The organism is Lacrimispora sp. YZC11 (assembly GCF_057543815.1).
Map to the genome: position 1 here is coordinate 115,344 of NZ_BAAJYQ010000019.1, position 53,392 is coordinate 168,735.

General features: G+C 45.6%; 46 protein-coding genes and 9 tRNA genes (1 of these 55 running past the window's edge). 8 read left to right on the forward strand and 47 right to left on the reverse strand.

Features of this window, described 5'->3' with window-relative positions; translation table 11 throughout:
* A protein-coding gene (locus tag AC27IJ_RS21295; protein WP_312446271.1) for a PspC-like choline-binding domain-containing protein crosses the window boundary here: on the forward strand, positions 1 to 318 show its final stretch. 1,101 nt of this gene lie to the left of the window's left edge; 318 of the gene's 1,419 nt are visible here — the last part of the coding sequence; its start codon lies beyond the left edge, outside the window; its stop codon occupies positions 316 to 318.
* Positions 319 to 380: 62 nt separating this feature from the next.
* Here the strand turns inward: AC27IJ_RS21295 and AC27IJ_RS21300 are convergent, their stop codons facing one another.
* The 10 genes from AC27IJ_RS21300 to AC27IJ_RS21345 all read right to left on the reverse strand — a co-directional run bounded on the left by AC27IJ_RS21300 (position 381) and on the right by AC27IJ_RS21345 (position 13,185).
* A complete protein-coding gene (locus AC27IJ_RS21300; RefSeq protein ID WP_487150717.1) occupies positions 381 to 1,712 on the reverse strand; it encodes an efflux RND transporter periplasmic adaptor subunit in 1,332 nt (443 codons plus the stop codon).
* Between the two features lie 4 nt (positions 1,713 to 1,716).
* Positions 1,717 to 4,062: an ABC transporter permease gene (locus AC27IJ_RS21305; protein WP_487150719.1), complete on the reverse strand. Its 2,346-nt coding sequence runs from the start codon at positions 4,060 to 4,062 to the stop codon at positions 1,717 to 1,719.
* Positions 4,062 to 4,766 carry an ABC transporter ATP-binding protein gene (locus AC27IJ_RS21310; RefSeq protein ID WP_312446275.1) on the reverse strand — a complete coding sequence of 235 codons (705 nt, stop codon included), beginning with the start codon at positions 4,764 to 4,766 and terminating at the stop codon, positions 4,062 to 4,064. Before AC27IJ_RS21310 ends, AC27IJ_RS21305 begins: the two co-directional genes overlap by 1 nt.
* Before the next feature lie 268 nt (positions 4,767 to 5,034).
* Positions 5,035 to 5,478, reverse strand: a complete 444-nt coding sequence (locus tag AC27IJ_RS21315) for an RbsD/FucU family protein (protein ID WP_312504284.1) — start codon at positions 5,476 to 5,478, stop codon at positions 5,035 to 5,037.
* Between the two features lie 33 nt (positions 5,479 to 5,511).
* Positions 5,512 to 6,630 (reverse strand): substrate-binding domain-containing protein, encoded by a 1,119-nt coding sequence (locus AC27IJ_RS21320; protein ID WP_487150722.1) that lies wholly within the window; start codon positions 6,628 to 6,630, stop codon positions 5,512 to 5,514.
* 37 nt (positions 6,631 to 6,667) lie between these two features.
* On the reverse strand, positions 6,668 to 7,648 hold the full coding sequence (locus AC27IJ_RS21325; protein WP_331663229.1) for an ABC transporter permease: 981 nt from the start codon (positions 7,646 to 7,648) through the stop codon (positions 6,668 to 6,670).
* 14 nt (positions 7,649 to 7,662) lie between these two features.
* Positions 7,663 to 9,153: a sugar ABC transporter ATP-binding protein gene (locus AC27IJ_RS21330; RefSeq protein ID WP_312504282.1), complete on the reverse strand. Its 1,491-nt coding sequence runs from the start codon at positions 9,151 to 9,153 to the stop codon at positions 7,663 to 7,665.
* Between the two features lie 18 nt (positions 9,154 to 9,171).
* Complete coding sequence (locus tag AC27IJ_RS21335; RefSeq protein WP_312446280.1) at positions 9,172 to 9,825, reverse strand: L-fuculose-phosphate aldolase; 654 nt, start codon at positions 9,823 to 9,825, stop codon at positions 9,172 to 9,174.
* Positions 9,826 to 9,853: 28 nt separating this feature from the next.
* Entirely contained in the window at positions 9,854 to 11,635 is a 1,782-nt protein-coding gene (locus tag AC27IJ_RS21340; protein ID WP_312446281.1) for an L-fucose isomerase, read from the reverse strand.
* 137 nt (positions 11,636 to 11,772) lie between these two features.
* Positions 11,773 to 13,185, reverse strand: coding sequence for a rhamnulokinase (locus AC27IJ_RS21345; protein ID WP_312504281.1), 1,413 nt, complete (start codon positions 13,183 to 13,185; stop codon positions 11,773 to 11,775).
* A 218-nt stretch (positions 13,186 to 13,403) separates the two neighbouring features.
* On the opposite strand from AC27IJ_RS21345, the gene AC27IJ_RS21350 reads away from it, so the two are divergent.
* Positions 13,404 to 14,165, forward strand: coding sequence for a DeoR/GlpR family DNA-binding transcription regulator (locus AC27IJ_RS21350; protein ID WP_312446284.1), 762 nt, complete (start codon positions 13,404 to 13,406; stop codon positions 14,163 to 14,165).
* A gap of 128 nt (positions 14,166 to 14,293) precedes the next feature.
* On the opposite strand, the gene AC27IJ_RS21355 is transcribed toward AC27IJ_RS21350, so the two are convergent.
* The 5 genes from AC27IJ_RS21355 to AC27IJ_RS21375 form a co-directional block, all read right to left on the reverse strand.
* A complete protein-coding gene (locus tag AC27IJ_RS21355) occupies positions 14,294 to 16,567 on the reverse strand; it encodes a xanthine dehydrogenase family protein molybdopterin-binding subunit (RefSeq protein WP_312446342.1) in 2,274 nt (757 codons plus the stop codon).
* A gap of 1 nt (position 16,568) precedes the next feature.
* Positions 16,569 to 17,033, reverse strand: coding sequence for a (2Fe-2S)-binding protein (locus AC27IJ_RS21360; protein WP_312446285.1), 465 nt, complete (start codon positions 17,031 to 17,033; stop codon positions 16,569 to 16,571).
* A complete protein-coding gene (locus tag AC27IJ_RS21365; protein WP_487150726.1) occupies positions 17,034 to 17,810 on the reverse strand; it encodes an FAD binding domain-containing protein in 777 nt (258 codons plus the stop codon).
* A gap of 191 nt (positions 17,811 to 18,001) precedes the next feature.
* A complete protein-coding gene (locus AC27IJ_RS21370; protein ID WP_487150728.1) occupies positions 18,002 to 18,904 on the reverse strand; it encodes an SDR family oxidoreductase in 903 nt (300 codons plus the stop codon).
* Between the two features lie 149 nt (positions 18,905 to 19,053).
* Entirely contained in the window at positions 19,054 to 20,433 is a 1,380-nt protein-coding gene (locus AC27IJ_RS21375) for a uracil-xanthine permease family protein (protein WP_312446291.1), read from the reverse strand.
* 205 nt (positions 20,434 to 20,638) lie between these two features.
* On the opposite strand from AC27IJ_RS21375, the gene AC27IJ_RS21380 reads away from it, so the two are divergent.
* Positions 20,639 to 20,809: a DUF1540 domain-containing protein gene (locus AC27IJ_RS21380; RefSeq protein ID WP_312446293.1), complete on the forward strand. Its 171-nt coding sequence runs from the start codon at positions 20,639 to 20,641 to the stop codon at positions 20,807 to 20,809.
* 90 nt (positions 20,810 to 20,899) lie between these two features.
* Here AC27IJ_RS21380 and AC27IJ_RS21385 read toward each other — a convergent pair whose 3' ends face one another.
* From AC27IJ_RS21385 to AC27IJ_RS21415, 7 genes are all read right to left on the reverse strand, one after another.
* Positions 20,900 to 21,721 (reverse strand): OmpA family protein, encoded by an 822-nt coding sequence (locus AC27IJ_RS21385; protein ID WP_312504275.1) that lies wholly within the window; start codon positions 21,719 to 21,721, stop codon positions 20,900 to 20,902.
* Between the two features lie 11 nt (positions 21,722 to 21,732).
* A complete protein-coding gene (gene motA / locus AC27IJ_RS21390; protein ID WP_312446296.1) occupies positions 21,733 to 22,536 on the reverse strand; it encodes a flagellar motor stator protein MotA in 804 nt (267 codons plus the stop codon).
* 235 nt (positions 22,537 to 22,771) lie between these two features.
* Entirely contained in the window at positions 22,772 to 24,019 is a 1,248-nt protein-coding gene (glyA, locus tag AC27IJ_RS21395) for a serine hydroxymethyltransferase (RefSeq protein ID WP_312446299.1), read from the reverse strand.
* Positions 24,020 to 24,182: 163 nt separating this feature from the next.
* The gene (gene recJ / locus AC27IJ_RS21400) at positions 24,183 to 25,901 is read right to left on the reverse strand and encodes a single-stranded-DNA-specific exonuclease RecJ (protein ID WP_312504273.1); all 1,719 of its coding nucleotides are present in this window, start codon (positions 25,899 to 25,901) and stop codon (positions 24,183 to 24,185) included.
* The gene (locus AC27IJ_RS21405; RefSeq protein ID WP_312446302.1) at positions 25,861 to 26,931 is read right to left on the reverse strand and encodes an MCP four helix bundle domain-containing protein; all 1,071 of its coding nucleotides are present in this window, start codon (positions 26,929 to 26,931) and stop codon (positions 25,861 to 25,863) included. Before AC27IJ_RS21405 ends, recJ begins: the two co-directional genes overlap by 41 nt.
* A complete protein-coding gene (locus AC27IJ_RS21410; protein WP_312504272.1) occupies positions 26,903 to 27,688 on the reverse strand; it encodes a M48 family metallopeptidase in 786 nt (261 codons plus the stop codon). Before AC27IJ_RS21410 ends, AC27IJ_RS21405 begins: the two co-directional genes overlap by 29 nt.
* Positions 27,689 to 27,826: 138 nt before the next feature.
* Positions 27,827 to 28,450 carry a cyclic nucleotide-binding domain-containing protein gene (locus tag AC27IJ_RS21415; RefSeq protein ID WP_312446306.1) on the reverse strand — a complete coding sequence of 208 codons (624 nt, stop codon included), beginning with the start codon at positions 28,448 to 28,450 and terminating at the stop codon, positions 27,827 to 27,829.
* Between the two features lie 131 nt (positions 28,451 to 28,581).
* Here AC27IJ_RS21415 and AC27IJ_RS21420 point away from each other — a divergent pair, with 131 nt between their 5' ends.
* Entirely contained in the window at positions 28,582 to 29,220 is a 639-nt protein-coding gene (locus tag AC27IJ_RS21420) for a YczE/YyaS/YitT family protein (protein ID WP_312446307.1), read from the forward strand.
* Between the two features lie 4 nt (positions 29,221 to 29,224).
* Positions 29,225 to 29,896: a YjjG family noncanonical pyrimidine nucleotidase gene (locus AC27IJ_RS21425; RefSeq protein ID WP_312504270.1), complete on the forward strand. Its 672-nt coding sequence runs from the start codon at positions 29,225 to 29,227 to the stop codon at positions 29,894 to 29,896.
* Between the two features lie 48 nt (positions 29,897 to 29,944).
* Here the strand turns inward: AC27IJ_RS21425 and AC27IJ_RS21430 are convergent, their stop codons facing one another.
* From AC27IJ_RS21430 to AC27IJ_RS21505, 16 genes are all read right to left on the reverse strand, one after another.
* Complete coding sequence (locus AC27IJ_RS21430) at positions 29,945 to 30,721, reverse strand: response regulator transcription factor (protein ID WP_312446310.1); 777 nt, start codon at positions 30,719 to 30,721, stop codon at positions 29,945 to 29,947.
* Positions 30,721 to 32,415, reverse strand: a complete 1,695-nt coding sequence (locus tag AC27IJ_RS21435) for a sensor histidine kinase (RefSeq protein WP_312446311.1) — start codon at positions 32,413 to 32,415, stop codon at positions 30,721 to 30,723. The genes AC27IJ_RS21430 and AC27IJ_RS21435 overlap by 1 nt, the downstream gene beginning before the upstream one ends.
* 14 nt (positions 32,416 to 32,429) lie before the next feature.
* Positions 32,430 to 33,458: an ABC transporter substrate-binding protein gene (locus tag AC27IJ_RS21440; RefSeq protein ID WP_312504267.1), complete on the reverse strand. Its 1,029-nt coding sequence runs from the start codon at positions 33,456 to 33,458 to the stop codon at positions 32,430 to 32,432.
* 50 nt (positions 33,459 to 33,508) lie between these two features.
* A complete protein-coding gene (locus AC27IJ_RS21445) occupies positions 33,509 to 34,585 on the reverse strand; it encodes an ABC transporter ATP-binding protein (protein ID WP_312446313.1) in 1,077 nt (358 codons plus the stop codon).
* Positions 34,586 to 34,607: 22 nt separating this feature from the next.
* Positions 34,608 to 36,320, reverse strand: coding sequence for an ABC transporter permease (locus AC27IJ_RS21450; protein WP_312446314.1), 1,713 nt, complete (start codon positions 36,318 to 36,320; stop codon positions 34,608 to 34,610).
* 134 nt (positions 36,321 to 36,454) lie between these two features.
* A complete protein-coding gene (locus AC27IJ_RS21455; protein ID WP_312446317.1) occupies positions 36,455 to 37,645 on the reverse strand; it encodes an ABC transporter substrate-binding protein in 1,191 nt (396 codons plus the stop codon).
* A 132-nt stretch (positions 37,646 to 37,777) separates the two neighbouring features.
* A complete protein-coding gene (locus AC27IJ_RS21460; RefSeq protein WP_487150736.1) occupies positions 37,778 to 38,623 on the reverse strand; it encodes a serine hydrolase in 846 nt (281 codons plus the stop codon).
* A gap of 46 nt (positions 38,624 to 38,669) precedes the next feature.
* Positions 38,670 to 39,572 carry a C40 family peptidase gene (locus AC27IJ_RS21465; protein ID WP_487150738.1) on the reverse strand — a complete coding sequence of 301 codons (903 nt, stop codon included), beginning with the start codon at positions 39,570 to 39,572 and terminating at the stop codon, positions 38,670 to 38,672.
* Positions 39,573 to 39,806: 234 nt separating this feature from the next.
* Positions 39,807 to 40,739 (reverse strand): ATP-binding cassette domain-containing protein, encoded by a 933-nt coding sequence (locus tag AC27IJ_RS21470; RefSeq protein ID WP_312446322.1) that lies wholly within the window; start codon positions 40,737 to 40,739, stop codon positions 39,807 to 39,809.
* Positions 40,739 to 41,791 carry an ABC transporter ATP-binding protein gene (locus AC27IJ_RS21475; protein ID WP_487150740.1) on the reverse strand — a complete coding sequence of 351 codons (1,053 nt, stop codon included), beginning with the start codon at positions 41,789 to 41,791 and terminating at the stop codon, positions 40,739 to 40,741. Before AC27IJ_RS21475 ends, AC27IJ_RS21470 begins: the two co-directional genes overlap by 1 nt.
* Positions 41,792 to 41,802: 11 nt before the next feature.
* The gene (locus AC27IJ_RS21480) at positions 41,803 to 42,789 is read right to left on the reverse strand and encodes an ABC transporter permease (protein ID WP_487150742.1); all 987 of its coding nucleotides are present in this window, start codon (positions 42,787 to 42,789) and stop codon (positions 41,803 to 41,805) included.
* Complete coding sequence (locus AC27IJ_RS21485) at positions 42,786 to 43,727, reverse strand: ABC transporter permease (protein ID WP_312504257.1); 942 nt, start codon at positions 43,725 to 43,727, stop codon at positions 42,786 to 42,788. The genes AC27IJ_RS21480 and AC27IJ_RS21485 overlap by 4 nt, the downstream gene beginning before the upstream one ends.
* A gap of 139 nt (positions 43,728 to 43,866) precedes the next feature.
* Positions 43,867 to 45,801 (reverse strand): peptide ABC transporter substrate-binding protein, encoded by a 1,935-nt coding sequence (locus tag AC27IJ_RS21490; RefSeq protein WP_312446330.1) that lies wholly within the window; start codon positions 45,799 to 45,801, stop codon positions 43,867 to 43,869.
* A gap of 61 nt (positions 45,802 to 45,862) precedes the next feature.
* Positions 45,863 to 46,948: a dipeptide epimerase gene (locus tag AC27IJ_RS21495; RefSeq protein ID WP_487150745.1), complete on the reverse strand. Its 1,086-nt coding sequence runs from the start codon at positions 46,946 to 46,948 to the stop codon at positions 45,863 to 45,865.
* Between the two features lie 18 nt (positions 46,949 to 46,966).
* Positions 46,967 to 47,746, reverse strand: coding sequence for a serine hydrolase (locus AC27IJ_RS21500; RefSeq protein ID WP_487150747.1), 780 nt, complete (start codon positions 47,744 to 47,746; stop codon positions 46,967 to 46,969).
* Between the two features lie 245 nt (positions 47,747 to 47,991).
* Positions 47,992 to 48,065, reverse strand: a tRNA-Arg gene (locus tag AC27IJ_RS21505).
* Positions 48,066 to 48,917: 852 nt separating this feature from the next.
* Between AC27IJ_RS21505 and AC27IJ_RS21510 the strand changes: the two genes are divergently transcribed.
* Both AC27IJ_RS21510 and AC27IJ_RS21515 read left to right on the forward strand, forming a co-directional pair.
* Positions 48,918 to 50,201, forward strand: coding sequence for a LysM peptidoglycan-binding domain-containing protein (locus AC27IJ_RS21510; protein WP_312446334.1), 1,284 nt, complete (start codon positions 48,918 to 48,920; stop codon positions 50,199 to 50,201).
* Positions 50,202 to 50,537: 336 nt separating this feature from the next.
* On the forward strand, positions 50,538 to 50,891 hold the full coding sequence (locus AC27IJ_RS21515; protein WP_312446336.1) for a hypothetical protein: 354 nt from the start codon (positions 50,538 to 50,540) through the stop codon (positions 50,889 to 50,891).
* A gap of 172 nt (positions 50,892 to 51,063) precedes the next feature.
* On the opposite strand, the gene AC27IJ_RS21520 is transcribed toward AC27IJ_RS21515, so the two are convergent.
* The gene (locus AC27IJ_RS21520) at positions 51,064 to 51,360 is read right to left on the reverse strand and encodes a hypothetical protein (protein WP_312446337.1); all 297 of its coding nucleotides are present in this window, start codon (positions 51,358 to 51,360) and stop codon (positions 51,064 to 51,066) included.
* A 493-nt stretch (positions 51,361 to 51,853) separates the two neighbouring features.
* Here AC27IJ_RS21520 and AC27IJ_RS21525 point away from each other — a divergent pair, with 493 nt between their 5' ends.
* A complete protein-coding gene (locus AC27IJ_RS21525; protein WP_487150751.1) occupies positions 51,854 to 52,456 on the forward strand; it encodes a site-specific integrase in 603 nt (200 codons plus the stop codon).
* A gap of 94 nt (positions 52,457 to 52,550) precedes the next feature.
* Here the strand turns inward: AC27IJ_RS21525 and AC27IJ_RS21530 are convergent.
* The 8 genes from AC27IJ_RS21530 to AC27IJ_RS21565 form a co-directional block, all read right to left on the reverse strand.
* A tRNA-Arg gene (locus AC27IJ_RS21530) sits at positions 52,551 to 52,624 on the reverse strand.
* Between the two features lie 29 nt (positions 52,625 to 52,653).
* A tRNA-Leu gene (locus AC27IJ_RS21535) sits at positions 52,654 to 52,739 on the reverse strand.
* A 23-nt stretch (positions 52,740 to 52,762) separates the two neighbouring features.
* Positions 52,763 to 52,835 (reverse strand) — tRNA-Val (locus AC27IJ_RS21540).
* A gap of 68 nt (positions 52,836 to 52,903) precedes the next feature.
* Positions 52,904 to 52,977, reverse strand: a tRNA-Asp gene (locus tag AC27IJ_RS21545).
* A 29-nt stretch (positions 52,978 to 53,006) separates the two neighbouring features.
* Positions 53,007 to 53,080: transfer RNA gene (locus tag AC27IJ_RS21550), tRNA-Ile, on the reverse strand.
* Between the two features lie 38 nt (positions 53,081 to 53,118).
* Positions 53,119 to 53,191, reverse strand: a tRNA-Thr gene (locus AC27IJ_RS21555).
* Positions 53,192 to 53,197: 6 nt separating this feature from the next.
* Positions 53,198 to 53,269, reverse strand: a tRNA-Glu gene (locus AC27IJ_RS21560).
* Between the two features lie 4 nt (positions 53,270 to 53,273).
* A tRNA-Asn gene (locus AC27IJ_RS21565) sits at positions 53,274 to 53,346 on the reverse strand.
* Positions 53,347 to 53,392: the final 46 nt, after the last annotated feature.

The following is a 53,392-nucleotide window of genomic DNA, read 5'->3' on the forward strand; positions in this document are numbered from 1 at the left end:
GGCGCTATGACTACCGGCAAGACAACCATTGATATTGACGGCGAGAAATACACCTACAACTTCCGCAAGGCTGGAAGCAACAAGGGAGCCGGCTACAATTCCATCACCGATGACAGCATCTACGTACAGGGCAGACTGATCAAGGCTGACAAAGATGAAAAATATAAAGTAGTGGAATACAATGATAAAGAGTACTTAGTCGGTACAAGCGGAAAACTTGCAAAGAGCAAGACAAACATTCAGGATGGCGACGGTAAATACTATAAGACCAACAGCGACGGAACCATCAAGGAATCCGGATACGATAAGATTAAATAAATTAATAACTATATAAAAAGGAGGCAGCACGGGATATTCCATGCTGCCTCCCCTTTTATCCTTTATGAACCTGCATACACCTTTGCCCCTTCATAGATCTCTTCCGAATCCACATGGTCAATGACCTTCTCTCCCTCTGTCAGCCCTTCTTTTATGACCGCCTGGGCTGCGGTCCTGTATTCGATCTCCACGGGCTGCTTTTCTGCCTTTCCGTTTTTGATCACAAAGACATACTTCTGGTCATCCAGTTCAAAAACAGCGCTTGAAGGGATCACCAGCTTGTTTTCCCCCTGATACAGGGTGAAACGGATGTTGGCCCCATATCCTTCCTTTCCTTCCAGATCCGGACTCTCATCCATATCGATCTTTACGTGCACCCTGTATTCATCCATTCCCAGGGCAGAGGTCCCTTTGGCCGCATAATCATAGACCTGGTTTATGGTTCCGCCGTACATTTGATCCTGATTCCTAAGCTGCAGGATCACCGTCACCTTGTCTCCCGGAGAAAGATAGGGCGCAATGCTGGTAAGCACGTCAGACTCTGCCTGGACCTTTCCCCGCCCGCTTATGGTCGCAGCAGTTTCTCCTGCCTGTATGTAGGACATATCCTTTACCGGAAGGGAGGTGACGATCCCATCCCTGTCTGCAGCCACCACACACTTTTTCAATCTGTCCTCCAACTGCTCCATGGTAGTTTCCTCAGATTTGATCTGGGCCTTTAACTGTTCCTCCACGCTGTCATAAAACCTTCCGTTAATAGTTGTTTCATCAATGCCCCCTGCCTTTAAGCTCTCTAAAAAACGGCGGCTCTCCTCATACCGGCTCTTTGTCTGCTCCCATGACAGGGAGGCGTATTCATAAGAAGCCCTGTCTTTCTCCCATTCGACTTTGGAAATGCTGCCGGCCGAATAAAGGGACTGGGAGGCGTCAAAAAGAGTTTTTGCCGCCTGATAATCCGCCTCCTTTGCTGACACTTCCGATCTTATGGAATCTAAATACTCCTGCGGAGATGACGTCATCACCTGTCCGATCCGGCTCTGCTCCAGCTTAGCCTTATACCCTGCCAGAGCACTTTCACAAAGGGATTTTTCATGCAATAAGTCCCTTTCATCAACGGTAAACAGGATATCTCCTGCCTTCACCCCGTCATTCTCACTGACCATGACCTCCTTTACCGGTCCTGATACCTCTGAAACCAGGCGGTAATCCCCTCCTGCCGTAATGGTCCCTTCCTCCGTATAACGGTCTTCTACGGTCCCATAGGAAGCCGCCACGGTTTGCACCGGGGTCCCCTTAAAGCTTTTAACTGCAGCACTCCCTATGACCAGTACAAGGACAATTCCTGCAACCAGAAAGCATAATTTCTTTTTCCTGCCATCCATTCGGATCTTCATAAGCTTACTCCCTTTCTTTTAAAATATCCGTGAGTCTTATCCTTCTTACAAACCGCGTCTGGGCCAGCAAAGAAACCCCTGCCATTGCAAGACAGGTAAGAAATGCTATCCCATAGCAGGATGGCCGTATAGCCAGATCAATGGTGTAGGAATCAGATATGACCAGATGCTCCACAAGGTATTTCACCCCAATACTTCCAAACACTCCTAAAACAATTCCCAGGATGAAGTAGACTGCCTGTTCAAATAAGAGGATCCTTCCGATCTCCTTATCCGTTCCTCCCATAATAATAAACGTTCCAAGCTCTGCGATCCGTTCCCTGATATTGATCATGGAAATATTATAAATGAGTATCCCTCCCGCCGCTACAGCCATAAAGGAAAACATTTGGACCATTGCCATCATGCTGCCCATCATGTCCCGGTAACTCTGGGTGATGCGGCCGGTATCCACCATCCAGGTCACCCGGCTGGTTTTTAGAAGCGCTTCCCGGACGACCTTGAGCCTTCCCTTTTCTACCTTTAAAAGAACGGTTCCAGCCATTGGAACAGAAGCAAAAAAACGGGAAAATCCTTTTGCCGACATATAACAGCCGCCTCCCAGGCTCTCCTTTATAACAGCTTTCACGGGAACCTTTACCGATTCCGAGGTCAGGCCGGGAACTGATACTTCCATAACATCCCCTTCCTCCAGATGAAGCTTTTTTGCGATCCGGCTGTTTATGATAATCCCATCCTCCGGCGGTTCATAAAACCGGCCATAGAGATCCATGATCCTCCACATATCGGATCCCCGGTTCAGTCCGTAAATCATGGCAAATTCCGACAGATTTTCATGCTTTAATTCCACTGCCTTCTGGATGACTGCTTCGCTTTTCCCCACTCCTCTGATTCCTTCCCCTGCCGATTCCCCGCGGAGGGTGGACACATAGCGGTCCAGGGAAATCTGTATATCATAGGTCTGCACCTTGCTGAACTGGTCGAAATACATCTGATCCGCTACCCCTTTAAAGGAAAAAAGCACGGAAGACATGGAAAAAGGAAATGCAATAGCTAAAATAATTAAAAAACCACGAAAAGGGTTCCTCACCACGGAGCGAAGCCCCATTTTTTCCATAGCGCCAAGCCTGTCGGCCATAAAAGCAGGCAGCCTTAAATTCCCTGCGGCAGCAGGAGCCTTTGCCCTCATGGCCTGGGCCGGAGTGATCTTTAAGATTCCCCTGACCCCCAAATAAACCGCCAGAAGCCCGGTCCCCACTGCGATCCCCATACCGCTTATCCTTGTATTCATATAGCTGTGATAGACCGTGTCCGGCAGATTAAAAAAATCCACATACATAAGAAACATATACCGGCCAAAGGGAACCGCCAGGATGCTTCCGGCCAGAGCGCCTAAAACACCCACCTCAGCACCTTGATAAAGGTATGCCAAAATCAGTTCCCCATCTCTCATTCCAAAGGATTTCATGGTGCCTATAAGGCTCTGATCCCTGTCTATCATCTTTTTTAATACCACATAAAGCATGAAAACGGAAATCGACATAAACAGAATGGGAAGCACTGTTCCCATAGAATACAGCTCATCGATCTCTCCCTTTACCATATTATAGCTGGCCTGGTCTTCTTTGGAAGAGAGAGAGATCAGGCCATACCCGGAAAGACGGTCCATCAGCTGATATCGCACGTCTTCATAGGTATATCCTTTCGCCAGCCGGAATCCCAGCTCATTCATGGAATCCTGTTTCCCTGTCAATTCCTCCAACCTGTTTTTTTCTATGCAGGCAATGTCATAAATCTCTCCATCAGGAATCATGGCTCCTCCGGGAGGGATGGCATATATGTATTCCGGCCCGTAACAGGTTCCGGCAAGCTCACATCTCACGCTTTTCCCATCGATCATGAGGGTGAGAGGTGTTCCGTTTTCGTATCCGTATAATCCGGCCATCCGGCTGCCCAGATAAATGCTGTCCTTTCCTGTCCCCGTCCCTTTTAACATTAATCTGTTTAAGGAATCCGAAGAATCATGAGACAGCAGATGCACCGTTACGATCTCCGTCTGGGAAGGGGCAAACAGCCTGACATCAACGGCCATTTTCCCGGAGACCTCTTCAATTCCGGGAATTTCCTTTAACCGTTCCAAATCCACCTCAGAGATTCCTGAAACCTGGGCAAATACATCTGCCATGGCACTGCTGTCATAATAATGCTGCACCTGGTCCCCTAAGTTTCTCAATGTGTCCATCATAGCCACATAGATAAATATTCCGATGGCAATGATGAAAACCGCCCCCAGAAAAGACCCTGGATTTTGCCTGGCGCACCGGACCACGTTCTTGCGGAAGCTTTTCACTACCAGACCACCTCCTCCGGTTTTAAGGGCTTTTCATTGACACGAATTCTTTCCAGACACCCATCCTTAAAATAAAAAACCCGGTCTGCGATCCCCGCAATGTTTTCATTATGGGTGATCAGAAGCACCGTCTTTTCATACTGTCTGTTAAAATCCGACAGCAGCTTTAATATCTGGCTTCCTGTGCCGCTGTCCAGGGCCCCCGTAGGTTCGTCGCAGAGAAGGATATCAGGATTCTTGCACAAGGCCCTGGCAATGGCCACTCTCTGCTGCTGGCCTCCCGACAGCCTGCTTGGAAAATGGCCTGCCCTGTCCAAAAGCCCTACCTGCTCAAGCAGAGTTTCCGGGTCCAGAGGATCCTTAGAAAGCTCCGCCGCCAACTGCACATTTTCCAGAGCTGTTAGTCCTGGCATCAAATTATAAAACTGGAAGATAAACCCGGCATGGGCCCGCCGATAAGCCGTAAGGCTCTTTAAATCTCCCCAGGAAAGAGGCGTACCATCGTAATAAACAGTCCCGCTGGTAACCGTTTCAATCCCTCCCATTATATTTAAAAGGGTGCTTTTCCCAGACCCGCTTGGCCCTAAAATCACAATAAATTCCCCTCGGAGAATCTCAAAAGATACATGCTTTAAGGCTTGGACCTTGACCTCACCCACCTCATAATCCTTGCATACTTCTTCCGCCCTTATTAAAGTCTCCATAAATCCTCCCCTTTTTAATTTAGTCATATCCTCATGTTATTATCTAAGCAGCCATTCGTCAATAGACCATATGATTGTTTTTATCAACAGGCTGTCTCATTGACCGCAGATTTAACTGCAAAGACCAAATCGTTATTTTTTTAATTAATACATCTTATAAATGTTAACTTTATATTAAAAATTTATATATAAAAAACCGAAAGGAGGATATCCCACTCCTTTCGGTTTTGACAATGAATTAATGAACTTGTTACAAAGCCTGTTGTTATTATGTAATTGCTACAATTCCTTTTTGAAGCATGATATTCGCATATAAGGATTGCTCCGATGTAGCAATGATCAGATACGCCTTTCCGGCTTCTTCGTAAAAACGAAACCGCTCCGCAAATCCAATTGCGTCTTTTCCTCTTGCATCATACTTTTTTATGATCTTCTCAAATTCATTCCATTTAAGATTTTCCGCTTTGTCTCCCTCCACCTTTTCCATCAGAGTAACCGGTTTTTCCACATAGCCGTCCAAAGGGAATACCTCTAAAATCCCAGCAAGTACTTCTGGGACTCCATGGCCATCCATCCGGACTACAATTGCATCCTTTCCCACCGATTCCGCGGGAAAATTTCCGTCAGCAATCACCAGACGGTCCGAATGCCCCATTTCGCATAAAGCCTTAAGCAGAGCCGGAGATAATATTTCCGGAATTCCTTTTAACATCTTTATTATCCTCATTTCTCTGTTTTTATTATCTCAACGATACAGGCAAGGTGCAATCGCCTCGTCCGCCATGTTAGAAGCGTTGTACCATAAAGCACCCGTATCTACATCGGAAACTTCTTTTCCATTAGCGGCTTCTACCGCCAGCTTCACAGCCTGGTATCCGATCTGTACCGGGTCCTGGGTGACGGAACCTGCAAACAACCCGGAAGAAATGGCATCCAGCTGCTTTGCTCCAGCATCAAAACCAACTGCGATCACCTTTCCTTCTCCCAGTTTCTCCAATCCTTCATTGGCTGTAATGATTGCGTTTGCCGCAAACTCATTAGAACCATAAATAGCGATTAAATCTGACTTTTCCAAAATGGAAGAAGCAACGGCGGCTGCATCTACATCCTTTACCTCTGCCGGAATTCCTACATCCAGAATCACCTTGGCACCGGCTTTCTCGTTTTTCAAACTGTCATGGCCTTCTACAGATACTTTGTCAGAGCCGACCAGTTCTATCATTTTATCAACAAATCCCCTGGTTCTGGAAACAATTGAATTAGAATTGGATTCCTGGGCAATCACTCCGATACGGACAGCTTTCTGAGGATCCGTTACCTGATCCTTAATCATTTCATAAAGCTTTTCTGCTGCAAGCTGCCCGGCAGCCGTATTATCGGTGGATGCATTTGCCCTGATGGCTCCTTTCGGGGCATTGGGAACTCCGGAATCAAAACCAATGACCGGGATTTTGGCATCCATGGCCAATTGAATGGAATCCAGACAGGCATTGGTATCCAGAGCTGCCAGACAGATGGCTGATGGCTGATTGGCGATAGCCGCATTCAGATATTCAACCTGCTGCGCAATGGCTGATTCATTGTCCGGTCCCTGAAACGTTACTTCCACGCCAAATTCTTCCGCAGCCTTTTTTGTGCCCTGCTCCACAGCTTTCCAAAACTGATGCTGAAAGCCCTTTGCCACAACATCGATGTGAAGCGGTCCCCCGCTTTCAGAAGAAGCGGTCACCGCTCCTGTGACGTTCTCTTTCTGAACTGCTGCAGTCTGAGCCGTTTCCTGTTTCGTATTTGCACAGCCTGCCAATGCTGCCAATGCCATAGAGACTGTAACCGCATATACAAAACCTTTTTTTGTTCCTTTCATTGTGTTTCCTCCTCCATTTATTTATAAAAATATAAATTTACTTGCTGCGCTTTCGGTTTAAAATATCCATATAAACGGCAAATACCAGGATGATCCCAGTAATAAACAGCTGATAATGAGACTGGACTCCGATATAAGGAAAACCAATCTTTAATACTGTCATAATAAAGACTCCTATAATCGTCCCAAAAACAGAGCCAACTCCTCCGGCTAAAGAAGTACCTCCAATAACCACACCCGCAATGGCATCCAGTTCAAAACCGTTTCCAGTGTTAGGCTGAGCGGTGGAAAACACCGCCACATAAGCAATTCCGGCAATAGCGGCAAAAAAACCAGATATCACATAAGCAATGGTCTCATATTTCGCCACATCGATCCCGGATAACCGGGTTGCTTCTTTATTTGATCCGATGGACAGAATATAGCGCCCTACCCTTGTCTTATTTAAAATGACCGCCATCACCACAGCAGTGATTGCAAGAAGAACAAATCCGGTAGGGAAATTCCTTGGAAGCATGGAATTATTTCCAGTGATCATAAACAGTTCCCGAAACCACGCTCCCCTGCTTTCTCCCTGGGGGTAGGATATGGTCCTGGTCTTTGAAACAATGGACCCAAGCCCCCTTGACATCATCATCGTTCCCAGTGTGGCAATAAAAGCCGGCAGGCCCAGACGGGATACCAGCAGCCCATTGATCAGTCCAAATAAGCATCCGGAAGCTAAAATGACCAGAAGCACCAGTCCCATGGGCAGGCCTTTTTCCATCAGGGTTCCTCCGATCAGCACAGAACAGATCGCCACGGTTCCAATGGACAGATCCATTCCCCCTGTCGCGATGACAAAGGTAACGCCGATTGCCATAAATGCAATATAATAAGCTGATTTTGCAATATTCGTAAATGTGGTAGGCTGCAGAAACTTATCTGTCATCATGGAAAATACGATCCCGATTATGATCAGAGCACATACAACTACGGTTTGTTGATTGGAAAATATCTTTTTTAAATGATTCATCATGACTTTCTCTCCTTTCAGCGGTTCGTGGCAAGTTCCATAATCTTTTCCTGATTTGTTTCTTCAATAGAGAGTTCCCCTGTTATCCTGCCCTCGCACATAATAATGACCCGGTCACTCATGCGCAGCACTTCGGGCAATTCCGAGGATATCATAATGATCGACTTTCCGGACCGGGCCAGCGTTTCCATCAAATGATAGATCTCGCTCTTTGCCCCAACGTCAATTCCTCTGGTCGGCTCATCAAAAATCAGGATTTCACAATCCTTTACCAGCCATTTTGCTATGACTACCTTTTGCTGGTTTCCGCCGGAAAGCTTCTTTACCTGTTGTCCGATTCCAGGCGTTTTTGTTCTCAGTTCCTCCACATACCTCCCGGCGATCTCTGCTGCTTTCTTTTTATTGACAAAGACTCCCTTTGAAAACTTCTCCAGGGAAGCAATCACCGTATTTTCCTCAACAGACTGTTCTACAAGCAGGCCGTACCGCTTCCTGTCTTCCGACAGATAACCGATCCCCACTTTCACTGCATCCTTAGGAGAATGAATCTGTACTTCCTTTCCTTTTACAAAGATTCTGCCTGAATCCAGCTTATCCGCTCCGAACAGCAAACGGGCCGTCTCCGTCCTGCCGGCTCCCATCAGTCCGGAAAAGCCAAGGATCTCCCCCTTTCTCAATTCAAAGCTCACATTCTGTACAGCCTTTCCCCTGCATAAATCTTCGCATTTCAATACTACCGGCGCTTCCGGTTTTACACCGGATTCTGTTTTCGGATCGCTGAATATGGTCCTGCCCACCATCATTTTTATAATATCGTTTTTTTCTGAATCTTTGGTAATCAGAGTACCTACAAATTCTCCATCCCTCATTACCGTCACCCGGTCCGATATGAGATTGATCTCATCCATCCGGTGAGAAATATAAATAATACCTTTGTCCTTTGCCTTTAAATCCCGGATCACTTTAAATAGCTCTTCAATCTCATAATCCGTCAGTGCGGCAGTAGGTTCATCAAATACAATGATTCTGGCATTGGCAGAAATCGCTTTTGCGATTTCCACCATCTGCTGTTTTCCCACCGTAAGATTACCGATCTTTTCTGAGGGGTCGATATCAATATTTAAAAGTTCAAACAGTTCTTTTGATTTTCGGATCATTTTCCTGTCATTGATCAGCAATCCATGCATGGACTCCCTCCCAATATACAGATTTTGGGCTACTGTCAAATCGTTCATCATGTTCAGTTCCTGATGAACAATGGCAATGCCTGCTTCTTCCGACTGGGATGGACTCTTGAACTCAGCCTCCTTTCCCATATAAGTAATAACCCCGGAATCTTTATAGTAAATGCCGGTGAGAATTTTCATCAAGGTGGATTTTCCGGCACCGTTTTCCCCCATCAGCGCAAGCACCTCACCTGACTTTAATTCCAGGGCACCGTTCCTCAAAGCCTGAACCCCTGAAAAGGATTTCTGGATGTCCTTCATTGTCAAAATCACTTCATTCATACAAAACTCCTTTGGTTTTTACCGAATGTTCTTTCTCTGCCCATAAGTTTTGAATTTTTCTGCCATAAGTGCCATTTCTTCCTCCGGCAAGACCACCGGGTCCCCAATGCTTTTTGCCTTACAATAAACTTCCGAACAATATTCAATCTCTTCCACAATGTGAAAGGCATTCAGCAGGTCCCCAGATCCTGCAAGGATTCCATGATTGGCCAAAATCACAGCATTTCTGTTTTCCATGGCTTTTGCCGCATTTACTGCCAGTTCATGAGTGCCATAGGTCGCATAAGAAGCACATTGTACCGTTGGGCCGGCTACCGCAATCATGTAGTGGGACGCAGGAAGGGACCAGTGAAGGCACCCAAGTACCGTGGCATACATGGTATGTGCATGGATCACAGCATTGATATCTCTCCTGTTTTGATACTGAATCAAATGCATCTCCCATTCCGAGGACGGTGTTCTCTCTCCCTCTATCTGATTCCCTTCCAAATCCAGGATTACCATATCCTCTGGCCTGATTTCAAAAAAATCAATGCCTGAAGGTGTAATTGCCATATATCCAAGTTCCCTGTCAAAAATACTTAAATTTCCACCTGTCCCCTTTGTCAGGCCTGCATTGATCAGTTTTTTTCCATATTCCATCAGCAGCTTCCGCTCTGTTTCCATCATCATGTCTTTTTCCTGCCTTTTCTTTTTATGTCTATTTGTAAAGAGGTCCGTAATAGGCACACGCCCGGAAGTCCTGTCCCTCTAAGTCTGACGTTCCAAAACCGTTAAATGAATGAGGCCTGTATATTCTTTCTGGCTCCACATTATGGAATGCCACCGGAATACGAAGCATGGATGCCAGTGTGATCAGCCTGTTCCCGACATGTCCATACACACTGGCTGCATGATTGGCTCCCCATTTTGCCATCACCTGATAAACACTGTCCGCGGCTCCGATTCCGGTCACAGGTGCAAACCAGGTGGTCGGCCAGGTGCGGTCCGTCCTTTCATCCAGAATCTTATGCATTTCATCAGGAAGCACACAGGTATATCCCTCAATGATCTGGAGCGTTGGGCCTACCCCTTCCACGATATTACACCGGATCATGGTGACGGGCATTTCCGCAGCTGTCTTAAAATGAGAGGAGAATCCGCCACCCCGGAAATATTCATAATTGGCTCTGCACCAGTCTGTTCCTTTCAGGCACGCCGAAATATCTTCCTCGGTCATGTTCCACCATTCTTTCATGCACCCCTCTCCCCATTCATTTTTCGCCCCGGCAGAGCCATCTAAGCAGCTGGCTCCCGAATTGATTAAATGAATCACGCCAGCAGAAGCACGTCCTGTTAATTCTTTTCCAGTCACTCTCTTTACCGCCTCCGGGGACCAGTAGGTCCGCACATCACTGAATATAGGAGCTTTATTGGTAAGGAGCCAGCCAAACATCATGGAAATTCCGTTTAATGTATCATTTTCCGTTGCAAAAGGGATGGGAGTTCTTCTGCCCGTCCAGTCAAAGGAGGAAGCCAGTATTGCCTCTGTAAAATCTGCATTGGGCAGCCAGTCCGTCCACATCCGCTGTCCCTGGAAGCCTCCTGCCAGACCATTGCGGCCAAGAGCTTCCTCATGCCAGCCCATTTGATCCAGCTTCGGATTTCCTTTCAGAATATCTCTTACAATGATTGCATGCTTTACCACAAACTCCCACTGCTCATCCTCCGGGATATAGCGGCTCTTTGTGACAATCTCGGCAAATTTCTTGCCAGCATTGATGTCCATGCCTTCCCGGCAATTTTCTTTCACCCAGGCAAGGGCTTTTTCATATTCCTCCTGATCATAGATCCCGAGCTCAATCCTTCTTAAGACCTCTGTCATATCCACCCACTCGGTCCGCATGCCTAAGTATTTTTGCAGGAAATCCACAGGAGCCACGGATCCGGCAATTCCCATGGATACAGAACCAATATTGACATAGGAACAATTTTTCATGATCCCTACCGCAAGTGCCCCTCTTGCAAAATCAAGGATTTTCTCTGCCACATCCTCCGGGATCTCGTGGTCATCCATATCCTGAACGTCTTGGCCATAAATGGAAAAGGCAGGAAGTCCTCGCTGAGCATAGGCGGCCATAACCGCGGCCAGATACACAGCTCCCGGACGCTCCGTTCCGTTAAATCCCCATACGGCTTTTATGGTATTGGGATTTAAGTCCATGGTTTCTGTTCCATAACACCAGCATGGAGTAACCGTTAAGGTTCCGGACACGTTCTGGCCGGAAAAAAAGTCCTCGCACACATTGGCTTCCGCTCCTCCGCCAATGGTGGTCGGTGATATAACGCAGCCGGCCGGAGTGCCATCCGGATATCTCAATACTCTTTCAATAAGCTCCTTTGCCGCCTCAGCCATTCCCATGGTCTGCGCCTCCAAAGATTCTCTGACACCGCCCCAGCGGCCATCAATAACTGGTCTGATGCCGATTTTCGGATAATTCATTTTTACTTCCTCCTTAAGATTATAATAATAGACTGTCCCCGGCTGCGCCGGGATTTGCAGCTCTGAATCCAAAATTCTTTCCTTTTTTCCGCCCGTGCTATTTGGGCATAAAGGTATCCCTGGAAGGTTTTCCTCTCTTAACTGGGATTATAATGATTGTTACGGACTGACCGTTCTGCCATACGAACGCCTTCTTCCATGCTTTCAAGTTCCCCAGCCGCTTTTAGCTGAATGAGGAGATTTCCAAGAGCAGCCGATTCAACGGGCCCCGCGGTCACAGGCAGATCCAGCCGGTCTGCGATCATCTGGCAAAGCAGTGGAGATTTAGCCCCTCCTCCGATCATGTGAATGGACTGATACCTCTTTCCATTAATCCCTTCAATTGCTTTTCTGACCTCCATATACTTATCAGCAAGACTTTCATAAATAACCTTAAAATAATCCATATCCGTATCCGGCAGCAACTGTCCTGTCTGCATCAGATAATTCCCGATCGCTTCTTTTGCCAGAAGGTCCTCTGCACTGAACTCTTGGGCAGATACATCAATCAGCCCAGTATAACCGGAATGGCGGACAGCCTCGGTAATTTCGTTATAATCTATTTTTCGCCCCTGTTCTTCCTCCATCTGTCCTTTCAGCTTTTCTACCAGATAAAGTCCTGTAATATTTTTAAAAAACAAATGACTGGAATCAAAACCCAGCTCATTGGTCAGGGACTGGTCATAAGCCTCCGGTGTCAATACGGCCTGACCGGTCAGGCCTCCGAATAAGGACCATGTCCCACAGCTTAGGAAAAGACAATCCGGATTCTTAAATGACTCTGTTAATAGCACGGCGCTGGCCGTATCATGTCCGCATACGGAAATCACATCCACATCCAGATCACTAAGACCTTCCAGACGGGAGGTCCTGGTGTTTCCCAGCTTTTTCCCTGCCTGTATGACCGGCGGAAACATCTCAGGCTTGATCCCAAAGGCCTCCATCATGGATTCATTCAGCTGCTTCCGTCCCAGATCCATAAGCTGGGATGTGGACAAAATCGTTTCCTCGCAAGCCATGACTCCCGTCAGCTCATAGTGAAATAAATCCGGCAGCATCAATATCTTTTTTGCTTTCTTCCACTCATCTCCGTAATATTCTTTCATTGTAATCAACTGAAACAGCGTATTGATGGGCATGACCTGCGTCCCTGTTTTCAAAAATATATCTTTCTCCCCCATTCGCTTAAGCGCCAGTCTGTAACCTCTTTCATGCTCGGGATCCCGGTAGGAAACCGGTTGGGAAACCAGTTCTCCCTTTTCATCCAAAAGCCCCATATCCACTCCCCATGTATCGATTCCCACGGAAACGATATCAGAAGCGTAATCCTGTATGGTACGCTCCACCTTACTGAGAAGTTCTTTCCACTGCCAGCGTAAACGTCCTCCTGTCTTCACCAGCTTATGGGGCATGCGCATGACTTCTTCTGTGATCAAAAATCCAGCCTCTATGTAACCAATCACTCCTCTGATCGAGGTGGCGCCCATATCAATTGCCAGCACTTTCTTCATATCTCACCCTTCCTTTTATACCTGTTGTACAAAACTTCACACTCTGTTCACCGGATCATTCATATTTTTCATGATTGTAATTCAAACTATAGCATAATATATAAAATTCATCTATATTTGGATATTTTATTGGAATATTTTATTTTTCCATGCTATAATAATTCAAAATTGTTCAATGTTCTATTCAAAACGATGGATCATTTCGGAGGATATTTGCCATGAATTATATGCAGAGAAAATTACAGATCATTGACTATCTAAATTCTTATGAAGGGGCATGCAGTATAGAGAAACTCAGCAAGAAAATCTATGTATCCCGTTCCACTCTCCGCAGGGATCTAATCGCTTTGGAAGAGGAAGGCATTATCAACCGTCATCATGGCTGCGTTTCCCTGGTTATTGACAGCGCCTCTGAAAATTCTGTCACAATGCGGAAAATGGAAAATCAGACGAAAAAAGCCGCGATCGCCCGCATTGCCCGGAATTATCTGCACGATAATATGGTGATATTCCTGGATTCTTCCTCTACAGTCAGCTATTTGTGCCCAACGTTAAAAACTTTAAGAAACATCACTGTCATTACCAATGGTCTAAACATCGCAAGCCAGTTACATGCTGCTCCGAATCTGAAATGCTATCTTTGCCCCGGCCTGCTCAAGAATAAAAGCCTCTCCATTGTTGGCGAATACTCCGCCGATTTCTTAAGTAACTTCAGGGCAGAATACGTTTTCTTCTCATGTAAGGCGATCAACTCCAACGGAATCTTCGAAGGAGATGATTCCCAGGCCCTGATCAAACGCTGCATGATCAAAAATGCGGACAAAAAAATTCTTCTATGCGACAACACAAAAGAAAGTTCCAACGGCTACTTTAAACTCGCTTCCTTTTCAGCTATTGATATCCTCATCAGCAATACCGCTTTCTCAGATCCAATTATGAAAGCAATCGAAACGAATAACTGTAAATTTATTGATTCATAGTACATAGACGGAATAAATAAAGGAGTTGCTGCAAAAATAGATGATTCATCTACTTTTGCAACAACTCCTCTTCCTTTTATCCATCTTCTTTCACACCATGGCCAGAGACCATGTTTTATCATTAAATATTACCGCTTCATCCCCCAGAACACCTTTTCCGCCGTAACAGGCAATTCCCTTACCCTCACTCCTACCGCATTGGCTACTGCATCTGCAATTGCTGGGGAAGGCGTATTGATCACGATCTCGCCAATGGACTTGGCTCCAAAGGGCCCTGTAGGTTCATAGCTGCTTTCAAATTCCACCCGGATATCGCCCACATCCTGTCTGGTGGGAAGCTTGTACTGCATAAAGGAATTCTGCAGCATCTGCCCCTTGGAAGAATAAGTGATCTCTTCGTACATGGCCATGCCAATGCCCTGGGCGATTCCGCCCTCGGTCTGGATCCTGGCCAGATTGGGATTAATGGTTGTTCCGCAGTCCACAACCGCCACAAAATCCAAAAGCTCTACCTCACCGGTTTCCTTATCCACTTCAACCTCAGCCATTCCCACCATAAAGGGAGGGGGCGATACGGGAGATGTGTGGCAGGCACCGGCAGAGGGCATATCTTCATTAAAGCACATGACCCTGTTCCCTATATCCTTTAAGGATATTTCCAGCTCCCCTGACGGCTGGTAGACCCTCTTACCGTCAAATTCCAGGGAATCCTCCGGACAGTCAAGATACTGGGCACCCTTTTTTAATATCTTTTCCCGCATTTCCCCGCAGGCCTTTATGACAGCCATTCCGGTTAAATACATGGTGCTGGAAGCGTAAGAACCGGAATCATAGGGGGAAACATCCGTATCCGTTCCATGGACCACGATCTCATCTAAATCGCATTCCAGGCAATCAGCCGCCACCTGGGCCAGGGTGGTGTCGCAGCCCGTTCCCATGTCAGAAGCGCCGATCATAAGAGTATAAAAGCCATCATCATTCAGGCGCAGTTCCACGGAAGCCACATCCACGCCGGAGATGGCGGATCCCTGCATGGACATGGCAGCGCCTACTCCACGTACCTTTCCATTTCCCATTTCAACTCTGGGATACTTCTCATCCCAGCGGATCATCTCCTTCGCGCGGGCCATACACCGGTCTAAGGCACAGCTATTTAGAGTTTCCCCATAGTAAGCAGGCATGATATCACCTTCCTTAACCATGTTTAATTCCCTTAGCTTTACGGAATCCATTCCAATCTTTTCCGCCAGCTCATTGACCGCAGATTCCACCGCAAAGTTTCCCTGGGTGGCTCCGTAACCCCGGTAAGCCCCTGAGGACATGCGGTTTGTATAAACCACATCATAGGTAAAGCGGAAGGCTTTGGGCGTCCGGTAAAGGGGGATGGACTTATGTCCGGATAAGCCTACCGTCGTAGGACCGTGTTCCCCGTAAGCCCCTGTATTTGACAGAGTATACACATCGATTGCCTGAAGGATTCCCTCCTTATTGGCTCCCACACGCACATGGACTTCCATCTCATGGCGGGGAGAAGAGGCGATCTGGGACTCGTACCGGCTGTAGATCATCTTGGCCGGCCTGCCGGTCTTCATAGTCACGATTGCCGGATACACTTCAGCCACCACCGTCTGCTTTGCACCAAAGCCGCCGCCGATCCGTGGCTTGATAATGCGGATCCTGGATTTTGGAATATCCAGGGCATGGGCCAGGATCCTCCTCACATGGAAGGTGACCTGTGTGGAGGCCACCATATTCAAACGCCCATAAGCATCCAGGTAAGAATAGGCACGGAAGGTTTCCATCATTGCCTGCTGGTTTGCCTTTGTATGGTAAACTTGTTCCACCACAAAATCACACTGCTTTAAAACCTCATCAACGTTGCCATGCTCTTCCCCGCCGGAAGCGCATAAATTCCTTTTATTATCCCCGCCCACCGGGCAGAGTGTAAGCCAGTCCTCCTCCGGATGGACTAACACCGGATGATCCTTTGCCTGTTTAAAATCCAGTACCGGCTCCAAAACCTCATATTCCACTTTTAAAAGACGCAGGGCATGATCCACCGCATCTTCCGTCTCGCCGGCTACGATGACCGCCGCATCTCCCACAAAGCGCATCCTCTGGTCTAAAATCAGCCTGTCATAGGGACTCGGCTCCGGATAGGACTGCCCCGCCATGGTAAACCGATTCCGGGGAACATCCTTATAGGTAAGGATACAGGCGATTCCAGCTACCTTCTCCGCCTTTTCCTTATGGATCTCCTTGATCAGTGCATGGGCATGAGGGCTTCTGAGAACCTTTACGATGAGGCAGTCTCCGGGAGCCAGGTCATCGGTATACACAGGCTTTCCGGTCACCAGGGCCATGGCATCCTTCTTTTTCACAGAAGTATTTACCGTACGCATTTTATAATTCATCCCTTTTTTCTCCTCTGCTTAAATATTCCTTTATCGCCCGAAGCTGTCCCATATAGCCGCTGCACCGGCATAAGTTCCCGGCCAGATACTCTTTTATCCCCTCATCATCAAGGACTTCTTCCCTTTCCATAGCCAGCACATTCATAATAAGTCCCGGGCTGCAAAAACCGCACTGCTCCGCTCCTTCTGCCGCAAGATACATTCCAAACAATTTCGCTTCCTTTTCCACGCCTTCTAAGGTCACCACCTCACAGCCATTTGCCCTGGCAGCTAAAAATGAACAGGAAAGCCTTGACTTCCCGTTGACCAGCACCGTACAAAGTCCGCAGTTTTCTGTTTCACAGCCGCATTTCACGCTATAGCAGCCCTTCCTTCTAAGAAGCTGGAATAAGGTGGTATCATCTGTGATTTCCTCATACGTCATTTTTCCGTTCAGTGTAAATTCGATCTCCATTTACCGTTCCTCCTGATCCAGCGCTTCTAAAAGCCTTTTTATATATATTTCAGCCAAATGCTTCCGGTAATCTCCGCTTCCCCTCATGTTGGTGCCGTAGGTAAAGCCTTCCGATGCCCTTCTCGCAAGTTCTTCCTTAAGACAATCCTGGCCTTCCTCAAGCACAACCAGCTCTGCCTTTGCCGGCCTCGCCCCTATTGAGACATAAAGCTTTCCAGCCTTTCGGGCCGCACAGCAGGCAATCACAGGAAAATCCGTCTTCGACATGCGCTGGGAGGTATAGGCCGCTTTTCTTCCATCCTTTTTTATATGGATGCGGACCAGGACATCCCTGTCACTCTTCATCCGGCAAAATTCTTCTAAAGGAACCAGGCCTCCCTTGTACAGCTCCACATAGGTGTCAAGGGCCAGAAGGCAGGTGATGATATCGGAGAATCCAAACCGGCCAAACACGCTTCCTCCTATGGTCGCTCCGTTGCGGAACTGAACTCCTACAATAGAACGGGTGCACGCTTTAAAAACGCCGTTAAAGCATTCGTTCAGCCCTTTATGGGTTTCCAGCTGGCGCAGGGTACACATGGCGCCTATGGAAAACTCATCTTCCCTTTCCTCAATCCCGTCAAGCCCCAGCCCGGATAAGTCCACCAGCGTCATCTTCACCCGGTTCTGTACCTTCAGCCACATCATGCCTCCGCCTATGACACTGCTCTTCTTCTGATTCAGCGCAAAGGCCTCCTCCAGGTTTTCTGCTTTTACATAATTTTTAAATCGAATCATTGGAACTGTCCTCCTGGCTCCCAAGCTCTCATCGTTGTCTGCTAGCCGGTTTTCCCTTAGCTATCAGTAAAACACTTTTTATTAATTAGTGTGTCTTATAAATACTGTGTTATATATTAGAAAAACCGAAAAGAGTATATCACACTCCTTCCGGTTTTGACAATGTATTTATGGGTTTTTTATTAAATTCGTCATAATTCAACAATAGATTCTCCTATCAAGGGATGAACATATTCCGGGCTGGCATCAAAACATTTCGAAAATCCTTCCACAGTTTCAGAAAAACCGATCCCATGGGCCTTAAGCTTTCCCATATCCATGGTCAGGTTTCTGGGATTTTTCCCGGCCCCTGTTTCATCCGGAATCACAAAATTCCCTCTGTTTCCGCTTTTATCAAGCATCTGAAAGACCCTGCTTCCTATTTCATAGACGGAAAGGGTGCTTTCACTGCCAAAATTATAGATTCCGCCAGGCAGACTCATGGCAGGCTCTATGTTTTTCACAACCTCCTGTACCCAGGTAATGCTGCGGTAATCGGAAACCGAAAGCTTTATGGGGTGGTTCTGCACCATGGCTCTTAACAGGTTAACCAGTAAGTTAGCGCTGCTTTTAAGGCCCCTGACCGGGAAATCATACATCCATGAAAGGCGAAGACAGATTCCATCAGGTAAGATTTCCAAAATCTCATCCTCCGCCTGCTTCTTGTGAGTCCCGTAAACGTTGATAAGAGGGATTTCATCGGTTTCTTTATTCGGTCCTTTTTGCCTGCTGCCCCCATAAATCTGATCCGAGCTCATAAAAAGCAGCCTGCTGCCATTTTCCCTGCATGCTTTGGCCATATTGACAGATCCCCTCCGGTTCACCGCCTCAGAAAGCGCCGGATTCTCCTCACATACCCTGGTATTTGATATTGCAGCGCAATGGATCACCACATCAGGGCTTTTATCCTTTATAAATTCCCCTACCGCCTCTTCAGCCGTAATATCCAAGTCTCCGTGGCTCACACGGATCACATCATAATCTCTCTCATAATATGCCGCAATTCTTCCTCCAAGGAAGCCATCTGACCCTGTGACCATTATTTTTTTCTTCATCTTTTCCCTCCCTTTTTTTAACAGTATACCACATCTTTCTCCTGGCTCCAACAACCTGTGGGTAACGTGATTTCTATATAAAAAACCCCCGGACGGCTTGAACCTTGTCTGCCGGACGGGGCTATCTATCATAATCGCTGGAATTCAGCTTATTTCTCTGTTGCTTTTTTAGTAGTATCCGGCCTTAAAAAGATACAAGCCAGAACACTCACGATACAGACTGCAGCCACTGGCTCCGCAAAGATAAAATGGAGAGCGGCAGGGAAGTTTTCTTTCACTGAGTCGCTTAAATTCCCCACACCAAAGCCAAGACCGAGCGTGATAGCAAGGATCAGGCTGTTTCTGTCATCCAGGCCTTCCTTTAATACCATCTTCACACCATTTAAGAAAATCATGGCGAAAACAGTAATTACCGCACCACCCATAACGCAGTTAGGCATTGCATTGAAAATCGCGCCGATTTTAGGGAACAGGCCTGCAAGGATCAGAACTATAGCGCCGATAGCAATACAGAACCGGTTAATAACCTTAGTCATTGCAATGATACCCACGTTCTGGCCGAAAGCCGTGTTTGGAAGAACATTGAAGACACCTGCAAATGCACAGCTGACAGCATCAGATATAATTCCGCCGGAAATCTCTTCTGCAGTAGCTTCACGTCCAAAAGCGGAAATGGTGATACCATTTGCATTGCCCATGGTCTCAAGACCTGCAACAACGTATACCGCAAAGAACGGGAAAATGATATCTGAACGGAACAACGGCTTGATCATAAATGGCATCGGAACGCTGAACCATGCTGCACTGGTAACAGTATCGAAATTCACCATTCCCGAAAAAGCAGCCACGATATAGCCGACGACGATACCGATTAAAATAGCAGTTGCCTTTAACATACCGGTTGCAAAATGGTTAAGGAGAACAATGACCAGCAGCACGATGCCGCCAACCAGCCAGTACTTTCCTGCACCGATATCCTTTGCACCTGCACCGCCTACAAAGTAGGTAGCACCAGTCGTAAGCAGCTTAATACCAATGGTAATAAGAACCGCACCAACTACCAGCGGTGGGAAAAATCTTTTCAGCGGCTTTAAGAAAATACCCATGATCAGCTCGATCACGCTTCCTGCGATTACACCACCCAATACGTAACCCATGGCTTCAACCGGAGCGACCTGTTCTGCCAGCAGCTTTGCCCCAAGCCCCTGCATGGTTGGAACGAATGCAAAAGCGGTTCCCATTACGATGGGAAGACGTGCACCTACCTGAATGATTCCCAGTTTCAGCGGATAAAGCTGAAGAAGGGTGGCAAGTCCGGATACAAACATGGCGCACTGAATCATCATGATCCGCAATTCCGGAGGAAACGGAGCTTCCGGTGTGCTCATAGCGCCGGTCAGGATAAAGATCGGAGCCAGGTTACCAACGAACATTGCCATGACATGCTGAAGACCAAGAGGAACCGCCACTTTTAACGGAGGCCTGCCGTCTAGTTGGTAAATAAGATTATATTGCTTTGAATTGCCCATATACTATACCTCCATAGTTAGATAACAGCGAATTTTGTGCTGTTTTGACGAAAATCAGAATAGCACAAAAAAAAATTTTGGTCAACAAAAAAAGTTTTAGTTTAACAAAAATATAACACCCTCCTTTTTAAGAAAAAATTGCCATAATAATTCAACTGATTCTGCCCACAATATAGATGTAATAATCAATCAAGGAGGTTTACCCATGTTAGTAGACGGAAAGAACGAATGTATCCAATGCTCCATCGATAATTGCGCTTACCATGCAAAAAGCGTAGATTATTGCACTCTGGAGAAAATCAAAGTGGGAACTCATGAACAGAATCCTACCAGAAAAGAGTGTACTGACTGCGAATCTTTCAAGAACCAGGCATAACAGTCAAATTTAATTTCCTCCTGAAAAAACTGCGCGGCTATTTTGCCGCGCAGTTTTTCATATGATCTATATTTGAACTAATTACAGCTCTCACTTTACAAGCTGTTCTTCCAGATTATCGTATTGCGCACTTAGGACAATGACATCAATACGTCTGTTTTTCGCTCTTCCTTCCTCTGTTGAATTGTCTGCCACAGGTTTAAACTCTCCATAGCCAACGGCGAGAAGCTTATCCGGCGAAAAATTACATTTATTAATAAAAAGCTTTACAACATTTACAGCTCTTGCAGTAGACAATTCCCAGTTAGAAGGATAGTTACTGCGTCTGATCGGAACGTTGTCTGTATGACCCTCAACACGTATATAATTATCAATTGAATTGAGAATGCTTGCAACTTCAACCAAAGTTTCCTCACTTTGTTCTTTAATTTCCGCGCTTCCAGAGTCAAAGAATATTGCATTATTTAGCCTGATTACCAGACCTCGCATATCAATCATGGTTGATACCGATTGATCCATGCCCTGATTATGAAGTTTTGTATCAAGCTCAGTCTTTAAGTTTTCCAGCTTTTTGAGTTCATACTCTCCCATAAAGCTCTCCAGCTCACTTTGTGTCTCAATATTTAGCGGACCGCCTGTCTGCGCTGCTCCGTCTCCACCGGAACCCATACCCGACGCCGCTCCGTCTCCTCCGGAACCAGTACCCGACGCCGCTCCGGTAGTATAGCTTTTATTCATCATAGTGCCGGCAAACTGTTCGGAAATCTGCTGCGCTTTTTCGGCATCTATCTTACTGACAGCAAAAAGTACTATAAAAACAGCCAGCAACAGGGTCATCAAATCTGAATATGGAAGCAGCCAAGCTTCGCCGGCTTCTTCTTCCTGATGTACATGCTCTCTCTTTTTTGACATATGTGATCACCCTATTCCTTTTTGCCCTGATCAGATGTTTTGTCCTGCTCAGATATTTTTTTCTGCAATGATTTTGGAAGAGCGGCAAGTAACTTTTCCCTGAGTATAAAGGGGGAATCACCATTTTGCATGGATAATACACCTTTTATAATAATTTCCTTTGCCATTACTTCCTGCTGGCTTTTCACTTTCAGCTTTTTTGCAAATGGATTCCAAAGAACATAGCCGGTGAAAATACCAAGAATCGTTGCAATAAACGCCGCAGCAATTGCTTCTGCCATTCTTTCCGTATCATTGATGGATGACATCGCAGCGATCAAACCGAAAACTGCGCCCAAAACCCCAAGGGTAGGAGCATATGTACCAGCTGATGAAAAAATACTTGCATTGATTTCATGCCTCTTTTCCATTGCAGAAATTTCAGTTTCTAAAATCTCCTCGATTAAATCTTCCCCAGCGCCGTCAACAAGCAAACGTATGCCTTTTTTTAAAAAAGGATCCTGCAGTTCCTCTGCCCTGGCTTCCAGGGACAAAAGGCCCTCCGAACGGGCTTGTTTTGATAAATCATACATTAATTCAATCATTTCGGCTTCAGAGGATCCTTTTTGTTTTGTAAAAAGGACCCTGAACAGCGATCCGATGGATTTAATATTCTGCGCGGGAAAAGAATTCAAAATTGTTGCGATAGTTCCGACAAAAATAACAAAAAATGCTGCCGGGTTAATAAGGACAGTAAACTCAATGTGCTTAAAAATCATAGCGCCGACGACGGCGACAACGCCTACTATAACACCTAAGATGGTAGTTAATTCCATAGTTTCTCCTTTGTGTATCCGAGTTAGTAGTTATCAAGAGGCTGAATTCAGCAATACCAATGTGCTCAGCCCGTTATAGTATAATATATTTGTTGCTGCTCTTGTATTAAATAAATGTTAAAAAAACGAGAAAGCTGCCATGAAAGAAATTATATCAGATACGGCGCATAATAACCCATTTCATGCACAATACCCGTTATAAATCCTCTCATGGCAGCCTCTTTTTTATATTCCTTTATTCATACAGCGGATATTTTTCACAGATCTTTGTCACTTCACCTCTAATGTAATCAGCTTTACTTTCAAAATCCGTTGCAGCCAACCAGATACACTCAGCGATCTTTTCCATATCCTCTTCCTTTAAACCTCTTGAGGTAACAGCAGGTGTTCCCACACGGACACCGGAAGTTACAAACGGGCTTCTTGGATCGTTTGGCACCGCATTTTTGTTCAGGGTGAGATAAACCTCATCGCAGCGGTTCTGCAATTCTTTTCCGGTTACCTCCATACCTCTTAAATCGATCAGCATGAGATGGTTATCCGTACCGCCTGTCAGGATGTGGAATCCCTGCTTGATCAGGGCGGCAGCCAGAGCCTTTGCATTTTTTACCACCTGCTCCTGATAGGTCTTAAACTCAGGCTTTAAGGCTTCACCAAAGCAGACGGCCTTGCCGGCGATCACATGCTCTAAAGGACCACCTTGGGTTCCGGGGAAAATAGCCTTATTAAAGTTAAATTTATCCGCAGCTTCCTGATTTGCTAAAATCATTCCGCCTCTCGGTCCACGGAGAGTCTTATGAGTAGTCGTTGTCACTACATCCGCGTATGGGATGGGGCTTTCATGGATTCCTGCCGCAACAAGACCGGCAATATGAGCCATATCTACCATAAGATAGGCTCCCGCCTTGTCTGCAGCCTCACGGAATCTCTTAAAGTCAATGGTTCTTCCGTAGGCGCTGGCACCTGCCACGATTAATTTGGGCTTGTGCAAAAGTGCAAGCCTCTCCATCTCATCATAGTCAATAAAGCCCTCGTCATTTACGCCGTAAGGGACAATATTAAAATACAAACCGGAAAAGTTGACGGGGCTTCCATGGGTTAAGTGACCGCCATGGTTTAAATTCATGCCCATAACCGTATCCCCTGGCTGCAGCATGGCAAGAAAAACCGCCATGTTGGCCTGAGCCCCCGAATGAGGCTGGACGTTGGCATAATCACAGCCAAATATCTTTTTCGCACGCTCTATGGCAATGGTTTCAACAATATCCACATCTTCGCAGCCGCCATAGTAACGCTTTCCCGGATAGCCTTCTGCATACTTGTTGGTAAGCACAGTACCCATTGCCATCATGACCGGTTCTGAAACAATATTTTCCGATGCAATCAATTCCAGGTTTCTTCTCTGTCTTGCGCATTCTTTTTCAATGGCTTCTCCTACTTCCTTATCGTAGCCGGTGATAAATTTCATTACTTCATTTACCATGTCCACTCCCTCACTTTTCAATTTATTTTTACCACATTTCCATTGTGGTAGATTATAAGACATTCTTCCTCACAATGTCAAGGATTTCTCATCTTCTGATTTGGCTTCCGCCATTTCCTTTCCGTAAAGAAGATGATCCGCAAAATTATGCTCCCTTTCTCTGTCATACACACTTTGGAATCTTATAGTTTTTTATCACAATCTGCAGTGTTTTATTTCCATTGTATTCATTTACGGAAGGATAATAGATCACATCCAGGGCCCGCCTGTCTCCCAGCTCTTCCAAAAAGGAATCCCCGTCAGCAAACAGCATGGCATCCATTGGCGTCCCCTGTTCTGTGGCAAGGGAAAATTTGACGGCATTCCTGTTTTTTCCCAAAACACGGACACTTCGGATGTTTAGTCCCTTTTGAGCAAACAAAGGCTTTTCATTGCCCTGGCCGAAAGGCTCCAAGAGCTCCAGTTCTTCGATCAAAGGCTCATTTATGTATTCCAGGGGCATGGGAACGTCGATCCATACCTTTCGTATGAAGTCCTCCTCCGTCAGCCTTGCCTGTTCATTTAAACATTTCCTGAATTCATCCACATGATCTTTAAGAAGGGATAAGCCGGCTGCCATGGGATGGCCGCCGAATTTTAACAGCAGTTCTTTCACCCCCACCAGGGCGTCAAACATATGGTAGGTATCAATGGAGCGGCCGGAGCCTTTGACACACTCCTCCCCATCCGTCAGGACAAACGCCGGCTTCTGGAAATATTCCCGCAGCCGTCCTGCAATGATCCCCGCCAGGGATTCATGGCACTCCGGTAAATATACCACCAGAACCTTATCCTCCCCATAAAGGGCTTCCACCTGTTCCACTGCCTCGCTGGTCCCCTGCTTTGTCATGTCCTTTCGCTGGTCATTCAGTGCCTTTAATTCCAGAGCCATTTGATCCGCTTCCTCTTCCTTCCGGCTAAGAAGCAGGGATAATGCCAGCTTGGCTGTCTGCAAGCGGCCTCCCGCATTTAAACAGGGACCGATCACAAAACCGATCTGGTAGGCGGTTATCTGATCCTTGTCCAGATCGTTTCTCTCAATAAGCTTTAACAGCCCCATGCTCTTTGTCTGCCCGATCCGTTTCAGCCCTTCCTTTACGATGATCCGGTTCTCATCCTGGAGCTTCATCACATCGCCCACTGTTGCAATGGCAGCGAACTCCACCATCTCAAGCCATTTCTCCATAGGCACATGGAATGCCTCATAAAGAGCCTGAACCAGCTTATAGGCCACCATTCCCCCGCAGATATCCGGAAAAGGATATTGGCACTCCTCCTGCTTTGGGTTTACCACCGCATCTGCGGGAGGCACAATCTCACCACCGTCGTCCTTCATAATATCATGGTGGTCTGTGATAAGAACCGTAAGTCCCAGCTCCTTTGCAAGCCTGATCTGCTCCACTGCGGCGATTCCATTATCGCAGGTGAGTATGGTATCAATGCCATCCGCAGCAGCGGCCCGGATAATGGATTCATTGATCCCATATCCATCCTTTAGCCGGTCCGGGATCTCATAGTCCACCACAGCTCCCACCTGGGACAGGGCCTGATACAAAAGATAGGTGGAGCAGACTCCGTCAATGTCATAATCCCCGACAATCCTTATGGGCTTTAACTGCTCCGTCTTTTCTTTAAGTATCGCCACAGTCCGGTCCATATCCTTAAGAAGATGCGGGCTATATAGATCCTTTAACCCCCCGTTTAAGTATTTTTCCACTGCTTCATGACCCATCACATCCCGGTTTCTTATGATTCTCGCAGTTACCGGTGAAATGTGGTAGCATCTTGACATCTCCTCAAAATCAGCCCTCTTTGTCTGAAGCATCCATTTCTCTTCTGCCATGTTTTGTTATCTCCCTGCAAACGGCTCTTTTAGCCAGTTCTTCCTTTTCATTTTCTGCTGTCCAGGCTTCCGCACCGCCTTCCTTTCGTTTTTTCGCCGCATCAAGCCGGTTCATTAAGCTGGTAATGGAATAGAGGATAGGGGCAAAATCACCGCGGTACGCTTGCTCACAAGTAGATTTCACCTCAAAATTCTCACTTCCGATCTCCCGGAACAGGTATTTCTCATCATCAATGATGTGCTTAAGCCGCTCAATCAGCTGGTTGACAGAATTGGTCAGAATTCCGATCTCGTCTTCGGAGCGGTAGGGAAGGTATACCTCCAGATCTCCATTGGCAACTCTCCTGGTCCCTTCCACAAGGGCCTTTACAGGCTTGTCTATGGCAGTAATAATATAAATCACCAGAAGGGAAATGATTCCGCTGATCAGGCAGATGGTTATGATTTTTATCTTCGCAAGCTGTTTATAAAGATTATCCCCGTGAATGCTGGCCGCCTCGGACCCTTGGCGGTTAAAGTCCGCAACCTTTAAAAGCCCGTTGCTGGCATCATCAAATAGCTGCCTGGAATCCCCTATGATCATATCAAAAGCTTCCTGGGCGTGGTTTTGACGGCTAATGATCAGCAGACGGTCGCTGTATTCTAAATACTTATTCCATTGTCCTTCTGCCTCCTCCATTAGCTTCCTGTCTGATTCATTGGTGATATAATGCTCATAATCCTTAAACCCGCGGGCAATATCCTCCCGGATCTGGATCATTTCCCCCTCCAGCCGGTCCATATCCTTATTATCGCCGGTGATGGCGTGGTTAAATTCCTTAATGCGGTAATCTGATGTCCTGGTATTCAGTTCCTCGGCAATAATGATGGCCGGTACCCAGGACTGGGAAATTTCCGTACTTGCTTCATTGATCTGCCTGGCTGTTATCACGGATTCCGTTCCCATGAAAATCAGTCCCATAATGCTGATCCCACCTAAGAGCAGGAGCTTTGTTTTGATGTTAATATTTCTGATAAATTTCAGCTTCATAGTGCTTTAATTCTCTCCTCCTTAACCGGTAATCCGGTAATTCTCTTTCCACAACCTCCCAAAATGCATGGGAATGATTCATTTGTCGGCGGTGAGCCAGTTCATGCACCACCACATAATCTGCCAGCTCTTCAGGAAGGAGCACAAGCCTCCAGTTAAAGTTTAAATTCCCCCTGGCACTGCAGCTTCCCCACCGGGTCGCCTGATCACGTATTGCAATTTTCCCATAGTCCACCTTCATAACTTCAGACCACCTGGCCGCTTTATCCTCCAGATACCCTCTGGCTTCCCGCCTGTACCAAAGCTTCACAGCCTCTTTCACGGCAGCTTCCTGCTCTTTCTCCTCAATGGATGCCATTGGACCGGAAACCACCAGACTCTCCTTTGTATTCTGTACACAAAAAGCCTTCTTTTTAATATCAGGCCTCACATGAAGGAGGCGGCTGTTTCCGTAAAGAAGCACAGAAGCCCCTTCCGCCCAATGAAATGCATTCTTTTGCTCTGACGCCCTTCGGATCTTTTCCACCTGTGCAAAGACCCATTCTCTGTTTTTGTGCACCAGTTCATGTCCTGCACTGAAGGGAAGGCGCCTTGGAAGCCTTACGAAAACCTCTCCCTCTTTCGTGACCTGCAGAGCCATGGTACGCCTGTCCGACTTTATGATTTTATAGGAACATGGGTTTCCATGGTCAAAGGAAATCACGCCTGTTTCCCTCCTGCAGTCAGGATTTTCTGATTCCATATATCTGATTCCCAACTTTTTATCTTCCTCTTCTCTCTTTCATATGCTTAACCCGTAACCCCAATTATAGCGAATAAATGGAAAAGAAACAATACATATCTGAAAGCCTGAAACGCAAAATAAGAGAACCCGGCAGGCAGGTTCCCTTCTTCCTTATGATACGAAACCGTCGGAAATTTCTTTCAGTCTTTCATAATCCATGATCCGGTACCCCTTATCCTTTTTTAGAATTCCGTCATCACAAAATTTCTTTATGATAAAGAGCACATGGCGGTAGCTGATATTCATATACTCCGAAACATCCGTATGGGGTATGGTGTATTTCCCATTTTGCTGATGCTTAAGAATAAAGGAAGCGAGCCTTTTTTCCAGGGAATAATTTAAGTATTCACTCAACCGGTAGCTTCTAACCATCAGCTTATTGGAAATATAGGACGCAAAGTAATAGGAAACTTCCGCCTCCCTTTGGCAGATTTCTTTTAACCGGTCCAGCTCAAACTCCAGACAGACCACATCCTCTATCACCTTATTCTCCTTGATGTAATCTTCTTGGCGGAATAAAGAAAGCTCTCCAAGCCAGTCTCCTTTTCCTGAGAAATCAAGAATAGACCGGCGCCCGTTTTCATGATCAATATAGATTTTCACCATTCCGGAAAGGATCAGATAGCAATGAGTGATCCTCTCATCCACATGAAAAATATTCATTCCCACTGAAAAATGTCTTTCTTCTCCGGCCGCCGCAAGGCTGTCCGGTATTTCATATATATTTTTTTTCATTTTTTGCCTCCTGATGAATCAAGCGGATATGCTTGCATATCCAGCTGATTCACAAACCTTTATTCCTCATATGATAATTCTCATAGCCGGCATCCTATATTTTATGGTATCATATACCCGAGGTGAAAACAATGAGCAGAAAAAAAAGAAACGACCTGGCCGTAACCATAATATCCTTTGTGTTTTTCGGCTTCGGGATATCGCTGCAGTTAAAGGCAGCCATCGGGCAAAGCGTCTTAAATGCATTGGCAGTAACATTATCTTACACCATACAGATGAAGGTGGGCACCATACTCAATGGGATCAATACGCTGTTCTTCATTTCCTATTTACTTTTAAGACGCTCCCGTTTAAACTATAAGGATGCAATACAGATTATTGCAACCATTGCAAACGGATATATCATCAACCTGTTTCTGTATCAATTACTTTCTATCTTTACCGTTGAAAGCTATTTTTACAGAATCATACTTTATTTGATCGGCATTATAATCGCTTCCGTCAGCCTGGGAGCCGTCCTTGCAATCGGAATCGTAAAATTCCCTCTGGAAAGCATGTGCCTTATCATTAGTGAAACGTATAAAAAGAAGTTCACCGCTGTCCGTATGAGCTTTGATGTGATATTCTTAATCGTCACTTTATGCCTGACCGTATTATCACATACCCCTCTGCAAATAAGGGAAGGAACCGTAATCAGCATTCTTCTCCTGGCACCGCTGCTGGGGATCTGTTATGAATTTTTCAAAAAACATTTAACTATGGAGGAATAAATACATGTACCGGATTTTTTTACTGGATATTGACAATACCCTGCTGGACTTTGATGCTGCTGAAGAGCAGGGCTTTATAAAGATGATCCAATCCTATGATTTGGAATATAATGATGAAATGCTGTCCCAATATAAAAAGATGAACCGCCATTTATGGGACTTATTAGAGCAGGGAAAGATCGGAAGAGAGGAATTGCTTAATACCCGCTTTCATGAATTCTTCCGCCTTTATGACACCGAAATTAGCGGAGAAGAGGCGGAAGGACGTTACCGTGAGCATCTTGGAAACAACTCCGATTTAATCCCTGGAGCCAAGGGAACACTGATCAAACTGAAACAAATGGGGAAACAATTATACACCGCGTCAAACGGCGTTTATTCCACCCAGATCCAGCGTCTTAAAAACGCCGGTATCTACCATCTTTTTGACGGAATGTTCATATCGGAACAAGTGGGGTATGAAAAGCCATCCCTTTATTTTTTCCAGCACTGTTTTAATAATATCCAGAACTTTGAAAAGGACAAGACCATCATGGTGGGAGACAGCTTGTCTTCTGACATTCAGGGCGCAGTCAACGCCGGCATTGATTCCTGTCTCTTTAACCGCTCCCTTGAGACACTTCCCACCGGCGCGACCCATACCATTCATGATATTTCCCAATTGTTAAACTTTTAACCTTTTTTATTCATCATTGCCCGGCGGCACCTGCTGCCGGGCTTTCTATCAGATCCCTTTCATGAACTTTGACGGTGATTTCAAGGTATACTTTTTAAATACCGCACAAAAATGCTTGTAATCCGTAAACCCTGTTGCATCAGAAACCTCGCCGATCCGGTATTGCCCGGTATTTAAGAGAACAATGGCCTGGGAGATCCGGTACTTGTTTAGAAAGTCCAGGAAGGTCTGCCCTGTCACCTCTTTAAATTTCCGGCTTAAATAACTGGCGCTGACTCCCAGCTTATCCGATATGGATTCCACGCTCAGCTTATCCCCATAGCCTGACTTGATTTCCTCGATAGCTCTGGAAACATACTTGTTTTCTGAAAGGTCCAGCTGCATATAGTATTCCAGGTTCATGACACCAGCATCTGATTCCGCCTGTTCCATCACATATTCCACCTGGCGGCTGCTTGCGATTTCCTCTCCCAGTTTTTTCATAAGAACCGCCAGCTTCTCTTCATCCACCGGCTTTAATAAATATTCGCTGACCCCGGCGGATATGGCCCTTCTTGCATATTCAAATTCCGCATAGCTTGTCAGAAGAATGCTTTTAAACTTCACGCTCCTGGAGGCTTCCTTGATCATCTCAATCCCATCCATAAACGGCATGCAGATATCTGCAATGACCACATCAGGCTTATGCTCCAGTATCTTTAAAAACCCCTCCTGCCCATTGGCCGCCTCAGCTACCACCATGCAGTCCATTCCCATCCAGTCCATGGTATAGATTAACCCCTTGCGGATAATATCCTCGTCTTCTGCTATCATCACCCGTAACATCACAATTCCTCCCTTTGTGCCGGAAGGGTCACCACAAGCGTTGTGCCAAGCCCTTCTGCACTGCGTATCTCCACCCCATACGGCCTTCCGTAAAGAATTCTGCATCGCCTGTGTATGTTATAAAGCCCGGAATGCCTTTTGTTGTTTTCCTCCTGCTCCAAAAGAGCCTGTATGTCACTTAAAACCCCTGGAGTCATTCCGATCCCATCATCCCTGCAGATCATGATCAGCCGGTCTTTGTGAATATAAGCCTTAAGCTCCACTTTTAAATATTCCTGGTTGCCAAACCCGTATTTTACTGAATTTTCGATCATGGGCTGAAGCACCAGCCTGGGAATCCGGCAGGGTAATGCCTCTGCTTCCACGTCAACCACATAGGAAAACCGGCGGTTAAACCGGTATTTTAAGATGGTGAGATAATTCTCCAGGTGCTCTAAATCCTCCTCTAAGGTAACCTCTGCCCTGCTGCCATCTAAGCTGTAGCGCAGCAGGTTTGAAAGGCTGAACACCATTTTCCCGGCTGTCTCCGGCTGGATGATGCACATATACCGGATGTTTTCCAAAGTATTAAACAGGAAATGAGGGTTAAACTGGGATTCCAGCTGCTTATTCTGTGCCGCCGCCACCAGCTCCGTCATCTTTCTGTTATTCTCCATCTGCAGTTTTAAGCTGGCAATGGTTTCCCGGTAGGCATCGGCTATGATCCGGAATTCATTTTCACTTTCTATCTCTATGGAAGCGTCTAAATTCCCATCTCTGGCTTTCTCCATGACATGAAGGAGGAGGTAAAAATCCCTGGTCTTCCGTTCCGTTACCTTTTTCGTGCTGATCAGTACCCATATGGTCATCAGCACAAGAGCCGTTATAATGAGAGCGCTGCTAAGCCCCAGGGAAAACACGATATTCTGGATATCCGTAACAGAATAGACCAAAAACATTTGATGATACGATGGATGGACGGATATGAGAAACATCTTCTTTTCATAAGGCAGATACTTCCCTGCCGTCTCAAGCACCTTTAAAACCTGGCTGCTGCTGCTCACCAGATTATAATTGCTGCTTAAATAAACCCAGCCAAACCGGTCCGCAATGATGGTCTGGCTTTCCGACCGGTCAAGTACCGGCTTAAACTGGCTGCTGTTAATGGTAAAGACCAGATATCCCGCCTTTTTATCTCCCCGGCTCACTGCAATGCCCATGGCAATATCCCGGTCCGAACCCTTCCAGGCTTCCATTAAACGCACCCTGGTTTCCCCCGGATTCTCATCCATTGCCCCGAACATCCCCCATCGAAGGTCCTCTCTGCCCGATAAGTAATCCGGGATATCCTTTCTGGTGGATAAAAGCAACCGCTTTTCTCCGTCAAAAACATAAAGCTCCGCCTTATATCCCAACTGGTCGGACATCCGGTAAAATTCCTCAAACACGGCCGTCCGCCCGGCCGTACCGGAATTAACATCAAAAATCAGGTCAGAATCCGAAAGCGCCTTAAGCTTCTCCTCATACCCTGTAAGGACTTGCTCCAGTTCTTCCGCTACGAAAGCATTGTGGGACTCATTCCCGCTTTCTTTTCCATAAAGAAGGACCGCAAGAAAAACCAGCGTACAGATCAGAGTAAAGCCTACGGCCGGAATGATGGCATACCCCATGATCAGGCGGCGCAGCTCATCTTTGAAATACCGTCCCTTTTTCATGCTCCCTCCCTATTCTAATTCAGGGTGCTTTGAAAAACCTCTGAAAAACGCCTCAGCCATTCCAGTTTGTTCTCCTTTACCACAGCTTCCTCATCATAAATGATGTGGATCGCCTTCTTATCCAGCAGATACTCCGGTTCATTTACATCCGTTCTCACGGAACGCCTTCCAAGGCTTTCAGAGATAACCGTCTGGGCATCCTTACCCGTTACAAAATCCACAAACTGCTTTGCCGGCCCCATATGGCCGGACCCCTTGATGATACATACCACATCCGGTTTGGATATGACGCCCTCTTTCATATACACCACGCTGACCGGATATCCGGAAGCAATGTAATGGGCTGCCCCCTCTTCAAAGGTAAGCCCCACCGTATAGCGTCCCTCAGCAACTCCCTGATATACCTCAGAAGAGCTTTGAAGCAGCATTCCGTCAAGATTTTTGCAAAAAGCCTCCACATAATCCCAGCCTGCCTCCGGGTCCCCTTTTCCCATGGTATAAAGCATATTGATCAGATGCTCAAATGCCGAGGAGGAGGTGGCTGGATCGCACATGGCAATCTTACCGGAAAGTTCAGGTTTCAGAAGGTCCCCATACCCTTCTATGGAAAGATCCCCTGCCAGATTGGTATTCACCATAAGAATGCTTGGAACATCTGTAAACCGGGTCATGTTCCCTTCTTTATTCCTGTAATCTTCCTGGACCATGGATTCATTTTTGCTGATATAAGGCTCAAACAGCTCACTTTTGGCCATAGTGGTAGACAGGGAGCCTCCCCAGAAAATATCACACCCGGGTTCCTTCCTGTCCTCCACCATTTTTAGCAGTTCTCCCGTTCCTCCCGTGCATACCTCCACCTTAATCCCGGTCTGTTCCTCAAACTCCGATACTATGGGATTAATAAATTCCAGGGGATGAGGGCAGTACACCACCAGCTCCTCATCCATATGAAACTCCGCCGGCACTGTCTGGGAACTGCCGGAGCAGCCTGCCAGACTGGCAATGCACAGAAGGGCCGCCGCACATCCGATCCAGCCTTTCATAGTCCCTGTTTCCTGCCCTTCAAACTTATTATTATCATTCTAACACAGTACTACAGGATGTAAACACCCTTTGGATCAAAATCCAGACAAGCCTTTTCTCCTACTTCATAAATCCTGCGGTTAACCGGATTATAATCCGTAATCTGAATCTCCATATCTCCCACCATGACCTGATAGTACTGATAAGACCCCATGAAGGTGGATAAGGTGACCAATCCCTCCAAAATGCCCTGCTCCGCCAGGATCGCTCCCTCCGGCCGGATTACCAAAGTTGCCTCATCCCCGGCATGGGCGCCGGCAAAATTATTTACTTTGAACTCCTTGCCTGCCACCGAAATCATGGCCTTTTCTCCTTCATCAGACAAAACCTTTGCCTTTAAGAAGTTGGCTTCGCCAATAAAATCAGCCACAAATCTGGAAGCGGGATGATAATAGATCTCCCTGGGGCTTCCGATCTGCTCTACCTTGCCCTTGCTCATAATGATGATCTTATCGGAGATGCTCATGGCCTCTGACTGGTCGTGGGTCACATAGATTGCAGTAATCCCGATCTTCTGCTGAATCTTTCGGATCTCAGTCCTCATGGTCACCCGCAGCTTGGCGTCTAAGTTGCTTAATGGCTCGTCAAAAAGTAAGACTCCCGGCTCAATAACCAGGGCTCTGGCTAATGCCACCCGCTGCTGCTGACCGCCGGAGAGCTGGTTCGTCATACGGGATTCCATTCCCTCCATCTCCACCAGCTTTAATATATTCATGACCCGTTCCCTGACCTCCTCCTTTGGAACCTTCCGGATCTTAAGTCCATAAGCCACGTTGTCAAACACATTGTAATGAGGCAGTAAGGCATAGCTTTGGAACACCATGGCAGTATCCCTTTTATTGGGGGTCAGATGGTTGATCGCCTCTCCTCCCAGATAAATCTCCCCTTCATCAGGGCTTTCAAAGCCCGCGATCATACGAAGGGTGGTCGTCTTACCGCATCCCGATGGCCCCAAAAGAGTAACAAAGGTTCCCGGCTCAATATCCAGAGTGGTATCCTTTACCGCATAAAACTCCTTGCCTGTCTTTGGATCAATGTATACCTTAGAAATACGCTCCAGCCGAACGCCTTTTTTCTGTTTTTCCATGTTATCTTCCTCCTGTTAATACTTAATCCTGGACTTCCTTCACAGCTCTGCTGACACCAAAGAGTTTCATCATAGCATTCATAATGAGGACCGCGCCATAGGTAATGAGGATCAATACGGTTGCATAAGCGCAGGCTACACCGTAATTTCCCTTTTCTGCCTGCTCATTGATCTGGCAGGTGATCAGCAGAAAATCTGGTGTCACCAGCAGAATGATGGCGGAAATGGCCGTAATACTGCGGACAAAGGCCGTTACCAGACCGCTGAAAAAGGAATCCTTAATTAGAGGAAGGGTAACGGACATAAATACCCTGGCAGAATTTGCTCCCATGTCATAAGCGGATTCCTCTATGGATTTGTCAATCTGGCGCAGGGCGGATATCCCGCTTCTGGTACCGGTTGGAAGGCTTCGGACAATAAATACGATGATCAGTATGAGTCCGGTCCCATAAAGGCCGCTCATAAATCCGGAGCGGAACAATCCGTTTGCATAACCCCGGATATAACCGATACCAAGAACCGTTCCCGGAACTGCCATGGCCAGCATGGAAACAAACTCAATAAAGCCCTTTGCCTTAAACCGTTTCTTAACCACAAGATAAGAAATGACCATGGAAAGAAAAGCAGTGAGAGGCGCAGCAATTAGGGACAGCACAAAGGAGTCCTTAAATGCCTTTAATCCGCTGGTCTTAAACATGTAGTGAAACCACTTAAGGCTTAAGCTGTAGTCCCTTCCCCACAAGGTAAATAAAGCGCCAAAAGGAACCATGATGTACATCAGCAGCACAAAAGCCGCAATCACGCCGCAGAAACAAGTCAGCGGGACGGTCACACTCTTATCCTCAATGAGCATTCTCATACGGGAAGCCTTTCCAGTTAAGGTAGCTGCTGTTTTCTTTTCCAGATAATACTTCTGGATCAGGAACAGCACTACTGTCAGGGAAAGCAAAACCACCGACATAGCCGCCGCGCCCGTGGAGTCATAGGCCCCCGTCACCTGTAAGTAAATGGTGGTGGCCAAGGTATCATAAGACCCTCCGATCAGCATGGGATTTGCAAAATCCGCCACAGACTCGATAAAGGTCACCAGGAATGCATTGCCAAGTCCCGGAAGCAAAAGGGGAAAAGTTACACTGGAAAATACCTTCCATCTGGTGGCCCCCATATCCCTGGTAGCCTCCTCCAGAGAAGGATCTATGTTTTTTAAAAGCCCCTTTAACATTAAGTAACATACGGGAAAAAATGTCAGAGTCTGGACAATGGCAATTCCCTTAAGCCCATAGACATTGGAATCGTATATCTGAAGCAGGGACCGGCTGATCAGGCCGCTCCTTCCGAAAAGCATGATCATAGAAAGGGATAAAACAAATGGCGGTGATACCACCGGAAGCATGGAAACAAGCCCAAAGAGCTTTCCCAAAACCTTGGTCTTTAACTTCACATACACCTCAACATAAGCAAACAGCAGTCCGATTGCCGTGGAAGCGGTCCCCGTGATAAATCCAAGAACAAGGGTATTTTTAAAAGCATTCTGGAACCGCTCCAGGTTCAGAACCCTCTTAAACACGTCAAGTGTAACAGTTCCCTCCGTATAAAAGCTGTCTATCAACAGCATAAACAGAGGATAAAGAATAAACAGTGCAAGAAAAATAAGCAGAACTGCAATCATGCTGACCATAACCGGATCTGAAAAAAATTTTTTCCGCTCCAGCCGGGTACTCTGCAAGCTGGCCATAAAATGTCCTCCTTTCGTCATTCCAGGCAGGAGTCCTGGCTCCCATGATGTAAAAATGCTGCGTAATGGCCTCTTACGCATTACGCAGCATGTTTCTCCATACAGCCGGACGTTTATTTCCTGCCTTTTGTCTCCTACTGTGTCAGGAAACGGTTGGCATCTGCCTTTTCAGCAGAGCTTCCCAAGGCTTCAAAGAAATCTTCCACATATTTTGCACTGTTTTCCTTTGCATCCTCAAAATCATAATCAATGGTATTATTCATATCCAGGCCAAACCTTACAGCCTCTTCCGGCTGTTTGGCGTTCTTTAAAACCAGGAACTGATAAGCGCCGTTTTCCTTAGCAAGATCCACGCACTCCGGTGACAGGGCATATTCGATCCACAGCTTTGCTGCATTGGGATGAGCAGCGCCCTTAAAGATCGCAGTTGCTCCTACCTCAAAGGAGGTCCCATCCTCAGGAACAATCAGCTGAATGTTGTCATACCCCTGAAGGATCTGGTAAATCCCGTCATGAAGGAAACCGATTCCAATGACGCATTCTCCAGGTCCAACCATCTTAGATGGGCCGGAACCTGATTTAGTATACTGTGCAATATTCTTGTCCAGCTTTTTGAAATATTCCATTGCGGCATCGTGGCCCTTCATCTGGACCATAGTATTGATCACCAGCTTTGCCGTACCTGCCGTATTGGGATTGGACAGCATGATAAGTCCTTTATACTCTTCTTTTGTCAGATCATCCCAGGTTTTCGGAGCTTCCAGCCCGAGCCTCTTTAATTCTTCCGTATTCACCATGAAGCCAAGGATTCCCTTATAAATACCATACCAGCTGTTTGTAGGATCCTTATATTGGTCTCCTATAAGATTCTTGGCATTTACTGCATCATAAGGCATTAAAATCCCTGCTGCAACCGCTTCATTATAGGGGTCAGTCGTTCCGCCGAACCACACATCTGCGGAAGGCTTTCCTCCCTCCTCAGAAACCTTGGTGTAAACCTCCGAGGTAGAAAGTCTCTGGAACTTTGTCTTAATACCATAAGTCTTTTCAAAATACTGGCATACTGCAGCCAGATGCTCCTCTTCACAGGAGCCATACACAGTTAATTCCCCTTCTGCCTGGGCTGCCTTGATCAGTTCAGATAAATCTCCATCTTCCCCTGAGTCCTTTTTCTCTTCCCCAGCAGCAGCCGTTGTCCCGTCTGCCGTCGTCTGCGTCTCCGCTGCAGTCTCTGCCTTAGTAGCCGCTGCCTCCTGCTTGGAACCGCATGCGGTCAGGCTGAGAGCCGCCGTAAGCGCCAGCAAAAATGCTGTTCTTTTCTTCATAATAGATATCCCTCCGTTCTTTTTCTGTTATTTCATCATAACAAAAAATTCCAGGAGCGGATACCGAAAAACCAGTAATAATGTCGTGATTTTTGAACCCATTCATACTTTTTTTAGTCAAATTGTACTGTTCTACTTTAAAAACCTTCCTTCCAATGCCAAAAACTGATCCAGGATCATCCGGCTGACCCTGGCCCCAAACACGGTGGCCGGGTGAGCCGGATAATACATGGCATCAGAAAATTCCTTGTGGAACATGACGATGGCATAAGGCCCATAAGGGGTAAACACAAGTCCGCCGTCATTTCTGCAGGCATCCATGCTTCCGCTTTTAGAGGCAACGGAAATCAGGATGTCATCCGTATTATCGCTGTCCATGTAAAATGGAGGAAAGTCCTTAGTGATCATGCTGTTATAATGCTGCTTTTTTAAGATCTCCAGCATCTTTTCATCCGCCTTTGGGCTGATAAGCTTCCCTTTTGCCAGCCGGGTAAAAATGCTGGCATAATCTCTAGGCGTGCTGGTCCCAAGCCCGTCATACCGCTCAAAGTGAAGGGGGTTATAGAGTACCGTATCTCCGCAGCCAAGAGCTTTGATACACTGGTTTATCGTATCCAGCCCCAAATAGTCTATCATCATATTGGTTGCGATATTATCGCTTACAATAATCATAAAGGTCGCCGCATCCTTTACCCTGAGCATTGCTCCAGGCTCCAGGGCCCCAAGCACGCCGCTTCCATCCACCACATGCTCTTCCTTGTACTCAATGATGTCCTCAAGGCTTTTGTTTCCCTTTTCCACCTCATCAAACAGACATGCCAGTATGTAGGTTTTTATGGTGCTTGCAGTTTCAAATGCTTCATCTGCGTGAACGGCAATCACATTTCCATGGAAATCATCCAGATAGATTCCCATTTTCCCGTCATAACTCATGATCTCCGCTTCAATTCTTTTCTCTAACGTAAGTCTGGAATCCATTTTATCTAATCCTTTCTTTAACTTTAAGGGAATTCAAAGGAATTTCCTAATTTACAAAAATACTCCCCGACGCATACCAGCTTTCCGCAAGATCCGCCCGGTAGTCCTCTGCCTGGGGATTTAAGCTGTTGATCACGACTCCGCCGCTGCCGATTTTTCCCGTAGAATGAATGTAGGCCCCATTTCCCAGATACATGGCGATATGCCCCGGAAAATACATTAGATCCCCTGGAAGCATTTCATCCTTTGGAATCTCATGCACCGGAAATCCCGGTTCAATCCTGGCATCCCGAAAGGTAAGGATCCCGTTTAAAAGATAGCTTTCTGAGGTCAGCCCGGAACAATCGATGCCTGCGGTGGACCTTCCGCCCCAGCGGTACTGGATCCCCAGATACTGCTTTGCCGTCTCTACCACTGACTTACGGAATAACGCCTCATCCACAATCTCCTTTTGCGGAAGCTCCCCCGTCCACAGTCCGGACTGTGAAAATTCCTTTGCTCTTAAAAACTGGTTCCTTATATAGCCTACCCGTCCATCCAAAAGCTCCACCTTGGCCCAGCCCTCTTTTTCCGAGTCAAAGGAAAGCACCTTTATAACTGAGCCCCGGAAAAGGCTTAAAAGGCGCACCCCCTGAACCTTTGGAAGAGAAACAATGTCCACGTAGACTCCATCCGTAACCATAAGCCCGCCCTCTTCCCAGCTTTTCAGTTCCTCAAGACTCACCGTTTCCATATCCTCTTTCCTGATAAAGCCGGAATAGCCATAAAAGGTCCGCACCGGATAAAATCCCTGCTCCTCCGGCCCGGTTATCAAGAGCCCCATACCATACAGCCCTTCGTCCGAAATAGCTGACACCCATTCTCCTAAGCTGTTCTCTTTTATCTCCGACCGTCCTTCCCAAATGGTGGCAACCGGTACATTTACAATTCCATAAGATTCCATCGTCATCTCCTCCTGTCCTCCTTGTTATATTCCTTCCGGTACTTTATGGACCGTTGCAGTGCATTCCAAACAGTTTTGGAAACCGGTCACACCTGTAAGCCTGCTGATAGGTACCGTATTTTTCATTATTATATGGTCAGATATGTGGAATGTCAATGATACGGAACAAGGGGTGCCCCAAAATATAAAAAAATCCGGAAGAAACCCCAAAATGAGCATTTCTTCCGGATAACGCCTTATTTAATCTCTGTACAATTTTTTATATTCTTCCGCTTCCTTCCGGTTTGCCAGCACGAAATGCTCCGGCCTTATCTCCCTCCAGGAAGGCTTTTCCCATGAGTAATCGTGCATAGAAGGGTCATAGACCAGAAGCTTTTTCTCCTTCTCATGATTCGGGTCAGGCATGGGGATTGCAGAAAGCAGTGCCCTGGTGTAAGGATGGAGGGCATGGGTGATCAGCTCCTCCGTTTCCGCCATTTCCACAATCTCACCTTTGCGGATCACTGCGATCCGGTCCGTGATAAACCTCATGACAGATAAGTCATGCGCAATGAAAAGATAGGTGATCTGCCGTTTTTTCTTCATATCTCCAAGGAGATTTAAAACCTGGGCCCGGACGGATACATCTAAAGCAGAAATCGGTTCGTCGGCAATGATAAAATCCGGGTTCATGATAAGGGATCTGGCAATTCCGATTCTCTGCCTCTGGCCACCGGAAAACTCATGGGGGAAACGGCTTGCAAATTCCGGAAGTAGTCCAACATCAAGAAGAGCCTGGTCTACCCGTTCTTTCCGTTCCCTATCCCCTAATCCTTTTTCCATGTTCATCAGTCCCTCGCTGATGATATAATCCACCTTTGCCCTTTCATTTAAGGAAGCCTGTGGATCCTGAAAGATCATCTGTATTTCCTTAATGACCTTCCGGTCCAGCTCTAACCGTATCTTCCCGTTGATCTTATCGCCTTTATAAAGGATATCTCCTCCCGAGCTAGGTACTATCCTCATGATCGCCCGGCCAATGGTGGTTTTCCCTGATCCGGATTCCCCCACCAGCCCAAAGGTTTCGCCTTTATATATTTTAAAGTTCACCTTTTTCACCGCTTCATATTTCTTTCTGCGCTCTCCAAAGGTCACATCTAAATCCCTTACATCCAATAGCACTTCACGTTCCATTAAAACAGACCTCCGTTTCTGATTTTGCTGACCACAGGCGGCGGGTCTGCTTTAGGCGCCCCGGGATCTAACAACCAGGTTTTCGCCTTGTGGGTCGGGGATACTTGAAAATAAGGGGGCCTCTTCACAAAATCAATCTTAAGGGCCTGAGCATTACGCGGGGCAAAAGCATCCCCTTTTATCTCCGCATAAAGATTGGGAGGAGTTCCCGGAATGGAAAACAGATCCGTCCCCTTTACTCCCACCTGAGGCAGGGAAGAAAGCAATGCCCAGGTATAAGGATGCCTTGCATCATAGAAAATATCTTCGCAGGTGCCGATCTCCACAATATCCCCTGCATACATAACAGCCACCCGGTCCGCAATATTGGCCACCACACCCAGGTCATGGGTGATCAGGATCACCGAAAGTCTGTATTTATGGCGCAGCTCCTTTAAGAGATCCAGGATCTGAGCCTGTATAGTCACATCAAGGGCCGTGGTAGGCTCGTCACAAATGAGGATCTGGGGATTGCAGGCAATGGCAATGGCGATCACCACCCGCTGGCGCATGCCGCCGGAAAATTCGTGAGGATACTGGTCAAACCTTTTTTCCGGGTCCTGGATCCCCACATCTGCCAAATATTTCAGGGTCCGCTTCTTTGCCTCCGAACGTCCCACACTCTGGTGAAGCAGCACGGCCTCCATGATCTGAACCCCAATGGTCTTTAAGGGATTTAAGCTGGTCATGGGATCCTGCATGATCATTGCAATCTCATGACCCCGTATCCTCAGCCAGTCCTTTTCCCTCTTTACGGCGGTCAGCTCCACTTCCTTCCTGTCATCAGCCCCGTAATAAACAGCCTTTCCTCCATCCACGTACCCGTTTCTCTCCAAAAGCCCCATAAAGGATTTGGTGAAAACAGACTTTCCGCTTCCCGATTCCCCTACAATGGACAGAATTTCTCCCTTATATAAATCCAGGGAAATCCCACGTATGGCATGAAGGATTTTTCCCCTCAGTTCAAATTTAATATCCAGATCGTTTACCTCTAAAATCTTTTCCTGGTTCATACTGCCCCTCCTTATACGTGATTCTTTGGATCAGCGGCATCTGAAAATGCATTGCCGATGATATAAAACGATATGGTGACAAAGGAAAGAATGATCGTTGGGTAAACCAGCTGGTAGCGCAAAGCCGGGCTGGTGATTAAGGCCCGTCCTTCGTTGATTAAATTGCCTAAGCTTGGAATATTTACCGGAAGTCCCAAACCGATATAAGTAATAAATACCTCATTGCCGATGGCCGCCGGAATGGTAAGTGCCATGCGCAGCATAATGACCGACACCAGATAAGGAAGGAGATTCTTTACAATGATCCTGCTGACCGGTGTCCCCAGACAGCGGCTGGCGACATTATAATCCCTGTCCCTGATAATGAGAATCTGGTTCCTGATAAACCTGGCCATCTGAATCCATCCGGTCAGGCACATGGCAAATACCAGAGTTTTCACACTGGGCTTTAAAATATAGGAAATGAGGATCAAAATAATGGTATTTGGAATATTGTCAATGATATTGTAAATTTCTGTAAGGATGAAATCCGCCTTTCTCACATATCCCCAGATCACCCCAACGCTTATGCCGATGACCGCTTCCGCAAGGGCCACGGACAGTCCGATGATCAAAGAAGTCCTGGTTCCTGCCCAGATCCTTGCCCATAAATCCTGTCCAATGGAATTGGTCCCCAGAATAAATTCTTTTCCAGGTGGAATGTTGCGAAACTGCATCCCGTTTGCATCGTTGATGATCATGTTAGGATCATACTGCCCCGGCAGATAGGGCTGCATAAAGGTAAATGCCAGAAGAAGGATCAAAAGCACCAAAAGTACAAAAGCTCCCCGGTTCTTTAAAAAGGCGTGGAAGGTGCTGTACCAGTAGGAATAATTGCTGTACCCTGTCTTCTCCGCTTCCTCCTGGTTAAAGCCTACAAAGGAAAACAGTTCCGCTTCCTCCATATTTTCCATAAATTCCGCTTCCTTTGTATGGCGGTAAGAAAATTGCTTCATCATCTGCCACCTTCTTTCTTTCCCAGACTAATTCTTGGATCCAGCATTACCATCAGCAAATCACCCAGCAAAAGCCCCAGAACGCCTACACAGGCATAGAGCAAAACAATGCCCTGGACCATGGTATTATCATGCTTTTTGATCACCGCAACAAGAAGCCCTCCCATACCCGGGATGCTGTACAGGGATTCAATATAAATGGAGCCGATCACCGTGTTTAAAAATGCGGTGGGAATATACTGGGCCAAAGGAACAAAGGCATTACGGAAGATATGTTTGAACATGACTCCCCCCTCTGACATCCCCTTTGCCTTGGCTAACTTCACATAATCCTTATTGCTTTCATCCACCATGTACCGCCTCAGCCACATGCCGTAAAAAGCAATGTTTCCAAGGGACATGGACACAACCGGAAGAACCCAGTATTTGGGATCTTCGATCTGGAAGAGCAATCCCACTCCCATCAGCCTGGTTCCGTAAAGCTGGATATAGAGAAAATAAACGGCTGCCGGAACTGCCTGGATACAGACAATGAACAAGGTTCCGATTCTGTCGAACCACCTGTATTTATACCGCGCCATCAAGGCCCCAATGGGAAGCCCTACAAGAAGAGATACTGCCATAGACCAGACACCCAATTTCACAGAAACAGGGACCTTGTCCGCCAGAATATCAGATACGGGAACATTCGAACGATAGATCCTGGACACGCCTAAATCCCCGTGGAGAAGGTCTTTAAAGAAATGGATCACCTGGACCGGAAGAGGATCCGTAAGACCCATTTCCTTTAAGCCCACTTGGATCTGCTGAGGCGTCATCTTGTCAAAATTCTGGAAATATCCCTCAATGGGCATCAGGCGAAGCAAACAGAACACCGCGGTCAGAATGATGATCAGCGTAAGAAATGAACGTGCGATTCTTTTACCTAAATACTTTAACATCAGTTTCTCGGCTCCTTTGTGTTTTCTTTTAAAAATACTCTCGGAACAAGACGTGTCCTCCGGCACATCCTTTTCAGACGGTATTTTTCCGCCGGACCATAAGCTTTACCGCCAATGGCCCGGCGTATATACCTGCCGTTTATTTCTCGTTCGCTTCCCTGTTGGCCTTAAACTCATCCATGGAAATGTAATGGTCCTGAAGATGCTGACCCTTATATTTTAAGTTTGACACACCAAAGGGCGCATACTGGCCTTCAAATACATCCAGTTTGTCAGCTACATACCTGCTCACTGAAATACTAAGGGGCAGAACAAATGCATGGTTGATCAGGCTGGCTTCCGCTTTGGCAAATGCCTCATAACGGATATTGATATCTACCTTTATATCCTTGGCTGCCTCCACCAGAGAAAAGTACTCCACTGCCGCATCTGCGGAAGGGGTTCCTTCTTCAATGGCCTTTGCAATATTTCCATACTTATATCCAAGATCATATCCTTCCTCGCCCTTTGACTGGTAGAACGGGTCGGTCCAGGTTTCCGGGTCCGCATAATCAGCGCCCCAGTTACATTTCATCAATGCAAACTTGCCGTTTCGGCGCACTTCCGTTAAGAATCCATCCGCAGGGCCGGCCTCCACAATGATATCAATGAAATCCGTGCCAAGCAGACTTTCCATCTGCTGCTCCACTACCTGACATTCCTTATCCCAGTTGATTTCAGAAGGATTATAAGGCATAAGAACCTTTATAGGGAACGTAACACCTTCAGCAGTCAGCTCTTCCTTTGCCAGATCACGGTATTCTTTTGCTTTTGTCTCATCAAAGGTTTGATTTAAGGACTCCATATCGCCGACCGTTGTATAATCCGCCCCATCCGCATTGAATGTAAAATTGGGCGGTGTAATGGAGTTGATTACAAAATCGTCAGGAGTACCCGGTTCCAGAACAGATACCTCTTTTGTTTTATTTAAACCTGCAAACAATGCCTTGCGGAAATTTTCATTATTTACAGCTTTTTTCCAGTTATCCGGCTCATACTGAGCATCAAACTGCGGGTTAAAATTAAAGCAGTAGAAATAAGAATAGCTGGTCTTTGGCCGCTCACGGCTGATCAAATTCTTAGTATCCTCTCCTTTTAACCAATCATCCAGGATATCAGAGGAGATTTCTGCATAATCAACCTCTCCGCGTTTTACCATCTCAGGCCCAATGGTATTGTATTCTGCATTATAAATCCTCTGGATTTCATCGAGATAAACGATATTTGCATCATAATTTAAAGAGTTCTTCTTATAGACCTGTTTTTCCTGGGGAGAAAATTCTTCCAGATAGAAAGCACCGTTGTAATACATCTTATCTGCACCTGTACCAAAATCTTTTCCCAATTCCGTAAGCTGCGGACCGTAAGCCGGCATATATACTACATAGGCCAGGGAGGAAAGAAAATATGGAACCTCTTTTTCTAAAGTATAAGTAAGGGTATGGTCATCAACTACCTTTACTCCTACCTCTGAAAAATCAATAGGATCCCAGACCTTCCCGTCCTTATCTGCCCCGCCTTTATATGCCAATCCATTATAATATTTCTCCGCATTCGCTATCACTCCAAAGAGGTTCTGTACGTTTGCACTTTCATACTCAGGGGTCAGCTCATATTTCATGGCATCAACAAAATCCTGGGCCGTCACGTCTGCAACCTCGGCCCCGGTATTGTCCACCCACTTGGCCTCACGTAACTTAAAGGTCCATGTCAAAGAAGCTTCATCATAACTCCATTCCGTAGAAAGTCCGGGTTTAATCTGCCCCTTATTATCATATTCAATTAAGGTGTCAACGCAGTTTGCCGCAGGTCTTTGGTCTTCCGTTGATGCGGAAACAAGATAATTTAAAGTTGTAACCTCTGAACCATATAACCTGGTATACACAGCCGCCTTTCCGCTCTCTGCCGCCCCACTTTCATTCCCTGCCGCCTGGGAACCATCTCCTGTGTTCTTTTTCCCGCCACAGCCGCTTAGTGCCGTGGAAGCAGCAAGAACTGCACATAACATCGCAGCCATTAATCTTCTTTTCTTCATAAATTCTCCTCCATTTTCCTAATATTTCTAACCCAAACGGGATTAGTATCTTTTCATTACATCAGTCACAGAATGCCGCCACTTTGCTGATTCCCATTCCAGGATCCTCATTCATAACAATCTTAGGTCCGTCAAAAACAGGTCCTCCTATGTACGGATCTTCCCTGCAGAGAGACGGTCCATCTAAATCCGCCCGGGTAATGATCCCTTTTCCGGCCGCCAGATGAGCTGCCGCGCTCACGGCAATCTTACTTTCCAGCATACAGCCGATCATGCACTCCATCCCAAAGCTTTCCGCAATGGCACAGATCTTTAAGGCCTCATGGATACCCCCGGTCTTCATAAGCTTGATATTAATAAGATCCGCCGCCCGTTCCCTGATAATCCTTATGGCATCCTCCGGTGAAAATACGCTCTCGTCCGCCAGGATGGGCGTATATACCTGGCTGGTCACAAACTTCATCCCCTCAAAGTCATGGGCATTTACCGGCTGTTCTACCAGATCCATGCCAATTCCCATATCTTCCAGCGTCCTTATGATCCTGACTGCATCCTTGGCAGACCAGCCCTGATTTGCATCAATACGCAGCTTGATATCCGGCCCCACTGCATGACGAATCGCCTGAATCCGCTCCACATCCTTACTGCTCTCTTTTCCCACTTTGATTTTCAGGATACGAAAGCCCTGGGAAACCGCCTTTAGGCTGTCTGCCACCATCTCTTCAACACCATTGACGCTGATGGTCAGATCTGTTTCGATCTCCGCTCGTCCGCCTCCCAGAATCTTATATAAGGGTTTCCTGCAGGACTTTGCAAAAAGGTCATAAACAGCCATGTCCACCGCGGCCTTAGCAGAACTATTCTTTAAGATGCAGCCATGAAGCTTTTTCATGATTCCATCCAGGTTCTCAATCTCCATGCCAATTATGGCCGGGGCAATGAATTCCTCAATGGCGGAAAGAATGGAGCCATGGGTATCCCCTGTGATCACGGCAGTAGGAGGTGCCTCACCGAACCCAGTCTGACCGTCATACGTTGTGATCCTCACCACAATATCATTCACGCTGTCAACCGTTCTTAAAGCCGTTTTAAACGGTGTTACAAGAGGAATATTGACCTTTGCTGTTTCTATCTTTACAATCTTCATTCATTTTCCCTCAATTTCCTAAATCTCTTTATTGACCTGCTTGAATAAATCCAGGGAAATCTCAGCCATGATCCTTTCAAAGGCAGGAGTATCCGTTTCATTTCCACAAAAGCAGATCAAAAACGGCTCCATTCCATAAACAATCCCCACGTCATGAGTGATCCCCGTATCTTCCCCGGTCTTGTGGGCGATCTCCGGACTATCCGAAAGAGCTTGCAGATAAAATGGAATCTTACTGCATAGCTGCTGATTTTTTAGAATTGAAATCATTGTTTCACTGGACTGTCGGTCTATCAGAATTCCGTCATACATCATTTTCAGAAGCCTGCCTGTTTCATAGGCAGTTATGTAGTTCTGGATTCCCTGAGCTGATCTTTCCATATCATACATTTTTCTCTGGAGAAGCGTCTGCCTGAACCCAAGCCCCCGGATCGATTCGTTGATCTCATCCATTCCAAGAATATCAATCAAAACATTGGTAGCCGTATTATCACTGAAAATGATCATTAAGGTGATCAGATCCATACCTGTTACCAGAATTCCATCATGAAGATAAGTAAGAGCACCGCAGGAAGGAACACAGTCCTCCCGTTTCACGGCAAACAGCTCATCCATCTGGAAGGTCCCCTTTTTTTCCTTTTCAAATGCAGCTGCCATAACAAACAGCTTGATAACGCTGGCTGCCATCATGGGTTTTTGTTCGTGATGAGCGAACCCGTCTCCTGTTTTCAAATTTTCATAGAAAAAACCGATTTTTCCAGGAAGCTGTTCCAGCTTCTTTATTATTTCATCTTTCATACCTATGGATAAACTCCCTGCCGGCCAAATCTGACAGCCTGATATAAAAAAAGAGGCACTGCACCTATTGTCTACAGCTACCTCATCGCACCTGATTCTATCTTCCCCAAAGCCCTAAGTTTAGTATAATAAATTCTGAAAAAAAATCAAGCTATAATTTGTATAAATACGGACTTCCTGTTAAATCCCTAAAACAGATATGAAAAAAGAACAGTTTTCAAAATTTAAAAAAACTGTTCTTTTCATGCGCCGGACAAGATTTGAACTCGCGGCCTTCTGGTCCGTAGCCAGACGCTCTATCCAGCTGAGCTACCGGCGCATTTTATGATACATGGTTAATATACACCTATTTGCTAAATTTGTAAAGTGATGAATTGCCTTTTAATACGAAAAAAGCACCCTTTACAGGATGCCTTTTTTATAACCCTTGTCAAACAAAGGTTTTCTGTACGTGCGTGAGAAGATTCGAACTCCCGACACCTTGGTCTGTAGGTAGCAGATATTCTTTAAATTCCGACAAATAATTCTGAAAGAATTCAGCATCCTCCCCACTAACTTCTCCAAGCCATGTAAACATCATTAAAATTTCAAGAGACTTCTTTTTCCTAGCAGCAGCTTAATTTACATTATACTTGATATATGTATCATTAAGCCATGGGGTAATCTTCTTAGAAATTTGAGGAAAACCAAAGTACTCATAATATCTTTTTGTAACTACAGCGTGATATTCTTTTATAAACTGGTATAACCTCTCTGTTTCGTCTTTTAAATAAGGACGTTTCTTTATCAACTCAGCATAGAAATTATAGGATTAATTTATAATTAAAAATTTCGAACATTCCAATTTTCTTAGTACCTATAAAAATACACTTTACAGATTGATTCTACAACATTTCTTGTGGAATATCGGAGTTATCAGGATATCCTGCGGTATACTATATAGATTCAAGCTAATTTTTAATATTTTGGAGAATAAATGGATTATGGTGTTTTAATGAAATATGGCGGACCCGGAATACCGGATACCCGCCTATATCATTGACTTTCTATCTCAACTGCTTAAACCAGTTATTGCGCAAGATTATTGAGATAGATTATTATCTACACTATGATGTTATGAACATGTAAGATTAGCATATAATAGTATTAATAAGGTCATTTGAGGGAATCCATGATCATACACGTTGTTCAACCCGGTGAAACCATCAACTCAATATCAGAATATTACAAAATCCCAGTTGACAGATTAATATTGGAAAACGGAATTACAAACCCTGGCAATTTAGCAATCGGTCAAACCATTGTGATTGTACAACCGGAAACAATCTACGTCGTCCAGGCCGGCGATACTTTGGAGAGTATTGCGGAGCAGCATGGTACTACGACAATGGAATTATTAAGAAATAATCCCTATCTTTCCGATAGGGAATTTATGTACGTCGGTGAAACCATAGTTATAAGCTATCAAACTAATAAAACAAGAACAATTGCCACTAGTGGCTATATCTTTCCTTATATAGATAAATCTGTTTTAATAAAAACACTTCCTTTTTTATCTTATCTGACCATATTTAATTATAGGGCTACAAGTGAAGGAGAAATTGTCTCCAGTGATGACGACACTGAACTAATCCAGCTGGCTAAAACTTATGGTACTGCACCCATGATGTTTGTTACCACTATGACGGGAGAGGGAATAATTAACCGTGAAGTGTCCTTTGTAATTTTAAGTAATCCTTCTGTGCAGGAGCGCCTGATTGATAATGCTCTTCAAATACTGAAAATGAAAGGTTTTTATGGTATAAACATATATACTGAATCCATTAACTATGATAACCTGAATATCTTTGCAGATTTTTTGGAAAGGGCCGCTGCAAGATTTCATTCAGAAGGTTTCAGGGTAGTAATTACCATAACGCCTGCTACAAATATTAATACCCCTAACATTAGTTTTGAAAAAATAGACTATTCAAAATTAGCTGAATATGTAGATGGAATCATATTTTCTTCTTATGATTGGTCAAGGTCTTACAGTTATCCAAACGCAATTTTTCCGGTTAATGTCTTAAGAGAGTTGTTAAATTACATGGTTAGTATTATTCCACCTGAAAAAATTTTTCTAGGAGTTACTGCTCTAGGTTATGATTGGACCCTTCCCTATGTTCCCGGTGCCACAGAAGCTACTATAATATCTTATAACAGTGCAGTACAAATTGCAGCGGAAAATGGTATACCAATACAATTTAATGAAGCAGCACAGTCACCCTATTTCTACTATATGGATAGTGATGGGATTCTGCATGTAGTATGGACTAAAGATGCAAGAAGCTTTGACGCAAGAGCTGATCTGGTAGAAGAATATGGTCTCCAAGGCTTATCTTTTTGGACTGTTATGAAATTCGATGCACAAATGTGGTTTGTTATTAATACTAAATATTACATCCAGAAGTTTTAAATGTCCATCACATTCAACCTTTTTAGAGAATTTGAAATCTAAACAAGATTTGTATGTCCTATATGTGGATATAATAATGCCAATGCTAGAAGGATTAAAAAATCTATGCTAATGGTAGATTGCAAAGTATTATTTATAGGCGGGCCCGGGGAACCGGTTACCCGCCATTTAATATTAGCAACACTTACCTATACATTTTATCTCTTAAGCTAATCCCCCTCACAGCCCCGGCACTATCCCTGCTAAAAAAGGCCTTGGATCAGGGCTTGTGTCAAAATGAATTATATTGAATATTATTATATTGTAAGTAAATATTTTAGGGGGCACAATATTATTATGAATATACAGGGAAAAGTTTTAGAAGAATTAAAAGAAGAAGTGTTAGAATCTATAGAAGGAAAATCAGATGATGAAAAAAGGGAAATACTGAGAAAAAAATTTGATATTGATTGGGACATTCCTAGGTGTGGTGATCATAGACCATGTAAACTATGGTATGCTCAAGTTTTCACTTATTGCAGCACAATGGAATTAGAAAGAGAATTAAATTTTTTCTTGTTCTTAATCAACCTTTTTGGTCACATTTTTGGTTTTTGTTTCAACCAAGAGGATACAGTTTTTTTAGGCTGTACATGCCCTTGTGGTAATAAACAAATAATTCTTTATTATACAATTGTATTTAGGGATTAATAATCTTACTGTCTATTGATGGTGTTTGAGGTTTCCCCGGTTCATTTGCCGGGGGAATTCTTTTGTTTTATGGAGTAAAAGTTGAATTGTAATCAAGTTCATTTACCGCAGGCAGATTGCAAAGAGCTTTTTAAAGCGGGCCCGGAATACCGAAGCCCGCTCATATCAAAGACTAACTATCATACTCTTCGTAATCTTCATACTCATCATACTTTTCACGTTCGTCACATTCATTTTCTTTCCGTCTGCATTTTCTGCAGCCGTCTTTAAAACCTCTCCAGTAAGCTTCTTTTAATGCTTTTTCGAACCATTCGCATTCATGTTTCTTTTCGCATTCACGTTTCTTTTCGCATTCGCATTCACGTTTCTTTTCGCATTCACATTCGCGTTTCTTTTCGCATTCACATTCGCGTTTGGGTTCGCACTTTTCAAAACATTCGCATCTACATTTAAAAGTATCTCTACTCATATACTTTGACTCCTTTCATGCCGTACTTACTATATTATATGGGACAAGTAGACAAGGTGTGAATATTGAGAATGGGCAGAAAATGGACCCCAGACCGGATCATTGGTTAAATTAGGAGTGATATATTACAATAAACGCTTTGAACAATATATTGTATGCAGCAATTTAAAATACAGGATACTGCAGCGCACCGTCCAGATCCGGCGTGAGCATCACCGGATCCGTGGCCATCTTGCCTTCATGGTCCACAGGTAATACCACTTGCCGTCAGACGCCTGCTGGCCCTTTACCATGGCCCCTGGACAAACCTGTGACCGCGTAGAGCCACCATAAGCCACCCAGGGTAAAACTGTCAAGCGCTTCACATTAGAGCAAACAGAAGCCTTTTTAAGCACATTTAAACAATGGTGTAACAATACAGAAGAAAGCTCATGACCGAATAGTTGATACAGGAAAAGAATATCACATCGATGCCTATTCAGAGCATAAGGATATACAAACACAATTTAAAGTATTCTTCAACCTGGCACTCTTCTGCGGCCTGCGCCGGGGCGAATTAGTCGCTCTGGAATGGAGTGATTTTGACTTTGATCAGAATACAGTATCTATTAGCAAAAGCACAAGCATAATAGACGGACAACTGTTTACCAAACCTCCTAAAACAGAATCTTCCAACCGGCTAATATCTGTACCGGCTTCTATCATGGCCCAGGTGAAACTATATCGAGAAGAACAGCTGGAATACCGTATGAACATTGGCAGTGCTTGGGAAGACGGCAATCACTTATTTACTCAATGGAATGGCCGACAAATGTATCCAAGCACTCCATATGGCATGTTTAAGAAAATTATTCGGTGGCATAATGAATCAGTTACCAAGGAAGAATATAAACTTCCGGAAATACCCTTGCACGGCTTAAGGCACACTTCAGCTACGTTACTTATTTCCCAGAACGTAGATATCCGGACCGTATCTGGAAGGCTGGGTCATGCACAGACAAGCACTACTACCGACATATACAGCCACTTCTTACAAAAGGCCGATGAAGCAGCATCTAATACCTTGGAAAATCTATTCCATATAAAAGTAAAATAAAAACGTTAGTCAAATGTTAGTCAAGTACGAAAAAGGCACCCTTTACAGGATGCCTTAAATTTTGAGAACCCTTGTAAAACAAAGGTTTTCTGTACGTGCGTGAGAAGATTCGAACTCCCGACACCTTGGTCCGTAGCCAAGTGCTCTATCCAGCTGAGCTACACACACATATTCACTTTTTTACCTTTTCAGGCAAATGCCGGCGACCGGAATCGAACCGGTACGGGAGGTAAGTCCCGCAGGATTTTAAGTCCTGTGCGTCTGCCTGTTCCGCCACGCCGGCATTCTCATGATTTCTCATGGAAATGGGACCTATAGGGCTCGAACCTATGACCCTCTGCTTGTAAGGCAGATGCTCTCCCAGCTGAGCTAAGATCCCATACACGATGCAGTAAATATTATACAACTTACTTGCTGGTTTGTAAAGCCTGTACTTTTTGTACAGAACGACCCGGATGGGATTCGAACCCACGACCTCCGCCGTGACAGGGCGGCGCTCTAACCAGCTGAGCCACCAGGCCAGATTATCTAATATTTAGTTCAGTGTCAGTGGACCTTCGGGGACTCGAACCCAGGACCGACCGGTTATGAGCCGGTTGCTCTAACCAACTGAGCTAAAGGTCCTAAACATTATAATCTTCAGATATATTAAACTTTCTTAAAGCCGATGATCGGACTCGAACCGATAACCTGCTGATTACAAATCAGCTGCTCTGCCAATTGAGCCACATCGGCATTAAATGACCCCAACGAGATTCGAACTCGTGTTACCGCCGTGAAAGGGCGATGTCTTAACCGCTTGACCATGGGGCCAAAGCTCCCCGAGTAGGACTTGAACCTACGACCCAACGGTTAACAGCCGTTTGCTCTACCAACTGAGCTATCGAGGATTACTGAGGCATATACCCTCAAAACCACACATTGTTATATATCTAT

Coding starts and splice junctions, on each gene's coding strand:
- AC27IJ_RS21300 (WP_487150717.1), bottom strand. CDS start 1,712: ATGAAGATCCGAATGGATGGCAGGAAAAAGAAATTATGCTTTCTGGTT.
- AC27IJ_RS21310 (WP_312446275.1), bottom strand. CDS start 4,766: ATGGAGACTTTAATAAGGGCGGAAGAAGTATGCAAGGATTATGAGGTG.
- AC27IJ_RS21315 (WP_312504284.1), bottom strand. CDS start 5,478: ATGTTAAAAGGAATTCCGGAAATATTATCTCCGGCTCTGCTTAAGGCT.
- AC27IJ_RS21320 (WP_487150722.1), bottom strand. CDS start 6,630: ATGAAAGGAACAAAAAAAGGTTTTGTATATGCGGTTACAGTCTCTATG.
- AC27IJ_RS21325 (WP_331663229.1), bottom strand. CDS start 7,648: ATGATGAATCATTTAAAAAAGATATTTTCCAATCAACAAACCGTAGTT.
- AC27IJ_RS21330 (WP_312504282.1), bottom strand. CDS start 9,153: ATGAATGAAGTGATTTTGACAATGAAGGACATCCAGAAATCCTTTTCA.
- AC27IJ_RS21335 (WP_312446280.1), bottom strand. CDS start 9,825: ATGATGATGGAAACAGAGCGGAAGCTGCTGATGGAATATGGAAAAAAA.
- AC27IJ_RS21340 (WP_312446281.1), bottom strand. CDS start 11,635: ATGAATTATCCGAAAATCGGCATCAGACCAGTTATTGATGGCCGCTGG.
- AC27IJ_RS21345 (WP_312504281.1), bottom strand. CDS start 13,185: ATGAAGAAAGTGCTGGCAATTGATATGGGCGCCACCTCGATCAGAGGA.
- AC27IJ_RS21350 (WP_312446284.1), top strand. CDS start 13,404: ATGAATTATATGCAGAGAAAATTACAGATCATTGACTATCTAAATTCT.
- AC27IJ_RS21355 (WP_312446342.1), bottom strand. CDS start 16,567: ATGCGTACGGTAAATACTTCTGTGAAAAAGAAGGATGCCATGGCCCTG.
- AC27IJ_RS21360 (WP_312446285.1), bottom strand. CDS start 17,033: ATGGAGATCGAATTTACACTGAACGGAAAAATGACGTATGAGGAAATC.
- AC27IJ_RS21365 (WP_487150726.1), bottom strand. CDS start 17,810: ATGATTCGATTTAAAAATTATGTAAAAGCAGAAAACCTGGAGGAGGCC.
- AC27IJ_RS21370 (WP_487150728.1), bottom strand. CDS start 18,904: ATGAAGAAAAAAATAATGGTCACAGGGTCAGATGGCTTCCTTGGAGGA.
- AC27IJ_RS21375 (WP_312446291.1), bottom strand. CDS start 20,433: ATGGGCAATTCAAAGCAATATAATCTTATTTACCAACTAGACGGCAGG.
- AC27IJ_RS21380 (WP_312446293.1), top strand. CDS start 20,639: ATGTTAGTAGACGGAAAGAACGAATGTATCCAATGCTCCATCGATAAT.
- AC27IJ_RS21385 (WP_312504275.1), bottom strand. CDS start 21,721: ATGTCAAAAAAGAGAGAGCATGTACATCAGGAAGAAGAAGCCGGCGAA.
- motA (WP_312446296.1), bottom strand. CDS start 22,536: ATGGAATTAACTACCATCTTAGGTGTTATAGTAGGCGTTGTCGCCGTC.
- glyA (WP_312446299.1), bottom strand. CDS start 24,019: ATGGTAAATGAAGTAATGAAATTTATCACCGGCTACGATAAGGAAGTA.
- recJ (WP_312504273.1), bottom strand. CDS start 25,901: ATGGCAGAAGAGAAATGGATGCTTCAGACAAAGAGGGCTGATTTTGAG.
- AC27IJ_RS21405 (WP_312446302.1), bottom strand. CDS start 26,931: ATGAAGCTGAAATTTATCAGAAATATTAACATCAAAACAAAGCTCCTG.
- AC27IJ_RS21415 (WP_312446306.1), bottom strand. CDS start 28,450: ATGAAAAAAAATATATATGAAATACCGGACAGCCTTGCGGCGGCCGGA.
- AC27IJ_RS21420 (WP_312446307.1), top strand. CDS start 28,582: ATGAGCAGAAAAAAAAGAAACGACCTGGCCGTAACCATAATATCCTTT.
- AC27IJ_RS21425 (WP_312504270.1), top strand. CDS start 29,225: ATGTACCGGATTTTTTTACTGGATATTGACAATACCCTGCTGGACTTT.
- AC27IJ_RS21430 (WP_312446310.1), bottom strand. CDS start 30,721: ATGTTACGGGTGATGATAGCAGAAGACGAGGATATTATCCGCAAGGGG.
- AC27IJ_RS21435 (WP_312446311.1), bottom strand. CDS start 32,415: ATGAAAAAGGGACGGTATTTCAAAGATGAGCTGCGCCGCCTGATCATG.
- AC27IJ_RS21440 (WP_312504267.1), bottom strand. CDS start 33,458: ATGAAAGGCTGGATCGGATGTGCGGCGGCCCTTCTGTGCATTGCCAGT.
- AC27IJ_RS21445 (WP_312446313.1), bottom strand. CDS start 34,585: ATGGAAAAACAGAAAAAAGGCGTTCGGCTGGAGCGTATTTCTAAGGTA.
- AC27IJ_RS21450 (WP_312446314.1), bottom strand. CDS start 36,320: ATGGCCAGCTTGCAGAGTACCCGGCTGGAGCGGAAAAAATTTTTTTCA.
- AC27IJ_RS21455 (WP_312446317.1), bottom strand. CDS start 37,645: ATGAAGAAAAGAACAGCATTTTTGCTGGCGCTTACGGCGGCTCTCAGC.
- AC27IJ_RS21460 (WP_487150736.1), bottom strand. CDS start 38,623: ATGGATTCCAGACTTACGTTAGAGAAAAGAATTGAAGCGGAGATCATG.
- AC27IJ_RS21465 (WP_487150738.1), bottom strand. CDS start 39,572: ATGACGATGGAATCTTATGGAATTGTAAATGTACCGGTTGCCACCATT.
- AC27IJ_RS21470 (WP_312446322.1), bottom strand. CDS start 40,739: ATGGAACGTGAAGTGCTATTGGATGTAAGGGATTTAGATGTGACCTTT.
- AC27IJ_RS21475 (WP_487150740.1), bottom strand. CDS start 41,791: ATGAACCAGGAAAAGATTTTAGAGGTAAACGATCTGGATATTAAATTT.
- AC27IJ_RS21480 (WP_487150742.1), bottom strand. CDS start 42,789: ATGATGAAGCAATTTTCTTACCGCCATACAAAGGAAGCGGAATTTATG.
- AC27IJ_RS21485 (WP_312504257.1), bottom strand. CDS start 43,727: ATGTTAAAGTATTTAGGTAAAAGAATCGCACGTTCATTTCTTACGCTG.
- AC27IJ_RS21490 (WP_312446330.1), bottom strand. CDS start 45,801: ATGAAGAAAAGAAGATTAATGGCTGCGATGTTATGTGCAGTTCTTGCT.
- AC27IJ_RS21495 (WP_487150745.1), bottom strand. CDS start 46,948: ATGAAGATTGTAAAGATAGAAACAGCAAAGGTCAATATTCCTCTTGTA.
- AC27IJ_RS21500 (WP_487150747.1), bottom strand. CDS start 47,746: ATGAAAGATGAAATAATAAAGAAGCTGGAACAGCTTCCTGGAAAAATC.
- AC27IJ_RS21510 (WP_312446334.1), top strand. CDS start 48,918: ATGATCATACACGTTGTTCAACCCGGTGAAACCATCAACTCAATATCA.
- AC27IJ_RS21515 (WP_312446336.1), top strand. CDS start 50,538: ATGAATATACAGGGAAAAGTTTTAGAAGAATTAAAAGAAGAAGTGTTA.
- AC27IJ_RS21520 (WP_312446337.1), bottom strand. CDS start 51,360: ATGAGTAGAGATACTTTTAAATGTAGATGCGAATGTTTTGAAAAGTGC.